This is a genomic window from Kinneretia sp. DJ1R-11 (assembly GCF_025717595.1).
GTDB lineage: Bacteria > Pseudomonadota > Gammaproteobacteria > Burkholderiales > Burkholderiaceae_C > Paucibacter_A.
In genome coordinates, this window is sequence record NZ_JAJIRR010000003.1 from 227952 (window position 1) to 284907 (window position 56956).

At 67.6% G+C, this 56956-nt stretch carries 47 protein-coding genes and 1 pseudogene (2 of these 48 only partly in view); 23 read left to right on the forward strand and 25 right to left on the reverse strand.

The features are described from left to right. A protein-coding gene (locus LNV23_RS07680) for an FAD-binding oxidoreductase (RefSeq protein ID WP_263562437.1) crosses the window boundary here: on the reverse strand, positions 1-458 show its start. It extends 1102 nt beyond the left edge of the window; 458 of the gene's 1560 nt are visible here — the first part of the coding sequence; it begins with the start codon at positions 456-458; its stop codon lies beyond the left edge, outside the window. A 192-nt stretch (positions 459-650) separates the two neighbouring features. Beyond that, complete coding sequence (locus LNV23_RS07685; protein ID WP_318023211.1) at positions 651-2219, reverse strand: AlkA N-terminal domain-containing protein; 1569 nt, start codon at positions 2217-2219, stop codon at positions 651-653. 95 nt (positions 2220-2314) lie between these two features. On the opposite strand from LNV23_RS07685, the gene LNV23_RS07690 reads away from it, so the two are divergent. The 3 genes from LNV23_RS07690 (at position 2315) to chrA (ending at position 5128) form a co-directional block, all read left to right on the forward strand. Next, positions 2315-3160 carry an isocitrate lyase/PEP mutase family protein gene (locus LNV23_RS07690; protein ID WP_263562438.1) on the forward strand — a complete coding sequence of 282 codons (846 nt, stop codon included), beginning with the start codon at positions 2315-2317 and terminating at the stop codon, positions 3158-3160. 85 nt (positions 3161-3245) lie between these two features. Then, a complete protein-coding gene (locus tag LNV23_RS07695; protein WP_263562439.1) occupies positions 3246-3776 on the forward strand; it encodes a GNAT family N-acetyltransferase in 531 nt (176 codons plus the stop codon). Further along, positions 3773-5128, forward strand: coding sequence for a chromate efflux transporter (chrA, locus tag LNV23_RS07700; RefSeq protein ID WP_263562440.1), 1356 nt, complete (start codon positions 3773-3775; stop codon positions 5126-5128). The genes LNV23_RS07695 and chrA overlap by 4 nt, the downstream gene beginning before the upstream one ends. Here the strand turns inward: chrA and LNV23_RS07705 are convergent. Then, positions 5121-6041, reverse strand: coding sequence for an alpha/beta fold hydrolase (locus LNV23_RS07705; RefSeq protein WP_263562441.1), 921 nt, complete (start codon positions 6039-6041; stop codon positions 5121-5123). The two genes, chrA and LNV23_RS07705, sit on opposite strands and share 8 nt — an antisense overlap. A gap of 233 nt (positions 6042-6274) precedes the next feature. Between LNV23_RS07705 and LNV23_RS07710 the strand changes: the two genes are divergently transcribed. Next, positions 6275-7336 (forward strand): M35 family metalloendopeptidase, encoded by a 1062-nt coding sequence (locus LNV23_RS07710; protein ID WP_263562442.1) that lies wholly within the window; start codon positions 6275-6277, stop codon positions 7334-7336. 39 nt (positions 7337-7375) lie between these two features. On the opposite strand, the gene LNV23_RS07715 is transcribed toward LNV23_RS07710, so the two are convergent. Next, on the reverse strand, positions 7376-8278 hold the full coding sequence (locus LNV23_RS07715) for a class I SAM-dependent methyltransferase (protein WP_263562443.1): 903 nt from the start codon (positions 8276-8278) through the stop codon (positions 7376-7378). A gap of 76 nt (positions 8279-8354) precedes the next feature. Between LNV23_RS07715 and LNV23_RS07720 the strand changes: the two genes are divergently transcribed. From LNV23_RS07720 to LNV23_RS07730, 3 genes are all read left to right on the forward strand, one after another. Then, positions 8355-10433: an alpha/beta hydrolase family protein gene (locus LNV23_RS07720; protein WP_263562444.1), complete on the forward strand. Its 2079-nt coding sequence runs from the start codon at positions 8355-8357 to the stop codon at positions 10431-10433. Positions 10434-10554: 121 nt separating this feature from the next. Then, a complete protein-coding gene (locus LNV23_RS07725; protein WP_263562445.1) occupies positions 10555-11313 on the forward strand; it encodes a tetratricopeptide repeat protein in 759 nt (252 codons plus the stop codon). A 14-nt stretch (positions 11314-11327) separates the two neighbouring features. Then, the gene (locus LNV23_RS07730; RefSeq protein ID WP_263562446.1) at positions 11328-11702 is read left to right on the forward strand and encodes a nuclear transport factor 2 family protein; all 375 of its coding nucleotides are present in this window, start codon (positions 11328-11330) and stop codon (positions 11700-11702) included. A 41-nt stretch (positions 11703-11743) separates the two neighbouring features. Here the strand turns inward: LNV23_RS07730 and LNV23_RS07735 are convergent, their stop codons facing one another. Next, complete coding sequence (locus LNV23_RS07735; RefSeq protein ID WP_263562447.1) at positions 11744-12607, reverse strand: HDOD domain-containing protein; 864 nt, start codon at positions 12605-12607, stop codon at positions 11744-11746. A gap of 127 nt (positions 12608-12734) precedes the next feature. Here LNV23_RS07735 and LNV23_RS07740 point away from each other — a divergent pair, with 127 nt between their 5' ends. After that, complete coding sequence (locus LNV23_RS07740; protein WP_263562448.1) at positions 12735-13484, forward strand: transglutaminase-like cysteine peptidase; 750 nt, start codon at positions 12735-12737, stop codon at positions 13482-13484. A gap of 53 nt (positions 13485-13537) precedes the next feature. Then, the gene (locus tag LNV23_RS07745; protein WP_263562449.1) at positions 13538-15490 is read left to right on the forward strand and encodes a bifunctional diguanylate cyclase/phosphodiesterase; all 1953 of its coding nucleotides are present in this window, start codon (positions 13538-13540) and stop codon (positions 15488-15490) included. 3 nt (positions 15491-15493) lie between these two features. Here the strand turns inward: LNV23_RS07745 and LNV23_RS07750 are convergent, their stop codons facing one another. Then, positions 15494-16057 (reverse strand): NUDIX hydrolase, encoded by a 564-nt coding sequence (locus LNV23_RS07750; RefSeq protein WP_263562450.1) that lies wholly within the window; start codon positions 16055-16057, stop codon positions 15494-15496. A gap of 41 nt (positions 16058-16098) precedes the next feature. Between LNV23_RS07750 and maiA the strand changes: the two genes are divergently transcribed. Together maiA and pgeF are read left to right on the forward strand one after the other, a co-directional pair. Further along, the gene (gene maiA, locus LNV23_RS07755) at positions 16099-16731 is read left to right on the forward strand and encodes a maleylacetoacetate isomerase (RefSeq protein ID WP_263562451.1); all 633 of its coding nucleotides are present in this window, start codon (positions 16099-16101) and stop codon (positions 16729-16731) included. Continuing rightward, on the forward strand, positions 16721-17515 hold the full coding sequence (pgeF, locus tag LNV23_RS07760) for a peptidoglycan editing factor PgeF (RefSeq protein ID WP_411910553.1): 795 nt from the start codon (positions 16721-16723) through the stop codon (positions 17513-17515). The genes maiA and pgeF overlap by 11 nt, the downstream gene beginning before the upstream one ends. Here the strand turns inward: pgeF and LNV23_RS07765 are convergent. Next, the gene (locus tag LNV23_RS07765; protein ID WP_263562452.1) at positions 17447-17779 is read right to left on the reverse strand and encodes a hypothetical protein; all 333 of its coding nucleotides are present in this window, start codon (positions 17777-17779) and stop codon (positions 17447-17449) included. The genes pgeF and LNV23_RS07765 overlap by 69 nt on opposite strands. A 348-nt stretch (positions 17780-18127) precedes the next feature. Between LNV23_RS07765 and phaC the strand changes: the two genes are divergently transcribed. The 3 genes from phaC (at position 18128) to phbB (ending at position 22095) form a co-directional block, all read left to right on the forward strand. Beyond that, positions 18128-19834, forward strand: a complete 1707-nt coding sequence (gene phaC, locus LNV23_RS07770; RefSeq protein ID WP_263562648.1) for a class I poly(R)-hydroxyalkanoic acid synthase — start codon at positions 18128-18130, stop codon at positions 19832-19834. A gap of 185 nt (positions 19835-20019) precedes the next feature. Beyond that, positions 20020-21198 (forward strand): acetyl-CoA C-acetyltransferase, encoded by a 1179-nt coding sequence (locus tag LNV23_RS07775; RefSeq protein WP_263562453.1) that lies wholly within the window; start codon positions 20020-20022, stop codon positions 21196-21198. A 159-nt stretch (positions 21199-21357) separates the two neighbouring features. Beyond that, on the forward strand, positions 21358-22095 hold the full coding sequence (phbB, locus tag LNV23_RS07780) for an acetoacetyl-CoA reductase (RefSeq protein ID WP_263562454.1): 738 nt from the start codon (positions 21358-21360) through the stop codon (positions 22093-22095). Positions 22096-22637: 542 nt separating this feature from the next. On the opposite strand, the gene LNV23_RS07785 is transcribed toward phbB, so the two are convergent. From LNV23_RS07785 to phnG, 10 genes are all read right to left on the reverse strand, one after another. Then, positions 22638-23189 (reverse strand): GNAT family N-acetyltransferase, encoded by a 552-nt coding sequence (locus tag LNV23_RS07785; RefSeq protein ID WP_263562455.1) that lies wholly within the window; start codon positions 23187-23189, stop codon positions 22638-22640. A gap of 43 nt (positions 23190-23232) precedes the next feature. Then, the gene (locus tag LNV23_RS07790) at positions 23233-23691 is read right to left on the reverse strand and encodes a hypothetical protein (RefSeq protein WP_263562456.1); all 459 of its coding nucleotides are present in this window, start codon (positions 23689-23691) and stop codon (positions 23233-23235) included. 90 nt (positions 23692-23781) lie between these two features. Continuing rightward, the gene (gene yiaA, locus LNV23_RS07795; RefSeq protein WP_263562457.1) at positions 23782-24219 is read right to left on the reverse strand and encodes an inner membrane protein YiaA; all 438 of its coding nucleotides are present in this window, start codon (positions 24217-24219) and stop codon (positions 23782-23784) included. Positions 24220-24514: 295 nt separating this feature from the next. Next, entirely contained in the window at positions 24515-25681 is a 1167-nt protein-coding gene (locus tag LNV23_RS07800) for an alpha-D-ribose 1-methylphosphonate 5-triphosphate diphosphatase (RefSeq protein WP_263562458.1), read from the reverse strand. Between the two features lie 27 nt (positions 25682-25708). After that, positions 25709-26449, reverse strand: a complete 741-nt coding sequence (gene phnL, locus LNV23_RS07805) for a phosphonate C-P lyase system protein PhnL (protein WP_263562649.1) — start codon at positions 26447-26449, stop codon at positions 25709-25711. Between the two features lie 22 nt (positions 26450-26471). Beyond that, complete coding sequence (phnK, locus tag LNV23_RS07810) at positions 26472-27245, reverse strand: phosphonate C-P lyase system protein PhnK (protein ID WP_263562459.1); 774 nt, start codon at positions 27243-27245, stop codon at positions 26472-26474. Beyond that, positions 27242-28132, reverse strand: a complete 891-nt coding sequence (locus LNV23_RS07815) for an alpha-D-ribose 1-methylphosphonate 5-phosphate C-P-lyase PhnJ (protein ID WP_263562460.1) — start codon at positions 28130-28132, stop codon at positions 27242-27244. The genes phnK and LNV23_RS07815 overlap by 4 nt, the downstream gene beginning before the upstream one ends. Further along, on the reverse strand, positions 28129-29229 hold the full coding sequence (locus tag LNV23_RS07820; RefSeq protein ID WP_263562461.1) for a carbon-phosphorus lyase complex subunit: 1101 nt from the start codon (positions 29227-29229) through the stop codon (positions 28129-28131). The genes LNV23_RS07815 and LNV23_RS07820 overlap by 4 nt, the downstream gene beginning before the upstream one ends. A 1-nt stretch (position 29230) precedes the next feature. Continuing rightward, positions 29231-29875 (reverse strand): phosphonate C-P lyase system protein PhnH, encoded by a 645-nt coding sequence (gene phnH, locus LNV23_RS07825; protein ID WP_263562462.1) that lies wholly within the window; start codon positions 29873-29875, stop codon positions 29231-29233. Positions 29876-29878: 3 nt separating this feature from the next. Then, a complete protein-coding gene (phnG, locus tag LNV23_RS07830) occupies positions 29879-30358 on the reverse strand; it encodes a phosphonate C-P lyase system protein PhnG (protein ID WP_263562463.1) in 480 nt (159 codons plus the stop codon). Positions 30359-30516: 158 nt separating this feature from the next. Between phnG and phnF the strand changes: the two genes are divergently transcribed. The 6 genes and pseudogenes from phnF to LNV23_RS07860 all read left to right on the forward strand — a co-directional run. Continuing rightward, positions 30517-31290, forward strand: coding sequence for a phosphonate metabolism transcriptional regulator PhnF (phnF, locus tag LNV23_RS07835; RefSeq protein WP_263562464.1), 774 nt, complete (start codon positions 30517-30519; stop codon positions 31288-31290). A 101-nt stretch (positions 31291-31391) separates the two neighbouring features. Then, positions 31392-32558 carry an alpha-D-ribose 1-methylphosphonate 5-triphosphate diphosphatase gene (locus LNV23_RS07840; protein ID WP_263562465.1) on the forward strand — a complete coding sequence of 389 codons (1167 nt, stop codon included), beginning with the start codon at positions 31392-31394 and terminating at the stop codon, positions 32556-32558. Continuing rightward, positions 32555-33316, forward strand: a complete 762-nt coding sequence (locus tag LNV23_RS07845; protein WP_263562466.1) for a DUF1045 domain-containing protein — start codon at positions 32555-32557, stop codon at positions 33314-33316. The genes LNV23_RS07840 and LNV23_RS07845 overlap by 4 nt, the downstream gene beginning before the upstream one ends. Positions 33317-33481: 165 nt before the next feature. Beyond that, complete coding sequence (locus tag LNV23_RS07850; RefSeq protein ID WP_263562467.1) at positions 33482-34177, forward strand: hypothetical protein; 696 nt, start codon at positions 33482-33484, stop codon at positions 34175-34177. Between the two features lie 267 nt (positions 34178-34444). Beyond that, positions 34445-35482 (forward strand): sigma-54 interaction domain-containing protein, encoded by a 1038-nt coding sequence (locus tag LNV23_RS07855; protein ID WP_263562468.1) that lies wholly within the window; start codon positions 34445-34447, stop codon positions 35480-35482. 51 nt (positions 35483-35533) lie between these two features. Beyond that, a pseudogene (locus LNV23_RS07860) lies at positions 35534-35740 on the forward strand (transposase); the annotation flags it as partial. Between the two features lie 470 nt (positions 35741-36210). Here the strand turns inward: LNV23_RS07860 and LNV23_RS07865 are convergent. After that, positions 36211-39396 (reverse strand): beta strand repeat-containing protein, encoded by a 3186-nt coding sequence (locus LNV23_RS07865; RefSeq protein ID WP_263562469.1) that lies wholly within the window; start codon positions 39394-39396, stop codon positions 36211-36213. Positions 39397-40066: 670 nt separating this feature from the next. On the opposite strand from LNV23_RS07865, the gene LNV23_RS07870 reads away from it, so the two are divergent. Next, positions 40067-40507, forward strand: a complete 441-nt coding sequence (locus LNV23_RS07870; protein ID WP_263562470.1) for a hypothetical protein — start codon at positions 40067-40069, stop codon at positions 40505-40507. Positions 40508-41004: 497 nt separating this feature from the next. After that, a complete protein-coding gene (locus LNV23_RS07875) occupies positions 41005-43077 on the forward strand; it encodes a hypothetical protein (protein ID WP_263562471.1) in 2073 nt (690 codons plus the stop codon). A gap of 250 nt (positions 43078-43327) precedes the next feature. Here the strand turns inward: LNV23_RS07875 and LNV23_RS07880 are convergent, their stop codons facing one another. Further along, entirely contained in the window at positions 43328-44176 is an 849-nt protein-coding gene (locus LNV23_RS07880; protein WP_263562472.1) for a hypothetical protein, read from the reverse strand. Positions 44177-44814: 638 nt separating this feature from the next. Between LNV23_RS07880 and LNV23_RS07885 the strand changes: the two genes are divergently transcribed. Next, the gene (locus LNV23_RS07885; protein ID WP_263562473.1) at positions 44815-45294 is read left to right on the forward strand and encodes an Hcp family type VI secretion system effector; all 480 of its coding nucleotides are present in this window, start codon (positions 44815-44817) and stop codon (positions 45292-45294) included. 719 nt (positions 45295-46013) lie between these two features. On the opposite strand, the gene LNV23_RS07890 is transcribed toward LNV23_RS07885, so the two are convergent. The 6 genes in view from LNV23_RS07890 to LNV23_RS07915 are tightly spaced (at most 30 nt apart) and all read right to left on the reverse strand, a layout consistent with a single transcriptional unit that may run on beyond the window. Continuing rightward, on the reverse strand, positions 46014-47444 hold the full coding sequence (locus LNV23_RS07890) for an eCIS core domain-containing protein (protein WP_263562474.1): 1431 nt from the start codon (positions 47442-47444) through the stop codon (positions 46014-46016). Positions 47445-47474: 30 nt separating this feature from the next. Beyond that, a complete protein-coding gene (locus tag LNV23_RS07895; protein WP_263562475.1) occupies positions 47475-47795 on the reverse strand; it encodes a hypothetical protein in 321 nt (106 codons plus the stop codon). Continuing rightward, a complete protein-coding gene (locus LNV23_RS07900; protein WP_263562476.1) occupies positions 47792-50800 on the reverse strand; it encodes an eCIS core domain-containing protein in 3009 nt (1002 codons plus the stop codon). The genes LNV23_RS07895 and LNV23_RS07900 overlap by 4 nt, the downstream gene beginning before the upstream one ends. Positions 50801-50811: 11 nt before the next feature. Continuing rightward, positions 50812-51525 (reverse strand): peptidase associated/transthyretin-like domain-containing protein, encoded by a 714-nt coding sequence (locus tag LNV23_RS07905; protein WP_263562477.1) that lies wholly within the window; start codon positions 51523-51525, stop codon positions 50812-50814. Positions 51526-51529: 4 nt separating this feature from the next. Further along, positions 51530-55324 (reverse strand): DUF6519 domain-containing protein, encoded by a 3795-nt coding sequence (locus tag LNV23_RS07910; protein ID WP_263562478.1) that lies wholly within the window; start codon positions 55322-55324, stop codon positions 51530-51532. A gap of 18 nt (positions 55325-55342) precedes the next feature. After that, positions 55343-56956: the 3' portion of a phage tail protein gene (locus LNV23_RS07915; protein WP_263562479.1), read on the reverse strand. It continues 900 nt past the right edge of the window; only the last 1614 of its 2514 coding nucleotides appear in the window; its start codon lies off the right edge, out of view; the stop codon is at positions 55343-55345.

Consider the following 56956-nt stretch of genomic DNA (forward strand, 5'->3'; position numbering starts at 1 on the left):
TGGCCGCGTGAGGTCAGGAAGCCACTCAGCTCGGCGGTGCTGACGCCCGGCCCCGCCTGCAGGCCGCGTGCGTCCCAGGCCAGACGGCGCAGCTCGCTCAAGTCCAGCACCAGCTCCGCGTGGCTGGACAGGTCGGCCAGGCAGTGGCCGCCGCTGCGCAGGGCGAAGGGCAGGTCGTAGCGCTGCAGGAACTCAAGCGCGCGCCGTACATCGCATTCGCTGCGTGCGCGCAGGCAGACTGCGGGCAGGGGCAGGGGCCGCCCTCCGGCCGCCAGCGCTTTGCCCAGTCCGGCCTCAGCCATCTCCTGGGCCGTGAAGATGCGCCCCTGCCAGCGTTGCCGCAGCGGGCCCCAGTCCAGCGCGGCGGCGCGGCCGTCTTCCTGCCCGGCCGCCGGCGCCATGGGCGCCCGCCAACGTCGGGCCAGCGGCCTGGCCTTCCATCCTTGTCGCAACAACATCGTGTCCCTTGCCTTGTCCAAATTGCGATTCAGCCCCGGGCTGGCTTGTGGCTGCCGGGGGTGTGAGTGCCACCGCTGTTCCGGCGGCAGGGCGCATTCTTGAATGGCTTGGAGCAGGCTTGTAGCTGTCAATCTTGACAGCGGGTTAGCTCGGGTGGTCCGCAGCGGACTGACACGGGAAGCGATCGATCTTCAGCGCGGCGCCTGCTCGGCCAGCTCCGCCCACAGATGCTGGGCCGCATAGGCTCGCCAGGGTCGCCAGGCCTGGGCCCGGCTGGCCAGTTGCTTGGCATCGGGCCGGCTGCCCTCCAGCCATTCAATCGCCTGCATCAGGCCGACGTCTGCTGCCGGAAAGGCATCGGGCTCGCGCAGCTGGCGCAGGGCGATGTACTGGGCCGTCCAATCGCCGATGCCGGGCAGGGCGCGCCAGCGGGCCAAGGCGTCTTCCAGGCTGGCCTGGCGTTCGAACAGGCCCGGGTCGGCCAGGCTGGCGGCGGCCACGCCGGCCAAGGTGGCGGCGCGGCTGCGTGGCATGCCCAGATGGCTGAGGTCCTGGCCGGCCAGGGCCTCAGCCCGAGGGAACAGGCACTGCAAAGACGGCTGTTCGGGGGCTACGTTCTGCAGGGGCTCGCCGTAGCGGGCCAGCAGTTTGGTCGCCAGCTGGATGGCGGCGCCGACCGTGATCTGCTGGCCCAGAACGGCGCGCAGGGCCAGCTCGAAGCCGTCCCAGCAGCCGGGCACGCGCAGACCCGGGCGGCGCTGCACCAGGCCGGCCATCAGCCCATCGTTGGAGCCCAGCTGGGCGGCGATCAGCTCGGGGTCGGCGGCCAGATCGAATTGACGTCGCAGGCGCGCGATCACCAGGGGCAGCACGGCCAGGTGCTCGCAGCGCACGCTGACCTGCAGCGCCTGCTGCTGAGGCGCATGGCTGACGCTCAAGGTCCCTTGCCGTCCAGCCAGGGAAAAGCTGCGTGCATAACGACCGCCCTGTTCGTCATCGACCTGCTCCATGCCCGGGATGGCGCGGGCCCGCAGAAAGCCCAGCATGGCCGGCCAGTCATAGGGCGGCCGGTAGCGCAGCAGCAGGCTGACCTCGCCGGCGCGGCCCGGCGCGAGCCGGGCACCTGGCCCGTGGCGCAGCTCGCTGGGCGGGCGTTTGAACAGGGTCTGGAAAACCTCGTTGAAGCGGCGGATGCTGCCGAAGCCGGAGGCAAAGGCGATCTCGGTCAAGTTCAGGGCGCTTTCGCGCAGCAGCTGCTGGGCCAGCAGCACGCGCCGCGTCTGCGCCACGGCCAGCGGCGAGGCGCCGACATGTTCGGCGAACAGGCGCCGCAGCTGGCGCTCGCCCAGCCCTAAGCGTTCGGCCAGCGCCGCCACGCCGGCCTCGTCGAGCGCGCCCATCTCGATCAGGCCCAGGGCGCGGCTCACCGCATGGGAATGGCCGCTGTTGGCCACGCCCAGCCAGGCGCCGGAGTCCGGTGCTGCTTCGGGCCGGCAGCGCAGGCAAGGGCGGTAGCCGGTTTCTTGGGCGGCAGCCGCTGTGGCGTAGAAGCTGACGTTCTCGCGCTTGGCCGTGGGCGCCGGGCAGATCGGCCGGCAATAGATGCGGGTGCTGCGCACGGCGATGAAGAAGCGGCCGTCAAAGCGCGCATCACGGCTGGCGAGTGCGCGGTAGCAGCTGTCGGGGTCCAGGGGCAGGTCCATGGCGCCATTCTCGGGCGTGGGCAGGGCCCGCGGCTGGCGGTTTTCGGACAACAACATCGGTTGACGTTCATGGCCGAAAAGCGCGAGCCGGCCTCCGCAGATCTCGACACCATGGCGGCTTCTTTGTCTTCGCTCTGATGAATCGAGTTGCCATGAATCACCAAGAACAAACTCAACGCGCTCAGCGCTTTGCCGCCTTGAACCGCCAGGGCGGCCTGCTGCTCGCCAATGCCTGGGACATTGCCAGCGCCCGTGTGTTCGAGCAGGAAGGCTTTGCTGCGCTGGGCACGAGCAGCGGCGCCATCGCCTATGCCCATGGCCTCGGCGATGCCGAGCTGATGGGTCGCGAAGCCATGCTGGCCCAGGTCGCCGCCATCGCCGCCGCCGTGCACCTGCCGCTGACGGCCGATATCGAGGCCGGCTACGGTGCCGCCCCCGAGGCGGTGGCCCTGTCGGTCGAGGCGGCCATTGCCGCCGGCGCGGTCGGTGTCAATTTGGAGGACCGCCGGCACGGACGGGACGGCAGCGGCCTGTTCAACGATGCCGAGCAGGGTCAACGCCTGGCGGCCGCCAGGGCGGCGGCCGATCGCAGCGGCTTGCCGCTGTGGATCAATGCGCGCTGCGACAGCTTTTTGCTGGCCGAAGGCGCGGACATCGAGCAGCGCCTGGCCCTGACGCTGGCGCGCGGCCGCGCCTATCTGGCGGCCGGCGCGGACATGGTGTTCGTGCCCGGTCTGCTGGACCTGAGCATGATCCGCACCTTGGCCAGCGGGCTCGGCGGGCCCTTGAGCTTGATGGCCATGCCCGGGGCGCCTGGCGCGGGCGAGCTGTTTGCCGCCGGCGCGCAGCGCGTCAGTCTGGGCGTCTGCCCCATGCTCAGCGTCATGGGCTTGCTGCGCGATATGGGCCGTGAGGCTTTGCAGACGGGCAGCTGGCAGGCCATGGGCGAGCGCTTCTATGGTTTCGGCGAGGCAGAAGCCTTGTTCAGCGGGGACTGAGCCTATCCAGCCTGCAGTCTTTCGGATTGTCATGGTCGGCTGGCTAGACTGCGGGCCACGTTCTTCATTGCCTCGTGCCCGTACCATGACTGTTCTTCACACCGCCCGCCTGCGCCTGGAACCCTGCAGCCCCGAACATCTGCAGGGCTTGCATGACATGAACCGCGACCCGGCTGTGATGCGCTACATCACCGGGCGCGGCGAGACCCTCCAAGAGACCGAGGACATGATCGCGCGGGTGCAGGCGCGCTGGGCGGAGCTGGGCTATTCCTGGTGGAGCTTTCTGGACCTGGCGACCGGTCAGGTCGTGGGCGCGGGCTGCATCCAGCATCTGGGTCGCGACCGGGCCCAGCCTCTGGAGATTGGCTGGCGCCTGCGCCAGGACCGCTGGGGCCAGGGTCTGGGTTCCGAGGCCGCGCAGCGCATGGCCAGCTTTGCTTTTGACGAGTTGCAGACGCCGCTGCTGTGCGCCGTCTGCCACCCCGACAACCTGGCCTCAGCCCATGTGATGAAGAAGCTGGGCATGAGCTACCGCGGCCTGGAACATTGGTACGACATGGACACCTCGGTCTACGACATGGACCGGGCAGCTTGGCTGGCGCGCTCGGCGCCATGAACAGCGAAGCGCTGCCACCAGCGCCACCAGCGCCCGAAGCTCCGAGCCGCTGGGCAGCCTTCAAGTTCTGGCTCTGGCTGGGCTGCCTGAGCTTTGGTGGGCCGGCCGGCCAGATCGCGCTGATGCACCAGGAGCTGGTCGAGCGCCGGCGCTGGATCAGCGAGCGGCGCTTTCTGCATGCACTCAACTACTGCATGCTCTTGCCCGGCCCCGAGGCCCAGCAGCTGGCCACCTACATCGGCTGGTTGATGCACCGCAGCTGGGGCGGCTTGATGGCCGGAGCGCTGTTCGTGCTGCCGTCTCTGCTGCTGCTGATCGGCTTGTCCTGGCTGTATCTGGTGCATGGCCAGCAGCCTTTGGTGGCCGGGCTGTTCTTCGGCATCAAGCCGGCCGTCACCGCCCTGGTGCTGCATGCGGCCCATCGCATCGGCGGGCGGGTGCTGCGCAATCGCTGGCTGTGGGCCATAGCGTTGGCGGCTTTTGTGGCCATCTTTGCGCTGAAGCTGCCGTTCCCCTTGATCATCGCCGCGGCGGCCCTGGCCGGCTGGCTGGGCGGGCGTTTCCGGCCCGAAGCTTTTGCCACGGGCGGCAGCCATGGCGGCGCGCAGCTGGAACAGGACGGGCCGGCGGTGATTGACGACCACACGCCCACGCCGGCCCATGCGCGCTTCTCGCGCGCCGGCCTGGCCCGGGTGTTGGGCCTGGGCATGGGCCTGTGGTTGCTCAGCATGGCGGCGTTCTGGCTCTGGGGCGGCACACAGGGGGTGCTGACCCAGATGGGCTGGTTCTTCAGCAAGGCGGCACTGCTGACTTTTGGCGGCGCTTATGCGGTGCTGCCTTACGTCTACCAGGGTGCGGTCGAACAGCAGCAATGGCTCAGCGCGGCCCAGATGATGGACGGCCTGGCCCTGGGTGAAACCACGCCGGGGCCGCTGATCATGGTGGTGGCTTTTGTCGGCTTTGTCGGCGGCTGGGGTGCTCAGGTGCTGGGGCCCGAGGCCTTGTTCGCCGGCGCTGCCCTGGCGGCCGGCGTGGTGACCTGGTTCACTTTTCTGCCCTCTTTTGTTTTCATCCTGGCGGGCGGCCCCCTGGTCGAAGCCAGCCATGGGCGGCTTGGCTTCACCGCGCCGCTGACGGCCATCTCGGCGGCCGTGGTCGGCGTCATCCTCAATCTGGCCCTGTTCTTTGCCCTGCATCTGCTCTGGCCCCAGGGCTGGGGCGGGCGCTTCGATGCGCTGTCGGCGGCGCTGATGCTGGCCGCGGCCTGGGCTTTGTTCCGCTGGCGCTGGGGCGTGCCCCGGGTGCTGGCGGCCAGTGCGCTCTTGGGCCTGGCCGCGCAGGCACTCAGTTAGCGGCCAGGGCTTTCTTGACGGCGCCGAGCACCAGGCTTGCGTCGTCCCACATCAGAAAGTGGTAGCCCTGCGCGCTCATCTGCAGATCCAGACCTGGCAGACCGGCGTACTGGCGCGCGAAGATGGCGCGCGTGCTGGCTTGGGTGCTGCCCATGCGCTCGTAAGCGGCCCAGGAGCCGAGCACGGTGGTCGGCACCTGGATGCGCGGCAAGAGCGGGCGCAGGTCGGTGGTCCAGAGCTCGTACATCGCTTGGGCGGTGGTGGGGCGGTCGCTGGCCAGGCCCCACTGGACAAGGGTTTCGACGCGTTCGGGCGCGCGCGTCATGCCGGCCATCATGGGCGTCAGCTGGGCGCGCAAGCCCTCGGACGGCGCATTGCGCATGCCGGTGCGCATGCCTTCGGCCATGGGCTTGACCTGCTCGACCGTGGCCGCAGGGTTTTGGATGCCGGGCAGAAAAGGCAGGGAGTCCACCACCACCAGCTGGCGGACCGATGCGCCGGCGTTGTCGGCTGCCAACATCAGGCCGAGCACGCCGCCCAGGCTGTGACCGACCACGGTCGCGCCTTGCGGCGCTTCCTGCTTGAGCAATGTTTGCAGCTGGCCCTTGATCTGCTCCAGAAAGCCCTCGGGCGAGGCCAGCGGCGCCTGGCCGGCAAAGCCGGGCAGCTGCACCATCAGGCAACGCACGCCGGGCTGCAGCCGGGTGCAGGTTTCATCCCAGACGCTGGCGGCGCTGTTCAGGCCCGGGATCATCAGCACCGGCCGGCCCTCGCCGCGTACGCTCAGCAGCAGATCCTGGCGTTGCTGCGTGGCCGCAGCTGCAGGTGCTGCGGCGGCTTGGACCTGCAGGGCCAGCAAGGCCGTGAAGGTGCTGGCGAGGGCGGCGAGGGCGGTCTTGGCAGTTCTGAACATGGGGGTCTCCTTGGGTTGGCGGTGTCGATGGGTGGATCTTGTCGCGGCCACTGGGCCGCTTGGACCGCCATGCGACGGCTGGCGCTCTTGTGCGACGAATGGCTAGCCTCCCGGACGAAGAGCTCCCAGCTGTAAGAGCTGACAGCTGGGAGCCGAGCCCGGCTCTGCCTAGAGTGGCGCACGCCTTGCCGCCTGTGGCGCGGCGAACTTTCCACCCCATGGAGTACCGACACATGAAGCGAATCAATGTCTGCCCCAGTTTGAGTGCTTGGGCCGTGGCCGCCCTGGTCTGCAGCGTCGCCGGCGGCGCGCAAGCCGCCGTGGCCAGCAGTGGCTTGGACGTGCGCCTGTCCTTTGCCCAGCCCGTGCTCAAGGGTGATGTCGATGTGCATGTCACCGTCAGCATCACCAACAGCTCGCGCCAGGCGCGCCAGATCCTGCGCTCGCAGCTGCCCGGCCCCACGCCCTTGGCGGCACTGTTTCGCATCACCCGCGATGGCGAGCCGGTCGACTACACCGGCCCCCTGGTCAAGCGTGGCCCGCTGACCGAGGCCGACTATGTCTTGATCGCCGCCGGCGAGACCCAGAGCTTCGAGGTCGAACTGACCGGTACCTATGACCTGAGCCAGAACGGCCGCTATGCGATCGAGTACATCGGCCTGGGCAAACAGGCCGGCGGCCTGACGGCACTGGCCGAAGCGGCGCCCAGCTATTTCTGGCTGGAAGGCCGCAGCCCGCAAGCCCCTCTGGCAGTGCAGGAGCAGAACCCGTCCCTGGCCGGCAGCATCAGCTACACCGGCAATTGCACGGCATCACAGAAGACCACGCTGCTCAGCGCCTTCAACGCCGCGACCAATTACTCCCAGGCCGCGCAGACCTATCTGAGCGGAGCCGGCTCGGGCACGCAGCGCTACAAGACCTGGTTCGGTGCTTACACCGCCGCACGTTGGAACACTGCGAAAGCTCATTTCGTGGCGGCCACCGATGCATTCAAGAACAAGGCCGTGACCCTGGACTGCAGCTGCAAGCAAAGCTACTACGCTTACGTCTACCCGACCCAGCCCTACAAGATCTACGTCTGCAATGCCTTCTGGAGCGCGCCGCTGACCGGCACCGACTCCAAGGCCGGTACCTTGGTGCACGAGATGACGCACTTCAATGTGGTGGCGGGCACCGATGATTGGGCTTACGGCCAGAGCGCCGCCAAGTCCTTGGCCATCTCCAACCCGACCAAGGCCCTGGACAACGCCGACACCCACGAGTACTTCGTGGAAAACACCCCGCCGCTGCCCTGAGCGCGGTGTTGGAGTAGACGCCGAAGCCCCTGCGCCGCCTCAGGCGGCCGGGGCTCGGCCGATCAGCAGCAGCTCGGTGCTGTGCACCCAGCTCATGGGGTACTGGCATTGGGCCAGGGCCGCGGCCACCAAGGCGCGGTTGCAGCGCAAGGGCAGGCGCGGGAAATGCCCGAGCACCGAGGCGCCCCAGCCCTCGGTGACGATGAAGTCAAAGGCCTCTTGGCGACTGCGGAAGACCAGGGGATCGCGCAAGGTCTGGCGCTCGAGCAGGCACAGGCCGGCGGCCTCCAGCTCGGCCCGCAGCAGCTCAAAGCGTTCGGGCACGCTGGAGCTGGCCAGGGCTTGCTCGATGGCGCGCGCCAGCCATCGCCGCAGTGGATGCCAGCTGCCGCGCAGGCGCTGCTCGTATTGTTCGCGCAAGGGCTCGGCGCCCTCATGGGTGGAGCTCACCAGCGACAGCACACCGCCCGGTGCCAGCAGCTGCTTGGCCTGTTCGAGCAAGGCAGACAAGGGCACATAGGCCAGGATGTAGTGGCTCAGCAGCAGGTCGAAGCTGTGCTGGGGCAGCAGCGCAGCGGCCTGCTCGGCGGGACCCAGCACGGCCGTCATCGGCACGCGTGCACCGGCCAGGCGCAACATCGCGGGCGAGATGTCCAGGCCGCTCAGCTGCAGTGGCCGCTGCAATCCCTCATGCAAGAGGCCCAGCAAGGCGCCGTCGCCGACGCCGAGGTCGGCGATGCGCAGCGGCGGTTTCTCAGCGGCAGCGGGCTGCGCCGGCCAGCGCCGGGCCAGCGATTCCAGCACCTGGCGGTTCTTGCGCGCGATGATGCCGCTGTCTGAGCGATAGCCGGCGGCCACCTGGTCGTGCAAGCGGGCGGCGGCCGGGCTGGCCAGCGGCGCGCTCAGCCTTGCAGCGCCGGTAGAGGCAGAAGAGTTGGGCATGGAGGGAGGTCGGGCGGCGGCTCGGTGCGATTACTTTGGTGCGGCAGGGTAGCAGCCCGGCCCTAGACTGCGGGCCATGGTTTCTTCCCGCCCGATTGATTTCGAAGCCCTGAACCAGCTGCAAAGGCTGGCCGGCTTGGCCCTTTCACCCGATGGCAGCCAGGTCGTCTGCAGCCTGAGTCGCCCGGACCCCTCACCGGATGGACGGGGCCGCCTCAGTCAGCTGTGGCTGCTGGCCACCGCGGGCCCGGTTGCCGCACGTGCGCTGACACAGTGCGGCGACAAGGACAGCCAGCCCGCCTGGTCGCCCGATGGACGCCAGATCGCCTTTCTGGCCCGGCGCGAGCAGCAAGGCCGACGCGACGAGAGCCGGCAGCTCTACCTGATTGCCGCCGACGGCGGCGAGGCCCGCCGCATCAGCGAAGTCGCTGCCGGCATCGAGGCCTTCAAGTGGATGCCTGACGGCCGCCACATCATCTTCATGGCCTGGGTCTGGCCCGAGTTGCGCGGCCTGGCGGCACAGAACCTGCGCCAGCGTGAGTTCGCCGCGCGCCTGGAAAGCGGCCTGGCCACCAGCGAGGCCCAGTACCGCCATTTCGACGAGAACCTGCCGGTCGGGCGGGTGCTGCAACTGCTGCGCCTGAACGTGGCCAGCGGCCGGGTCCGCCTGCTGATGGAGGGCAGCGGCCTGGAGCTGCCACGCGCCGGCAGCGACGCCGACAGTTTCGACATCAGCCCGGACGGCCGCCGCATCGTCTTCGAACATGACCCGGCCGCGGTTCAGCAGGCCGGGCAGCGCCATGCCCTGGCCGAGCTGGATCTGGCCGAGCGGCGCATTCGCCCCCTGCTCGACGACCCGGCCTGGAGCTTTCGTGCACCACGCTTTGCCCCGCAAGGCGGCGGACTGGCCTTGCTGGCGACCCCGCGCCAGCCGACCCACACCGAACTGGCTCGCCTGGCCCTGATTGCCGCCGATGCCATGGACAGCGCCGCCGTGGCCTGGCAACTGCTGCCGGCCGAGCAGGCGCCGGACTGCGAGATCGAGCCCAGCGCGCCGCTGCGCTGGGCCCCCGATGGCCGCAGCCTGTTCTTCGCCGCCCAGCGGCAGGGCCGCTGCCATCTCTGGCGCCGCCCGCTGGCCGAAGCGGCCGCGCAGCGAGTCTGGACCGGCGGCTGGTTGCAAGGCTTTGACATCGCCAGCCAGCTGGCGGCTGGTGCCACGGAGCCCATGCTGGCGCTGGCGGCCGACAGCCTGCAGCATCCGGTGCGCCTGTTGGCCGGGCCGGTCGCCCAGGTCGGTGTAGCGCTGCAGCGCATCGATGCCTTCAATGACGAACTGTTGGCCGGCATGCAGCTCGGGCGGGTTCAGGAGGTCACGATCACAGGCGCACTGGGTGAGCCGGTGCAGATGTGGCTGGTCTTCCCGCCTGGCTTCCATGCCCGCAAGAAGCACCCGCTGCTGCAGGTCATCCACGGCGGGCCTTATTCGGCCTCGGGCGACACCTTCGGCTACCGCTGGAACCCACATCTGCTGGCCAGCCAGGGCCATGTCGTGGCGATGGTGAACTACCACGGCTCGAGCGGCTTTGGCCAGGCTTTCCGCCACAGCATCATGGGCCGCATGGGCGAGCTGGAGTTGCAGGACATCGAAGCCGGCAGCGACTGGCTGCTGGCCCAGCCCTGGGCCGACCGCCGGCGCCTGTACGCCAGCGGTGGCAGTTATGGCGGCTTCATGGTGGCCTGGATGAATGGCCATGTGCCGGGCGGCCGCTACCGCGCCTACATCTGCCACGCCGGCGTGTTCGACCGCGTCGCCACCTGGAGCGCCGACAGCTATTTGCAGCGCCACCGTGACCTCGGCGCTACATACTGGGCCGACCCTGCCAAGGTGGCGGCACAGAACCCGCTCAGCTTCGCCGCAGCCATGGACACGCCCACCCTGATCACCCAGGGCGCGCTCGACTACCGCGTGCCCGAGCACAACGCCCTGGCCTACTACAACACCTTGAAGGCGCGCGGCGTCGATGCGCGCCTGCTCTGGTTCCCGGACGAGAACCACTGGATCCTCAAGCCCGCCAACTCGCGCCAGTGGTACCGGGAAGTGCATGCCTGGCTGGCGCACCACGGTGGGCCAAGGACGCGACGGCCGGTCTGAGCGCCTTGGACCCGCTGATTTGGCACATCGTGCCAAAGCGGGATGTCCCTGAGTGGACCTCGCGCATGGCCGTGCACAATGCCGGCAATAAAAATTGGCGCCATGAAAGCGGGAGGACGCGATGCCGTTCATCGGTTTGGGTTTGCATATGTTCTTGGCCTTGCTGTGTGGTGTCCACGCCATTCGCAGCGGCCAGCCCCTGTACTGGCTGATCATTCTGTTCAGCTTTCCTCTGTTGGGCAGCTTGGTGTACTTCGTGGCGATCTACCTGCCGCAATCGCGTGTGCAGCGGACCGCTGGCAAGGTGATGACTTCGGCGGTTAGGGTTTTGGACCCGTCGCGTGAGGTGCGCGAGGCGCGCCAGGCTTTGGAAGACACCCCGACGGCGCAGAACCAAATGCGTCTGGCGGCGGCCCTGTTGGAACTGGGCGAGGCGGAGGAAGCCGCGCAGCGCTATCAGGCTTGCCTGCAAGGCCCGTTTGCCAGCGACCCGGACATTCGGCTCGGCGCCGCGCAGGCCTGGGTGGCCTGCCAGCGTTTCAGTGAGGCCTTGCCCCACCTGGAGGCTTTGCGGCGTGAGCGGCCCGAGTTTCGTTGTGAGCCCGTGTCACTGCTGATTGGGCGCTGTTTGGCGGGTAGCGGCCGCGCCGCCGAGGCCAGAGCAGAGCTGGAGGCAGCGGTGTCCCGATTTGATACCTACGAAAGCCGTGCTGAGCTGGCCATCTGGGCCTACGGAGCAGGGGAGCAGGTCTTGGCCTCGCGCTTGAGCGCCGAACTCGACAAGCTGGCGACGCGCAGCAATGCCCTGGCGCGCGAACATCGCGAGGCAGTCAATCGCCGTCTGCAGGCCGCTCGAAAATTGGCGCCAACGGCGCGCTGACTCAGGATCTGAATATGAGTGCACACCGCACGCCACTCGCCGTCGTCCAGGAACAGCTGGACGCCTACAACGCCCGTGATATCGAGCGCCTGCTGGCCACCTATGCCGAGGACGCCGAGCAATTCAATCTGCATGGGGAGCGGCTGGCCCAGGGACATGCGCAAATGCGCGAGCGCTTTGCGGTCCGCCTTGCCGAGCCTGATCTCCATGCGCAGCTGGTCTCGCGCACCCTGCTCGGTGCGGTGGTCGTGGACTTCGAACTGATCACCCGCAAGCTGCCCGAGGGTCTGGGTCAGGTGGAGATGCTGTGCATCTACGAGGTGCAGGACGGACGCATCCGTAAGGCTTCGTTCCGCACGGGCGCGACGCGTGTGCTGAAGCCGGTCTAGGCCACTTAGAGGCCGGGGCCGGCCGGGCAGCCCGACAGCGTTCAGGCCTGATCGAGGATAGGGCGCAAAAGATCTCCCCAATGCTCCAGATCATCGAGGCTGATCTGCAACCAGTCGAGGGCGGCCTGGTGGTGCTGGGCCCAGTCGGCGTCTTCGCTGAGGCCTTCGTGCTGGCGCATCAGTTGTTCCGCCACCAAGCCGGCCGCCACCAAGGTGTGGACCTCGGGCTCGATGCCGGCGTGGCCCAGGGACTCCAGGTCGTGATGCAGGCGGATGGCGGCCATCAGTTCGGGGGCCATATTCCAGGCGCGCGCCAGCAGGGCACCGGCCACGGCGTGGTCGCTGCGGTGGTTGGCGTTCTCGGTGGCGATGTAGCTGCGGTCGATGCGGGCGGCGGCTTCCACCATGGTGCTGCCATAGCCGCGCAGGCTTTGCAGCAGCACCGGCATGCCGATGTGGCAGAACAGGCCGTAGGTGTGGGCCAGGTCGGGTGAGAGCCCCGGCAGCTGGCGGGCGATGAAGGCGCAGGCCAGGGCGCGCTTGGTCGAGCGTTCCCAGAAGCGGGCCAGGTGCGGGCTGTTGACGGGAATGGCGTGGCGCAAGAGAAAGCCGGTCATCATGGCCGCGGTTTCATCGAGGCCGATGCGCGTCATGGCCTGGCCCACGGTCGTGCAGGGCATGCCGTCGGCAATATGCAGGGGGCTGTTGGCGATGCGCAGCAGGGTCGCCGACATGGCGACATCGCTGGCGGCGATGCGGGCGACTTCGTTGAGGTCGGGCTCGGCTGCATTCATCGCCTGTTGCAGACGGGCCAGCAATTCAGGGCAGGGGGGGATGACGATCTGTTTGAGCACACCGCTGGCGCGGGACTTGTCAATTTCTTGGCGGATTGAAGCAGTGCTCATGAACTGGGGTGCGATTTGGCGCCTGTGCTGGCGCCGGGAGGCAGGTGCAAGGGTTACAGTCTTTCGAATTATCGGCACAGGCCGGCTCACCTGAACCTCATTTCTCTCTCACGAGGCGCCCCGACGCATGCAATTTTGCGTATGCAGCCCCACTGTCGATTGGCCGCCTGCAGCACCAGCTGCTTCGCGCTTGGCGGCTGCGGCAGTCCACCGTGCGCGGGCCTGGGCCCGTCCGGCGGCTTTGCTGCTGTCCCTGGCCTTCTTGGGCCTGCCGGCCTTGGCGCCCGAGTCGGCCCAGGCCTTGGACCGTCAGCAGGTGCTGGAGGCAGCGGCGCGCTTCGGTCCGCGCACGGTCGGCGAAGCCCAGCAGCTGCTGCAGATGATCGAGCGGGCCGGGGCGGTCGAGGAGTTGGCGCGCCTGAGTCTGGTCAATAGCTTCGTCAACAAGCATTTGGCCTTCCGCGATGACATCGAGGTCTGGGGTGTGCCCGACTACTGGGCCAGCCCTCTGGAAAGCTTGGACAAGGGCCGCGGAGACTGCGAGGACTATGCCATCGCCAAGTACTTCAGCCTGCTCAACAGCGGCACGCCGGTGGCCAAGCTGCGCATGGTCTATGTCCGTGCCCAGCTGGGCGGCCGCACCCTGGCCCATATGGTGTTGGCGTACTACGCCGAGCCCGGCGCTGAGCCGCTGATCCTCGACAACCTCCTGCCTGAGGTGAAGCCGGCCTCGCAGCGTACGGATTTGCAGCCGGTCTTCAGCTTCAATGGCGAGGGCCTGTGGCAAGGTGTCGGCGCCACCTCGGCCGGCGACCCGCTGGCACGGCTCTCACAATGGCGCGATCTGCTCAGCAAAGCCCGGGCGGAAGGGTTCTGAATCACCATGACCATGAATACGAACGAACATACCCAGTTGCGGAGGTGCTTCCCATGTCCTTGATGCGTCAAGTCTGGCTGTTGGTGCTGGGCGTGGTTCTCGCCTCCTTGCTGGGCAGCGTCGCGGTCAGCACGGTTTCGACCCGGCAGCTGCTGCAAACCCAGCTGCAGATCAAGAACAGCGACAACGCGGCGGCCCTGGCCCTGGCCCTGTCCCAGCAAGGCGGTGATGCCGAGCTGATGCAGCTGCTGATTTCGGCCCAGTTCGACACCGGCTATTACCAGCGCGTTGCCTGGCGCAAGCCCAATGGTCAACTGGCCTTCGAACGCGTCGCCCCGGCCCGCGCCAGTGCCGCCCCGGCCTGGTTTGTTTCGCTCACGCCGATCGCTGTACAGCCTGGCGTGGCCCAGCTGTCCAGCGGCTGGAATGCCATCGGCTCGGTTGAGGTGCTCAGCCACAGTGCCTATGCGCACGACGAACTCTGGCGCAGCGTCACCCGCATGGCGGCCCTGCTGCTGGGCCTGGGCCTGCTGGCCAGCGTCGGCGCCTATCTGGCCTTGCATCGCATCCGCCGCCCGCTCGACAACGCGGTGGCCCAGGCGCGCGCCGTGATGGAGGGCAATTTCTCCCTGCTGGAGCTGCCCCATGTGCCCGAACTTCAGCGCCTGACCGAGGCCATGAATGCCATGGTGACGCGTGTCAAGGCCATGTTCGAAGCCCAGGGCGAACAGCTGCAGGCCTTGCGCTTGCAAGCCCATTGCGACCCCTTGACCGGCATGAGCACGCGCAAGCATTTCCTGGCCGAGCTGGAGTCGGCCTTGACGCGCGACGAGGGCCCGGCGCGGGGCGGCCTGGTGCTGCTGCGCTTGCGCGAGCTGGCTCTGCTCAATCAGCGTCTGGGCCGGCCGGCGGTCGACCAGGCCTTGCTGACCCTGTCGCGCGCGGTCAAGGCTTACCCGGATCGGGTGCGCGGTTGCCTGGGCGGCCGTCTCAACGGCTCGGACTTCGCGCTCTGGTTGCCCGCCCCCGATGTGGCCGCCGAGACGGCCCAGGCCTTGGCCGATGCCTTGCGTGTCAGCCTGCCCGGTCTGGGCGCGGGCATTCAGGTTTCGCTGGGCGCTGTGGATCTGCCGCGTGAACTCAGCCTGGGCCAATGGTTCGGCGAGGCCGATGCGGCCTTGGCGCGCTCCGAGACCCAGTCCGGCTATGTGGTGGACTTTTTCCGCGGCCCCAATGCAGGTGCGGCCGGCACGGCCGGCGCCGAGGGCGGCAGCAGCGCCCAGGGCGAGCGCGTGTGGCGTGCGCAAATTCTCGAGGCCCTGAAGGAGCGCCGCGCCCGCCTGAGCCAGTTCCCTCTGCTCGACCGCGAGGGTCAGGTTGTGCATTTGGAATGCCCATTGCAGCTGCAGCTGGAGGCCGACGGCCCCTTCGAGCCGGCCACGCGCTGGCTGCCCCTGGCGGTGCGCAGCCGCTTGACGGCCGAGGTGGACCTGCTGGCCGTCAGCCTGGCGCTGGAGGCGATCGCCCGCGACGGCAAGCTGCGCTGCGTCAACATCGCCCCGGCCAGCCTGCTCGACGGCGGCTTTGTCGCGCGCTTGCGCGAGCAGGTCTTCCAGGCGCCGCAAGCCGCCCGCAAGCTGGGCCTGGAGTTGGCCGAGACGGCCGCGGTGCAGCATTTCGATCTCTTGCTGGAGATGGGTCGGCAGCTGCGACCGCTGGGCGTCAAGCTGGGCTTGGAGCATGCCGGCGCGGGTCTGGCTCAGGTCGACCGGCTCTACCAGGCAGGCTTGGATTACGTGAAGCTCGACGCCTCGGTCGTCAGCGGCGCCTCGGGTGACGCGGCGCGCGCCGCCTTTGTGCGCGGCATGCTGGTCATGCTGCGCAGCCTGGCACTCAAGGTCTACGCCGAAGGTTTGCGCGATGCCATGGATGTGCAGGCGCTCTGGGATTGCGAACTCGACGGCGTGACGGGCCCCTGGGCGACCGCGCAGGGCGGCAGTGACTGAGCTTCAGTAGCTGATATCGCCGCAGTGGAGCGGGAAACCGTTGCCGGCGCGATGGTCGGCGAAGAAGTGGCGCAAGGTGTCGCGCACGGTCTGGAAGGCGATTTCGTCCCAGGGTAGCTCATGCTCGGCGAACAAGCGCGCTTCCAAGGTTTCCGGGCCGGGGTTGAAGTGGGTGGACAGCAGGCGGGCGCGGTAGAACAGATGGATCTGCCCGGCCTTGACCACATTCATCAGACCGTAGAGCGGGCCGATCTCGATCTGCGCCCCGGCTTCTTCGTCGGTCTCGCGGACCGCACCTTGCAGCGTGGTCTCGCCCAGCTCCAGAAAACCAGCCGGCAGGGTCCACTTGCCATGGCGCGGCTCGATGGCGCGGCGGCACAGCAGCACTTGCGGAACGCCGTCCTGCTCCCAGACGGGCAAGGTGCCCACCACATTGATGGGGTTCTCGTAATGGACGCTGGCGCAGGCGGGGCAGGTCGCGCGCTCGCGGTTGTCGTCGGCAGGCACCTGGTAGCGCACCTCGGCGCCACAGCTGGGGCAGAACTTGAAACGTCGGGAGAGCCACATGGAAATCAGTTTATCTGTTTGCCCATGGCATCATCGGCGCCATGGAACTCTTCAACTACTTCCGCTCCTCGGCTTCTTACCGCGTGCGCATCGCGCTGGCGTTGAAAGGCTTGGATTACGACTACCGCGCCGTGCACCTGGCCAAGAACGAGCAGTTCGACCCGGCCTATGCCAGCGCTTCCATGTCCAAGCTGGTACCGCTGCTGCGCGATGGCGACGCGCTGGTCAGCCAGTCCATGGCCATCATCGAATACCTCGATGAAACCCATCCGCAGCCGCCCCTGCTGCCGGCCGACGCCCTGGGCCGCGCCCAGGTGCGTGCCCTGGCGCAGGACATCGCCTGCGAAATCCACCCGCTGAACAATCTGCGCGTGCTGCGCTATCTGGGCAAGGACCTGGGCCTGGACGAAGACACCAAGAACCGCTGGTACCGCCACTGGGTCGAAAGTGGCCTGGAGGTGGTGGAGCAGCGGCTCAAGGCCCATGCCGGCCAGTTCTGCCATGGCGACGCGCCGGGCCTGGCCGACTGCGTGCTGGTGCCGCAGATTTTCAATGCCAAGCGTTTCGAATGCCGGCTCGACCATGTGCCCGAGGTGATGCGTGTGTTCGGCAACTGCATGGCCCTGGACGCCTTCGCCAAGACCCAGCCCTCGGCCTGCCCGGATGCCGAGTGAATTGAATCCCGCAGCGCTGCACCGCGACTGGCTGCAGCCCGACTGGCAGCTGCCCGCCGCGTGGCCGCGCATTCGCGCCTTCATGACGACGCGCGCCGGTGGCTGCAGCGAAGGTCTGTTCGCCAGCATGAATGTGGGCGCCGCGGTCGGCGACGAGCCCGCCCGGGTGCAGGCCAACCGGAGCCAGGTGGCTGAGGCTTTGGGTGCGCCGCTGGTGTTCTTGAAGCAGGTGCATGGCGCCGAGGTGCAGCGCCTGAGCTCCGATTTGCTGGCGGCCAGCGCGCCGCCGGTCGCCGACGCCAGCGTGGCGGCCACGCCCGGTCTTGGCTGCGCCATCCAGGTGGCGGACTGCCTGCCGGTGCTGTTTGCCGCGCCCGGCGCGGTCGCGGGCGCCCATGCCGGCTGGCGCGGCCTGGCCGGTGGCGTGCTCGAGAACACGGTGGCGGCGCTTTGCGCGGCCGCCGGCTGTGCGCCGGGCGAGCTGCGCGCCTGGCTGGGCCCTTGCATCGGTCCGCAGCAGTTCGAGGTGGGTGCCGAGGTCCTGGCGGCTTTCGGCCGCAGCGCGGCGCAGCCAGGCCCGGAATTCGTCTACCGAGCCAACGCGGCGGGCGAAGCGCGCTGGCTGGCCGATCTGCCGGCGCTGGCACGGCTGCGCTTGCGTGCCGCCGGCCTCAGCCACTTCAGCGGCGGCCACTGGTGCACGCTCAGCGAACCCTCAAGGTTCTTTTCCTACCGGCACGATGCCCGGACCGGCCGCATGGTGGCGGTCATCGGCCTGGTGTGATGCCGGTGCGCGCGCCAGCGGGTCCAGCGGCATGGCCTCGGTTGGCTCTTGCGGGAAATCGAGCTGAGCCTGCAGTTGCTCCTGCTTTTTTCTCGCCGCCTTGCGGCTGGGCGAGCCCAGCACGTACAGCACAATCGAGATCGGCAAGAGACCGTAGAGAACAAAGGTGATGATGGCGCCCAGCACGCTGCCTTGGCTGCTGGTGGCTTCGGCCAAGGCCATCATCAAGGCAACATAGCCCCAGGCGATTGCGATCAGATACATGAAATGTCATGGCAAGGTAAGCGGGCGAGGGTACAACATTGCGTGCGCTTTCTCACGCGGCCTGATTTCGTGTCTTTGCACGCCAGGGTCTTGGCCAAGGCGTGATCTCAATGTGGAGCCGCTGGTCAGCGGCAGAGGATATTCATGAGCACGAAGAAACCGGCCACTCCGGCCAGCCCCGCACGGAAAGCTGCGGTCAAGAAGGTCCAGGCCAGTGCTGCGCCGGCCGTCAAGAAGAGGCCGGCTCCGCGCCGCCGGCCGGCCCTGACCCCAGCGCCGTCTTCTGCGCCAGCTGCTGCTCCCGCACCCGCGGCCCCGGCGGCCGCTTTGCCCGAACTCGGCGCCGGCATGGCCGGTCTGGGCGAGATGTGGTCCAGCCTGGCCGGCTTGCAGATCCCGGCCCAGGCCCTGAGCGAGCTGCAGAGCAACTATCTCAAGCAGGCCAGCGAACTCTGGAATTCAGCCTTGCCCGGTCTGGGCGCTGGACTGGGTGGCGTGTTTGGTGCCAGCCAAGGGGAAGCTGCCAAGGAGGCCGCGCCCAAGCCTAAACCTAAACCGCTCGGCGACCGCCGCTTCGCTGCCGAGGCCTGGAGCGCCAACCCGGCCTCCAGCTTCGTCGCCCAGCTCTATTTGCTCAATGCCCGCACCTTGCAGCAGATGGCCGACAAGCTCGAAGGCGAGGCCAAGACGCGCGAACGCATTCGCTTCGCCGTGCAGCAGTTTGTCGATGCCGCCTCGCCCAGCAACTACCTGGCCCTGAACCCCGAGGCGCAGAAGCTGGCGCTGGACACCCAGGGCGAGAGCATCGCCAAGGGCATGCAGCAGCTCTGGGCCGACATCCAGCGCGGCCACCTCTCGCAGACCGACGAGAGCGCCTTCGAGGTCGGCCGCAATGTCGCCACCAGCGAAGGTGCGGTGGTGTTCGAGAACAACTTCTTCCAGCTGATCGAATACAAGCCGCTGACCGCCACCGTGCACGCCCGGCCTTTCCTGCTGGTGCCTCCCTGCATCAACAAGTACTACATCCTTGACCTGCAGCCCGAGAACTCGCTGATCCGCTACGCGGTCGAGCAGGGCCACCGGGTCTTTGTGCTGAGCTGGCGCAACCCTGATGCCTCTTGCGCCGCCTGGACCTGGGATGAGGTGATCGAGGGTGCGCCGATCAAGGCCATCGAGGTGGTGCAAGACATCAGCGGCGCCGAGCAGATCGACACCCTGGGCTTCTGTGTCGGCGGCACCATCCTGGCCACGGCCTTGGCCGTGCTGGCGGCGCGCGGCCAGCAGCCGGCGTCCAGCCTGACCCTGCTGACCACCTTGATCGATTTCTCCAGCAACGGCGTGCTCGATATCTTCATCGACGAGGCCATGGTCAAGATGCGCGAGATGAGCCTGGGCGACAAGAGCATGGGCAACCCCAAGGGCCCGGCCCTGCTCAAGGGCCAGGAGCTGGCGGCCACCTTCAGCTTCCTGCGCCCCAACGACCTGGTCTGGAACTATGTGGTGGGCAACTACCTCAAAGGCGAGGCGCCTCCGGCTTTCGACCTGCTGTACTGGAACGGCGACTCGACCAATATGGCCGGCCCCATGTACTGCTGGTATCTGCGCCACACCTATTTGCAGAATGAGCTGAAGATTCCGGGTCGCCTGACCGTCTGCGGTGAGAAGCTGGACCTGGGCCTGATCGAGGCGCCGGTCTACATCTACGGCTCGCGCGAAGACCATATCGTGCCCTGGGACGCCGCCTATCGCAGCACTCAGGTGTTCAAAGGCCCCAAGCGCTTCGTGCTGGGCGCCTCGGGCCATATCGCCGGCGTCATCAACCCGCCGGCCAAGGGCAAACGCAGCCACTGGTTGGGCAAGACCGCGGCCCTGCCGGCCACCTCGGAGCAGTGGTTCGAGGGGGCAGTCGAGCACCCGGGCAGCTGGTGGACCGACTGGGCCGCCTGGTTGGCCGGCCATGCCGGCCCCAAAGTGGCCGCGCCCAAGGGGCCGGGCAGCCGGCAATACCCGGTGATCGAGCCGGCGCCCGGGCGTTACGTCAAACAGAAAGCCTGAATTCAAACAGGACCGTGTGCCTCTGGCGCCGGTCCTGTTTTTTTTGCCCCCGATGCGGAGTGAGCGATTGCCTGCATTTGGAAACCTTGCTGAAACCTAGTTGAAACCCTGATCTGCTAACCTGTTATCTGTGGGTGCCGAAACACGGCGCCTGTTGAGATGCAGCCTCACCCTGGAGACGAGAAATGACCGATATCGTGATCGTGGCGGCGGCCCGTACCGCCATTGGCAAATTTGGCGGCAGCCTGGCCAAGACCGCAGCGCCCGAGCTGGGCGCCGTGGTGATCAAGGACCTCTTGCGCCGCAGCGGCCTGGACGGCAATCAGATCGGCGAAGTGATCCTGGGCCAGGTCTTGACCGCCGGCTCGGGTCAGAACCCGGCTCGCCAGACCGTCATCAAGGCTGGCCTGCCGAACACCGTGCCGGCCATGACCATCAACAAGGTCTGCGGCTCCGGCCTGAAGGCCGTGATGCTGGCGGCCCAGGCCATCCGTGATGGCGACAGCGAGATCGTCATCGCTGGCGGTCAGGAGAATATGAGCTTGTCCCCGCATGTGCTGCCGGGCTCGCGCGACGGCCAGCGCATGGGCGACTGGAAGATGGTGGACACCATGATCGTCGACGGCCTCTGGGACGTCTACAACCAGTACCACATGGGCATCACCGCCGAGAACGTGGCCAAGCAGTACGGCATCAACCGCGAAGCGCAGGATGCCTTGGCCCTGGCCTCGCAGCAAAAGGCGGCCGCCGCTCAAGATGCCGGCCGCTTCAAGGATGAAATCGCCGCCGTCACCATTCCGCAGAAGAAGGGCGACGCCATCGTCTTCGACGCCGACGAGTTCATCAATCGCAAGAGCAATGCCGAGGCCCTGGCGGGCCTGCGCCCGGCTTTCGACAAGGCCGGCAGCGTGACGGCCGGCAATGCCTCGGGCCTGAACGACGGCGCCGCTGGCCTGATGCTGATGAGCGCGGCCAAGGCCGCCTCGCTGGGCCTGACCCCGCTGGCCCGCATCGCGTCTTACGCCAGCGCTGGCCTCGACCCCTCCATCATGGGCATGGGCCCGGTGCCCGCCGCCCGCAAGGCCCTGGAGCGCGCCGGCTGGAAGGCGCAAGACCTGGATCTGCTGGAGATCAACGAGGCCTTCGCCGCGCAAGCTTGCGCCGTGCACCAGGAAATGGGCTGGGACTTGAGCCGCGTCAACGTCAACGGCGGCGCCATTGCCCTGGGCCACCCGATCGGCGCTTCGGGCGCGCGCATCCTGGTCACCTTGCTGCACGAGATGCAGCGCCGCGACGCCAAGAAGGGCATCGCCTCGCTGTGCATCGGCGGCGGCATGGGCGTGGCGCTGACGGTCGAGCGTTGATTTCAGATTAGGGCCAAACCCGCTTGACCCCTGACGAGGCTTGCGGGAACCTTTGAGCGCGTCTTTGGCAACACACAACAGCAGAGCCTCGGCCGTCGCGTAGGACGCGGCGACGGCGCGAGGTCATCGTTTCAAAGCCATGGAGGCAAGGAGTTTTTTATGAGCCAGAAGATTGCGTATGTGACCGGCGGTATGGGCGGCATCGGTACCGCCATGTGCCAGCGTCTGCACAAGGAAGGTTTCAAGGTCATCGCCGGCTGCGGCCCCAGCCGTGATTTCACCAAGTGGATCAATGAGCAAGCGGCCCTGGGCTACACCTTCCATGTCTCGGTCGGCAATGTCGCCGACTGGGATTCGACAGTCGAAGCCTTCGCCAAGGTCAAGGCCGAGCATGGCCCCATCGACGTGCTGGTCAACAACGCCGGCATCACCCGCGACGGCATGTTCCGCAAGATGAGCCGTGCCGATTGGGACGCGGTGATTGACACCAACCTGAACTCCATGTTCAACGTCACCAAGCAGGTGATCGAGGACATGCTGGACAAGGGCTGGGGCCGCATCATCAACATCTCGTCCGTGAACGGCGAGAAGGGCCAGTTCGGTCAGACCAACTACTCGGCCGCCAAGGCCGGCATGCACGGTTTCACCATGGCTCTGGCCCAGGAAGTGGCGAGCAAGGGCGTGACCGTGAACACGGTCAGCCCTGGCTATATCGGCACCGACATGGTCAAGGCCATCCGCCCCGATGTGCTGGAAAAGATCGTCGCCACCATCCCCATCAAGCGCCTCGGCACGCCTGAGGAAATCGCCGCCATCGTCGCTTGGCTGGCGGGCGAAGATTCCGGTTTCACCACCGGCGCTGACTTCTCCTGCAACGGGGGACTGCACATGGGGTGAGTCGCGAGCGAGGACAGTCCTGAGGACTGTCCGACCCGCGACGAACGACAGCCCACGTCTTGCGTGGGCTGGCTGGGGAGAGGCAAGGACCGAGCGCAGTCCCTGCGGACTGCGCTCGGTCCTTGCGAACGCCGGGCCACGTCTCGCGCGGGCCGGCCGGGCAAAGGCGCGAGCGAGGACAGCCCTGAGGACTGTCCGACCCGTGACGAACGACAGCCCACGTCTTGCGTGGGCTGGCTGGGGAGAGAAAGGGACATGCTGCAGCCTCGCCCTGATCACGACAGCCCATGTCTTGCGTGGGCTGGCTGGGGAGAGAAAGGGACATGCTGCAGCCTCGCCCTGATCACGACAGCCCATGTCTTGCGTGGGCTGGCTGGGGACAGGCAAGGACCGAGCGTAGTCCCTGCGGACTGCGCGATGCCTTGCGAACGCCGGGCCGCGTCTCGCGCGGGCCGGCCGGGCAATCACTGGGGTCTGCGCCTCGTGCAGATTCAGCCCAAACAGCGCCCGGCCTCGAAAGCCGGGCGCTTTTTTGTTTGTCGCTAGGCCTCGCGCCTCAGCGCCCGCAGCAGTTCGCCCGGCGACGGCCACACATAGCGCCACTCCGCCGCCTCGCTGCCATCCTGCAGCGTGATCACCATCCGCTCGGCAGGCCGTGCGCCCAAGTGCTCGTAGACCGCTCGGGCTGCCGTATTGGCCTCAAACACCCAGAGGTACAAGCCCAGCTCGGCCCACTCGCCTGCGCAGCGCTCGCTCAAGGCAAGCAGCAATTGCCGTCCTATGCCCCGACCCTTGTGATCGAGCCGCACATGGAGGTTGTCCAGCAGGCTGCCCCATTGCGCATCGAAGGCCGGAAAGGCAAAGGTGAAGCCCAGCGCCTCGCCCGAAGGATCGCGAGCGATGAAGCCAAAGCTGCCCAGTGAAGGCTCGCTGATCAGGCGGCGGGTCCACAAGGCCTGGCGCGTCTGAACCACTGCGTCGCTGTCGAGAAAGGCGTCGCTGTAGATGCCGCGATAGGCGCTGCGCCAGCTCCCGCCGTGCAGGGCGGCGATGTCGGCCAAATCGTCGTGGCAGATGGCGTGAATATGGATCATGGGTGGGTTGTGCTCGAGTCGACATGGCCGGACCCCGGCCGGCTCACTGAGGCTCCAGCGCGATCTTTTCCTGTGCCGTACCCAGACTGATCCGGCGGATGTTGAACTTGGCGTGCGACCTGGGCAGACCGCCCGCTTCTTGCTTCAGCTCCAGGCGGCCATGGGCCATTGCATGCAGCTCGACATGGGTCAGCTGCGGCCCGAGGGCGAAGACCAGGGCTTGATGATCCGCTGGCACGGCCGGGTAGCGGATGATGCGGCCGCAGACACTGCGGCCGGCGGCGATGAAATCGCAGATGGCTTCGCGTGTGCTGCCGGGCTCGAAGTGATAGACCCGGTTCCAGCCAAAGCTGGTGAGCTTGGCTAAATCGACTTCATGGGCTGTCGGGTCGCGGGTGATGTCGCCGATGCGCTGGCTGATCTGGCCGGTGCCGGCGCCGAGCTCGCTGCAGGCGGCGAGGAGGACGCTAAAGGAAGTGACCAGGCAGGCGCGGGCTAGCAAGTTCCAGCCTTTGCGCCCCCGCCGAGAAGCAGAGTCAAGCGGCATCGCAAGACAGCAGCCAGTCCGGCCGAGCCTTCAGCGCTTCACCCATCAGTTTTCGCTCAGCGAGTCGTGGGCCTCGGGCGCTGGGCCGAACAAGGCAACATCGCGCACATTTTTCTGCACGGCCACGGCGGCAAACAAGCTCAGCAGAAAGGACATGGCGTAGAAGCCTTTCTCGCTGGCGTTCAGTGCGGCATTCCACAGGCCCACGCCCAGCAGCAGCAAAGCGATGCCCAGCGAGACCCAGCACAGGCCGAAGTAGAGCCCCGTCACCTTGATGCCTTCCAGCCGATCACGCACCGACTTCTGCAGGGACACGGCCGAGAACAGGCCGTACATGAGCAAGGTGAAGTAATAGCCTTTCTCGTTCAGCTGCATGTCGGCGTTCCAGAGGCCGGCCAGGTAGGCGCCGGCACCGGCCAGCATCGCGGCCCAGGAGGCCCCGACAAAAGCGCCGGTCGGTTTTTGCATCTGTGGTGCTGGCATCTCGAGGTCTCCCTGTTTCTCTGTCGGTCGGTCTTGGCGGCTTCAGGCCCACGCACACGCGCAGAGGCCTGACCCTCAAGCTGTGCGGAGCAGCCGGGACTGTAGCAAGCCAGATGCCGCGCTACCAGCCAGGCTTCAGTTCAAAGGCTTGGGCCGCTGTGACGTTTGACCGAAGGCATGCAGTACTCAAGGGCGCCACCCATTGGCGTGTTGTGCCCAGCCGTGGCCGCAAGGCGCTCAAGGGACGACTCCCCCTGGCGAGGGTGATCCAGGCGATGCGCGGCCGACCGGCCGCTTAAACGTGCCGGTAGTCCACCGCAAACACGGGCTTGCCGGCGCACCAGACGCGCTCCACCGCCGCCTGGCCGCCTGGCCGAGCCACGCTGATCAGGTCGGCGCGGAGGCCGACGGCGATCTCGCCGCGGTCATTCAAGCCGGCGGCGCGGGCCGGGCCTTGGCTGACCAGGCGGGTGGCTTGGGGCAGGCCCAGGCCTTCGCGATGGACCAGGGCGTCGACGGCGGCCAGCATGGTGGCGGGCGCGTAGTCGGCGCAGAGGCAGTCGGCCACGCCGGCGTGGATGGCGTCGAGGGCGCGCATATTGCCGCTCTGGCTGCCGCCGCGCATGACATTGGGCGCGCCCAGGATGGTGGCCAGGCCGGCGGCATGGGCGGCGCGGGCGGTTTCCAGATTGATGGGGAACTCGCTCATGCGGGCGCCCAGGCTCTTCATGGTCAACACGCGCTGCGGGTCGTCGTCATCATGGCTGGCGGTGGGCACGCCGCGCTGCTTGGCGCGCTCCATCACGGCCAGCACGCGCTCGTCGGCGCTTTGGCGGGCCTGCATTTTTTCTTCGGCCATTTGCAGGGCGGCTTGCTCGCTGCTGCCGTGGTTGCCCATCATGTAGGCGACATAACTGTCCAGATGCTTGAACTGGCCCTGGCCGGGGGTGTGGTCCATGATGGAGAGCAGATCGACGCCGCCTTCGTCCAACAGCCCCAGCACATGGGGCAGGGCGCTGAGGTCGGTGATCTCGTAGCGCACATGGACGCGGTTGTCGATCAGCTCATGGGCTTTCAGGCGGCGCAGGGCGCGCACCAGCTCGGTGGCCGTCTCGTTGTTGCGCACGCCCCATTCGGCATGAGCAAATGACAGCGCATGGTAGGGCGTGGTGATGCCGGCCGCGGCATTGCGGCGGTCGATATTGATGCAGGCGAAGTCCAGGGGGAAGAGCACGCGGGCGCGCGGCTCCACTTCTTTTTCCACCGCGTCGCAGTGCAGGTCCACCATGCCGGGCAGCAGCCATTGGCCGTTCAAGCTCTGCTCGGGCGCGCCGCCGCCGGACTCGGGGTTGATGGCGGCAATGCGGCCGTCGGCGCCGATCAGCAACGAGGCGTCGTGCAGCTCCTGCTCGGCCAGGACGATGTGGGCATGGGTGAGGTAGAGCGGGGTGGTGGTGTTCATCGTGTGCACTTCTTTCGCGGGCAATGTTCAGGCGGCAATCGCCATCTCGGCGTGGCTTGTGGCTGAGCTCAGGGCTTGCAGGGGAAGGCGCTGCGTGGCCACGGCCTCGCGCACCTCGGCGTCATGAAAAATGCCGACCACGGCCTGGCCGGCGGCGCAGGCTTCGCGGATCAGGGTGATGACGACTGCGCGGTTGGCCGCGTCGAGCGAGGCGGTCGGTTCGTCCAGCAGCAAGAGGGGCTTGGGGGCGATGAAGCCGCGCGCGATATTGACGCGCTGCTGCTCGCCACCCGAGAAGGTGGCCGGTGGCAGGCCCCAGAGCCGCTCGGGCAGGTTCAGCCGCGCCAGCAACTCGGCCGCGCGCTGCATGGCCTCCTCGTGCCCGGCGCCCAGGGCTTGCAAGGGCTCGGCCACCAGGCTCAAGCTGCTGACGCGCGGAATCACGCGCAGGAACTGGCTGACATAGCCGACCGTGTCGCGGCGCAGAGCCGTGAGCCGCTGCGGGCTGATGCGGCAGAGGTCCAAGATCTCATCGCTGCCCGCGGCGCGCAGCAAGATCTCACCGCTGCTGGCCAGGTAGTTGCCGTAGAGGCAGCGCAGCAGGCTGCTTTTTCCCGCGCCCGAGGGGCCGTCCAGCACCAGGCAATCGCCGGCGAGGACCTCGAAGGACACTGCGTTCAGAACCGGCAGCTCCAGGCCGCCTTGCTGGTGCAGGGTGAAGGTCTTGCTCAGGCCTCGGACTTCGAGGACGGGATGATTCTTGTGGATGGCCATGTCGTGATCCTTCATTTCATGCGGCCAGAACCGAAGACACCAGCAGCTGGGTGTAGGGGTGCTGCGGGTCGTCCAGCACCTGGTCGGTCAGTCCGGTCTCAACGATACGGCCGTGGCGCATGACGATCAGGCGCTGGGCCAGCAAGCGGGCCACGGCCAGGTCGTGGGTCACCAGAATCACGGCCAGGTCCAGCTCGGCGGCCAGGCCGCGCAGCAGGTCCAGAAAGCGCGCCTGCACCGAGACATCGAGGCCGGCCGTGGGTTCATCCATGAAGACCAGGCGTGGGCGGCTGACCAGGTTGCGGGCGATCTGCAGGCGCTGCTGCATGCCGCCGGAAAAACTGTTTGGGGCGTCGTCCAGGCGCTCGGCCGGGATTTCCACGCGCGCCAGCCAGTCAGCCGCCGCGCCGCGGATGTCGCCGTAATGCCGTGCGCCCACGGCCATCAGCCGCTCGCCGATATTGGCGCCGGCCGAGACCTGCATGCGCAGGCCATCGCGCGGGTTCTGGCGCACAAAGCCCCAGTCGGTACGCCAGAGCTCGCGCAGCTGGGCTTGGGTCAGCGTGCCCAGATCGGTGAGGCCGCGGTCCTTCAGGTCGTACTGGATCTGGCCTTCATCGGGCTGCAGCTGGAAGGCCAGGGTGTTGAGCAGGGTCGATTTGCCCGAGCCCGACTCACCCGCGATGCACAGCACCTCGCCGGGGTAGAGGTCGAGGTCAATGCCTTCGCAGCCGATGCGGGCGCCGTAGCGCTTGGCCAGGCCGCGGACTTGCAGCAAGGGGCGGCTCATGCCTGCGCTCCTGCAAAGCCAGCAGCGTTGGTGGGGCTGTTCTGCGTGCCGCGGTGGCCCTCGGCTTGGCGCGTGTTGCAGTACTCGGTGTCGGAGCAGACGAACATGCGCTGGCCCTGGTCGTCGAGGATGATCTCGTCCAGATAGGACTCGGTGGCGCCGCACAGGGCGCAAGGTTCGCTCCAGCGCTCGATGGCAAACGGGTGGTCCTCGAAATCGAGCGAGCGCACATCGGTGTAGGGCGGCACGGCGTAGACCCGCTTCTCCCGGCCGGCGCCGAAGAGCTGCAGGGCCGGGCTCTGGTGCAGCTTGGGGTTGTCGAACTTGGGGATGGGCGAGGGCCGCATCAGGTAGTGGCCGTTGACGATCACGGGGTAGTCATAGGTGGTGGCGATGCGGCCGTGGCGCACGATGTCCTCGAACAGCTTGACATGCATGACGCCGTATTCGCTCAGCGCGTGCATGGTGCGGGTTTCGGTCTCGCGCGGCTCCAGCCAGCGCAGCGGCTCGGGGATGGGCACCTGGAAGACCAGGATCTGCCCGTCCTGCAGCGGCGTCTCGGGGATGCGGTGGCGGGTCTGGATCAGCGTGGCCTCGCGCGTCGCCTCGGTGGTGCGCACGCCCGTCACCTTCTGGAAGAAGCTGCGGATGTTGACCGCATTGGTGGTGTCGTCGGCGCCTTGGTCGATGACCTTGAGGCAATCGCTCTGGCCGATCACCGCGGCCGTGACTTGGATGCCGCCTGTGCCCCAGCCATAGGGCAGGGGCATCTCGCGGCCGCCGAAGGGCACCTGGTAGCCGGGCAGGGCCACGGCCTTGAGCAGGGCGCGGCGGATCATGCGTTTCGTATGCTCGTCCAGATAAGCGAAGTTGTAGCCACTGCTCATTTCGCTTGCTCCTTGTCCCATTCGCCGCGCAAGCGCCGCAGCAGCTCGAGATTGGTTTGAAAGTCCACGTAGTGCGGCAGCTTCAGGTGCTGCAAAAAGCCCGAGGCCTCGACGTTGTCGCTGTGCGAGAGCACGAACTCCACGTTGTTGGCGGGCAGCTCGCTGTCTTCGCCAAACTCCTCGGCGCGCAGCGAGCGATCGACCAGGGCCATGGCCAGGGCTTTGCGCTCGGCGTGGCCGAAAGCCAGGCCGTAGCCGCGGGTGAACTGCGGTGCAGTGTCGGCGCTGCCGTGGAACTCGTTGATCAGCTGGCACTCGGTCAGCTCGACCTCGCCGATCTCGACCGCGAAGCCCAGCTCCTCGATATGCATTTCGACGGGTACGGCGCCGTAGCGCAGCTCGGCCGCAAACGGGTGGGTGGTGGCGTAGCCGCGCTGGGTGCTGTAGGCCAGGGCGAGCAGAAAGCCCTCGTCGCCGCGTGCCAGGTTCTGCATGCGGGTGGCGCGGTCGGCCGGGAAGAGCAGGGGCTCGCGGGTCAGGTCGGGCGGCGGCGGGGCGCCGGGTGCTTCCGGCTCGGCCGCTTCCAGCAGGCCCTCGCGGCTGAGCAGATCGGTCACGCGCGGCGCGTGCAGGGGCTCAGCGCGGGCGGCGGCGCTTTGGGACGCTTGCGTTTCCATGTGGCTTGAGGACTCGCGCATCAGGCCAAAGTCCAGCAGGCGCTGGGTGTAGTCGAAGCTGGGGCCCAGAAGCTGGCCGCCGGGCAGGTCCTTGAAGGCCGAAGAGATGCGGCGCTCCAGGCGCATGCGGCCGGTGTCCAGAGGCTCGCTGTCGCTCAGGCGCGGCAGGGTGGTGCGGTAGGCGCGCAGCAGAAAGATCGCTTCGATCAGGTCGCCACGCGCTTGCTTGATGGCCAGGGCAGCCAAGTCCTCGTCGTAGAGCGCGCCTTCACACATCACGCGGTCCACGGCCAGGCGCAGCTGCTGCTTGATCTGCTCGATGCTGAGCTCGGGCTGGGCGCTGTCGCCCCGGCGCGCCTGGGCCAGCAGCTCGCGCGAGGCCTCGATGGCGCGCTCGCCTCCTTTGACGGCAACGTACATCTCAGAGCTCCCAATCGATGAGGGTGGTGCGCGGCAGGGCCAGCAATTGGCGTTCCGCGCACAGCACCAGGTCCACGCCGAGCGGGAAGCGCCGGCGGTTTTCTTGCACAAAAGCCTGGCTGCTCGCGGACCAACCGGCCACCTCGATGCGTGTCTCGCCCTGGATGCCGGGGCCGCGCAGGCGCAGCGTTCCCTCGCCCACTTGCAAGGCGTCTACTTCGATGAAGAGCGTGGCCGAACGGTCGGGGTAGGCGGCATCACCCAGGCGCAGGGCGTCCAGAGTCGGCAGCGCGTCCAGGTTCTGCAGCATCAGGAACTGAGCCTTGCCCATCTCCGAGACCAGGGGGCAGCCGGCATGGAAGCGCAGGTGCTCCCCCGCGGCGCCGCTGCGCAGCTCGGGCGGCAGCCACAGCGGCGTGTCGCGGTCGGCCAGGGCCAGCAGCAGGGCGGTCATGGCTGGTTGCAGGCCGGCGGGTGCGCTCAATTCAAAAGGCAGGCTTTGCAAGCTGCCGGGCCGGGACATCCCGTCCAGCAGGCAGCGAAAGGCCTGCTGCGCGTCATGCACCGGGTCGGCAAAGCCGGGCAGCAGCTGCTCGAGGTGCAGGCCGGCGGCTGGGGCGCTCGCGTTCATCGCATTCATGTTCATGCCTCAGTCCTCGCCGCGCACCAGGGTGTAGAAATCCACCTTGCTGCGCGCCACTTCGGCGGCGCGGCGGGCGTGGCGGTCTTGTTCGGCCTCGGCCAGGGGGTGCAAGAGCCGGGCTTGCAGCTGCTGCGCCCAGTCGGGCGTTTGCAGCAAGGCATCGGCCAGAGCGACCAGCTCGGCGTGGCGCGGGTCGCTGCCGCGCACGGTGCCCACGCCGACGCTGGCCGGCAGGCCAGTTGCCTGCAGACGCAGGGTGCAGCGGGTGACGGTGGCCTCACCCAGATTGAAGACCTGGCCGCCACCGCCGAGGCGGCCGCGCAGCATCAGCATGCCGGTCTCGGGCCGGCGCAACCATTCAAAGTGGGGCAGGGGCTGCAGCTCGGCCAGCTGCTGCTCCAGATCCTGAGGCCGGGCGCGGGCCAGCAGGCCCAGGGCGTGGCGGCGTGCGTCCTGCGCTGCCGCGAGAGGGATGTGTGATGACACGTCGGATCCCGTCAAAGCATCTAATCGTCTAGACGACTTGCGGCGGCAACATGCCGGCAAGTCCTGGCGATGCGTCGCATTCTTCAGGGCCGACATGAATCTTTCGTGAATCGTCTCTAAGCTGTTCGGCAATGTGATCCAGGGAATAGAGACTCAGCATGCAACAGGAGCTTGGCCAGGTGGTGGAGCGCGGCACCGGTGTGGCGGTGTGGCGCCAGATCGAGGCTGCGCTGCTGCGCGACATCCGCGAGCGGCATTACGCCGCCGGTGAGCGCATCCCGAACGAGACCGAGTTGGCCGAGCGCTTTGGCTGCAACCGCCACACGGTGCGCCGCGCCCTCGGTGTGCTGGAGCGAGAAGGTCTGCTGCGGGTCGAGCAGGGCCGTGGCACTTTTGTGCAGGAGCATGCGATTGCCTACACCGTGGGCAAGCGCACCCGCTTTTCGCAGAACTTGTCCGGCCAGGGCCGCAGCGGCCATATCGAGCTTTTGCGGGTCAACGAGCTGCCGGCCACGCCGGAGCTGGCGCAGGCGCTGGAGCTGCCACCGGGCACGCCGTTGCTGCAGCTGCTGACCCTGGGCCATGCCAGTGCCGGCAGCGGCGCTCAGGATGCGGTCGCCGCACGCGCGATCAATCTGGCCCGCCACAGCTTCGAGGCCAAACGCTTTGTCGGCCTGGATGCGCTGCTGCGCGAGAGCGGCTCCATCACCCAGGCCTTGCAGCATTACGGCGTGCAGGACTACACCCGCGGCCAGACCCGGGTGATGTCGGCCCTGCCCGATGCAGAGGCCGCGCGCTTGCTGGCCCAGCCGCGCTCGCGGCCGGTGCTGCTGGTCGACTCGGTCAACCGCTGCAGCGAGCAGGGGCGTGTCTTCCAGCACACCCTGGCCCAGTTCAGCGGCGACTGGGTGCAGCTGGTCTTCGAGCCCTGAGAGGTGTGGGCTGGCTGCTTCGCGTCATGCCCTTGTCAAAGCCAGGCGCTAGGCTGGGCGCTGTGAATCGGTTCTGACAATGTGAAGGAAGTGAACCCGCCATGCTGAGCCCTCAACGCGTTGCCGCCTTGTCCACCATCCGTGGGGGCCAGGTCTTGCGCCCCGGCCAGCAATGGCAGGAGAACGAGCTGGTGCTTGGCATCCGGAATGGTCGCTTGGTTGATGGCGCCTTGCCCGGCCCGGCCCTCGATGCCAGCGGCTGCCTGGTGCTGCCCGGCATCGTCGATTTCCACGGCGACGCCTTCGAGCGCCAGATCATGCCGCGCCCAGGCGTGCATTTTCCGCTCGACCTGGCCATGCTGGAAACCGACCGGCAGCTGGCCAGCAATGGCATCACCACCGCCTTGCATGGCCTGACCTACTCCTGGGAGGGCGGCCTGCGCGGCGGCGACACGGCGCGTGAGCTGCTGGCTGCGCTCGATTCCTTGGAAGGCCGCCTGCAGGTGGATCACCGCCTGCATCTGCGCTTCGAGTGCCACAACGTCGAAGGCGAAGACCAGGCCATGGAATGGTTGCGCAGCGGCCGCATTGGCCTGCTGGCCTTCAACGAGCATCTGCCCATGATGCGCAAGAAGCTGGACAAGAAGTTGCAAGACTATGCCGACCGCGCCGGCACCGACGGCGCCGGCTTCATCGCCCTGCTTGAAAAGGCGGCCGCGCGCGGCGCCGAAGTGCCGGCCCTGATCGAGCGCCTGGCGGCCGAGTGCCGCCGCCTGGGCATCCCCATGGCCTCGCATGACGACGACAGCCTGGCCACGCGTGCTCGCTTCCGCGACCTGGGCTGCAGCATTTCCGAGTTCCCCTTGAGCACCGAGGTGGCGGCCATGGCCAGCGCCGAACGCTCGCCTGTCGTGTGCGGCGCGCCCAATGTGCTGCGCGGCGGCAGCCATGTCGGCGCCCCGCGCGCGGCCGACCTGGCCGGCGCCGGCCTGTGCAAGATCCTGGCCTCTGACTACTACTACCCGGCGCCCCTGCATGCGGCCTTCAAGCTGGCGTGCGATGGGGTCTTGCCCTTCGCAGCAGCCTGGGACCTGGTGTCTGCCAACCCGGCTCAGGCCCTGGGCCTGCAGGACCGCGGCCAGCTCAGCGAAGGCCGCCGCGCCGATGTGCTGGTGGTGGACGCGCAGGAGCCGAGCCGGCCCCGTCTGGTGGCCACGCTCTGCGCAGGCCGCATCGTCTATCTGGCCGAAGGTGAGCGTCTGCTGTGAATGCCTTGATCTCTCCACCTCCTGCGGTGCTGCTGCCCGCCAAAGTTCACCGTTACGCCGTCTATTACGCGCCAGCCGCCGGCAGCCCGCATGCCGAGCTCGGCGCCCGCTGGTTGGGGCGTGACGCCTGGCAGCCCGGCCGCCTGCTGGCGCCTGTGACGCTGGGCGGCCTGGGGGACGAGACGCGCGCAGCGCTGTGCCGCAGTGCCCGGCGCTACGGCTTGCACGCCACGCTCAAACCACCGTTTGAGATGGCCGAGGGCTGCAGCTTCGAGGAGCTCGATGCCGCTTTGTATGCCCTGGCCGGCCGCCACGCGCCTTTCGTGCTGCCGGTGCAGGCGGCTCGCTTGCACAACTTCCTGGCTTGGCGGCCCGTTGCCAGCGCCGGCACGGACCCGGACAAGCGGCTGATGGACTTGGCCAGCGACTGTGTGCAGTCGCTTGACCCTTTCCGCCGCTCGCCCAGCGTGGCCGAACTCCAGCGCCGCCGCAGTGCCGGCCTGAGCAGCGAGCAAGAGGCCTTGTTGCAGCGCTGGGGCTATCCTTTTGTGATGGAAGCCTTTCGTTTCCACCTGACCCTCAGCGATGCGCTCGCGGCCGAGCAGCTGGCCGCCGTCGAAGCGGCCTTGCAGCAGGCCTGTGCGCCATTGCAGGGGCAGCCCCTGCACATCGATGCCTTGAGCCTGTTTGTGGAGGCCGAGCCTGGTGCGGACATGGTCGGGGTTGCGCGCTACGCGCTGGCGGCTGAGCGGTCCTGAGGGTAGGCCGTGTGCTCAGAAGCCTGCCGGTCTCTTGTACCCTAGCCGGACTGCCGTGAATTCAGCTCAAGCGTGCGATTGAGCCCAGCGATGGATGAATCGGTGGCCATCTTCGCTCAAGCCTGACCCGCGCGGGCCGATGACGGGGCAGGGAGGCGACCTGCCATGCGCTGCTGGATCATCTGCTTGACCTTGACCCTCTTGGGCGGGCCACTGGCTTGGCCGGCCCTGGCTGCGGACCTGAGTGCGACCGAAAACCAATGGCTGCGGTCCGCCGCGCCCGTCCTCGCCTACGCCCGAGGCCTGGGCCTGCCCATGGACATCATCGTCCAGCCCCAGGCCGCGGCTGGCCTGGCCCCGCTGGCCATGGCCTTTGTGGCCGGGCGCTGCAAGCTCGTGCTGTCCATGCGCGGCAACCCAGAAGCACAAGCCACCCTGGACCGCATCCCCGCGCCGCTGCGGGATGCCGCTGTGGAACTGATGGTGGCCCATGAGCTGGGCCATTGCCGCCGCTACCTGGACGGCGCCTGGGCCAGCGTACCGGCCGGTTTTGTACCCAGGCTGCCGCCCGGCCTTAGCGACGAGTACCGCGAGGCCTACGGCGCCATGGTCGCGGCCCGGCGCGAGGAAGGCTACGGCGATCTGGTCGGTCTGGCCTGGACGCAGATGCGCCACCCCGGGCAGTACCGCTTTCTCTACGACTGGTTGGCCGCTTTGCGGGCGCAAGACCTGATCCCGGGCAGCCACCACGACACCTTGGCTTGGGTGCGACTGGCCCAGGACGGAGCGGCTTTGTCCTCAGCGGGACTGTTTGCTGGGCCGGCTGCGCTCTGGGCCCGCGGCCTGCAGGGCGCGAACTGAGGGATTGGCCGCCTGAAGCTTGGCCGTGCCGGCCACCGTCATTCCGTACCTCGTTCTCTCCATGCTCGGCCGCAATGGGCAGTCGGCGCCAGATGCGCCAGCTTCGTCTTGTTTGGCGCCCATGGCTTGCCTGCCAGGCCGCATCCCCAGGGCTAGGGATGTCTCGTTGTGCCGGCCTCTTGACCTAGGGATTGGGCTGTTGCCGCCCGCGCCACTACGCTGCGCTTCCTGGGTCGTGCTGCGCACACCCGCCATTGATTGCGTGCCATGAATCCAAGTCCAGAGCGGCCCGAGGGAGGGCAACCGGTGGTGCAAGCGGCCAGCATAGATGTCCGTCTGCACCATTTCGTCGGCAGCAATGCTGCCTTCTTGAACCAAGTGGCCCGGCTGACCACCTTCGCCGCCTGCGATGCGGGCGTGCTGCTGCTCGGTGAAACCGGCACCGGCAAGGAAGTCTTCGCCCAGGCCCTGCACTACTTGTCGCAGCGTTCAGCGCGCCCCTGGGTGGCTGTCAACTGTGGCGCCTTGCACAGCGAGCTGATCGAGAGCGAGCTGTTCGGCCATGTGCGCGGCGCTTTCACCACCGCCCATGCCAACCGCAACGGTCTGGTGCGCGAGGCGGAAGGCGGCAGCCTGTTTCTGGATGATGTCGACTGCCTGCCGCTGACGGCCCAAGTCAAGCTCTTGCGCTTTTTGCAGGAGCGCGAGTACCGGCCGGTCGGCGCCAATCAGCTGCAGCGGGCCGATGTGCGAGTGATCGCCGCCAGCAGCCGGCCTCTGGCGCAGCTGGTGGCGCGCAACGAGTTCCGCCAAGATTTGCTGTTTCGCCTCAATGTGCTGACGCTGGAGCTACCGCCGCTGCGCGAGCGCCTGGACGATGTGGCGGCTCTGGCCGAGCACTTCATCGCCCGTTTCAACCAGCGCCATGGGCGCGCCATCACGGGCCTTGCGCCGGCGGCCCTGCAACGCTTGTTGGCCCACCCCTGGGCCGGCAATGTGCGCGAGCTGCAACATGCGGTCGAGCGTGCCGTTCTCTTGGCCTGCGGGCCACTGCTGCAGGACAGCGATTTCGACCTTCCCGGCAGCGTGGCCGCGCCGGCTGCATCGCCAGCCGGTGAATCGTTCCGCGCCGCCAAGGCCCGGGTGGTGCGCGGCTTCGAGCGCAGCTACATCGAACAACTGCTGGCCCATTGCGCCGGCAACGTCACCCACGCCGCCCAGCAGGCCGGCAAGAACCGCCGCGCCTTCTTCGAGCTGATGCGCAAGCACCGCATCGCGGCGGCCAGCTTCCGCTCGGAGGGCTGAGCGCGATCGCGCCGGGGCGGCGTTAGCAAATAAGCAGAGAAGTCGAAGCCTGAGCCGCAGATCCCATGGCAACGAGGTAGCAGTGAGAACACGAATGGATTGCTTCGGCAGTACATGCCAAAGGGCATCGACATCTCAGCGTACTCCCAGCATCAACTCAACGCGATTGCCAGACAATTGAATGAGAGGCCTCGCAAGACACTAGGCTTTAGGACACCCGCTGAGATGTTCAGCGAATCTGTTGCATTGACCGGTTGAATCCGCCGCCCATACCGGGCATTCGAAGTGTTCCCTTCGGGCCAGTTTGATCAGTGCATTTCTTGGCAACTGTCGGCCGAGTTGCCGGGCGAGCTAGGGCACCGGCCCGAGTGTTCGGCGCGGGCGACATAGAGAACTTATGCGCCATGAATAGCCGACCACATCAAGATTCGACGTTAGAGAGCACGCACAGATGATTCCGGTGACGCGTAGAAACCTTAACTAGGAAGAACTGGCCTCGCCAAGGGGGAATTTGGATGGGCCAACCGTTCCAGGGGCGTCATACTTGCTTCGGGTCGATTGAATTTCTATCCGTGAAGTCCATCCGAGATGTCTGTGCAAAGGCGCGTCTTTGCCTCCAGGGAAGGGGGCTCGGGACTTGGGCCCGGGACGATGGGTGCATCGTGCGGACACCTCTGCTTCAAGCAATGACGTCGCCTTTGCAAGCCGTCCGCAGCCCTTGCGGCTGCCTAGGCGCGGGCCTGCTTCGTTTTCCGCCGAGTTAGGTAGACGACCAGCAATCCGGCGCCGAGCAGTGCAGCGGAGGTCGGCTCCGGTACCGCCGAGGTGAAGTTCAGGTAGACCGCGTTGCCCGACTCGGTGACCGAGAAATGTCCTCCGCCCAGCGGATTCAGAAAGGCGCTGGCATCGACGCTGAACTCGCCCGGCGTGAAGCCGGCAATGCCGCCGCTTGCCTGGGCAACCAGCCACCGGTAGTTCTGCGCTGCGTTGAAGTCGCTCAGCACGATGGCGTGGTCGTTTTGGTCCAGGCTGGCCAGCTTGATGGTGAACTGCCCGCCCTGGGCGGCACCGGCTGTGATGTCCAGACTGCCATCGATGTTCCACAGGCCGCTGTTCACGCCCGCAACACCATTGGCCTTGTCCATGGACACCAGAAAGCTGCCACCGGCATCCCACCGCACCGCACCCGTGTTGACCGTGCCGGGGCTGTTGCCGGGTTCGAAGGTGCCGCCTTGCAGCACATTGACCGCGCCATACACCCCGCTGCCCTTGGCCAGGCTGCCATAGTTGACGTTGGTGGTGCCCTTCACCACGCCGTTGTTGACGAGCAGGGCCCCGTTGAGCTCGATGCTCGTACCGTCGTCGACGGCGATCACCCCGCCTGGCGCGGCCTTGGTGCCCACGTAGGTGCGACTGCCGGCGAGAAGCACGAGGTTGCTGCCGGCGCTGTTGTGCAGGGTGCCCGCGCTGCCGACCTGGACCACGCCGGACGAGGTCCAGCCGCTCACGTTAGCGGTGCCCTCCACGTTGAATTGCCCGCCGTTGTTGCCCCCGCCCGTCCAGTTGACCGTCCGCCCGGGGGCCAACGTCAGCGTGCCGGCATTGGCAACGGCGGCAAGGTTGGCGCCGTTGGCGAACGTCAGGGCCACGCCGTTGCTGATGGACGTGCCGTTGTAGCGCGTGACCTTGGCCACGTCGTGCGTGCCGCTGCCCAGCAGCAGGCCGCCATTCAGCGTCCTGGTGTCATAGACCACCGTGGCCCCGCCATCGGCCTGCACTGGCGCCGTGCCGAGGTTGCCGGTGCCGAGCTTGAGGCTGGCGCCCTTGGCGACCTGGTAGAAGTTGCCCGATGAATTGGCCATCTCCAGCGAGCCCGCACTCACCAGCACGCTGCCAGTAAAGGTGTTGACGCCGGCCAGCACCTGGCGTGATGTGCCGGTCTTGCTCAGGCCCCCGATGCCGCTGATATTGCCGGCGAAGCTGCTGTCGGTGTTGCCGCTGAGGGTCAGCGCAATGCCGTCGTCGGGGTCGAACAGGACGATGCCCTGTCCTTTGTTCTGGCTCAGGACGCCGCTACTGACGACGCCTGTGAGCGTGGCACCGTCACGCAGGGCCAGCGTGACGCCTGCGGCGATTTGGGTGCCGTTCATCAGCGTGACCTGGGTTACGTCATGCAGCCCGTTGCCGCTCAGCAGGCCGCCATTGAGCGTGTCCGTCCAGTAGGCCACCGTGCCGCCTGCTTCGGACCGCACCACCGAGTTGCCAAGGTCCGCGAAACTGATCCGGATGCCAGCGGTTGCCCCCGTGGCGTGATAGGACGAAGCGGTACCGCTGCCCATGAGCAACCAACCCTCCGTGACCCGCACCGCGCCTGTGAAGCTGTTGGTCCCTGACAGCTCCTGCGTGTAGATGCCGGCCTTGCTGATGCTACCCGTGCCACTGATGCTGCCTGAGTAGGTCTGCCAGCTTTTGGAGTTGAGGTTTAGCGCGAAGCCGCCTGTCGGGTTGGTGAGCTTGATGTTGCCCGCGCCAGCGTACTCGCTGGAGAGCGCTGGTGTTGACAGGCTGCCTTGGTCGATCGTCAATGAGCTGTCGGAATTGTAGAAACTCACAGATCCGGCGTTGACGGCGGCCTTGTCGCTGATCAACACGCTGCCCTTGCCGTTGTACTCACCTGAGCTCAGGCCCCCGATGCCAAGCTGCGTGGCAACGGTCAGCACGGAGCCGGCACCTGTGACCGTGACATCCCCGATGGATTGCCTTCTGTTGCCACTGGAGACGGGGTTTCTCCCCACGCCGACGCCCAGCTCATTGGTGGTGAGGCTGGCACCGGATTCGACGTGCAACTCAGCAGTGCTGGAGCCATACCTGCCGATGACGAGCAGACCATCATTGATCATGGAGGCGCCTGCGATAACGTTCAGCCTGCCTTGAAAGTGTTGGCCGACGCTGAAGTACTCGCCGCTGCGGAATTCAGTGCCGACACCGCCGATCTGCATGACTGCGCTGCCGCTGGCGCCGTCGCTGAGGGTGCTGTCGATGTTGGGCGCCAGAGTTTGGCCGGCGTTGCCGACTCGGGTGTCGAGCTTGAAGCCCTGATTCACCTTCAACATGCCACCAGTGACTTGCAAGGCGGAGCCGGTGCCCGCCAGGGCCATCGAGCCCTTGCTGAGGGTCAGGGTGCCATTGCTGACCGACAAGCTTTTCAGCTTGCTGCCGCTGCCGCTCAGCGTCTGCCCCGTGGATGTGTTGCCGTCGTAGTACACGGTTGAAAGGGCGCCGATGAAGCTGCCGGCGTAGTCGCTCAGCACGCTGTTGCTGCCGCCGATGATCACGCCAACGTCTTTGAGCGTCAGGTTGCCTGCGCCGGTCAGCGAGGAGACGCTCATCCCCTTGGCGCTGGTGGTCCAGGTCTGATCGGTGTCCACAGACAAAAGCATCTGCAGCTTCTGTCGGTAGCTGGTGGCATTGGTGATGTCCCCGCGGCTGCTGATCAGCCCCGTGCCCGACACCTCAAACGACGCCGAACCGGAATTGGCGAAGTTGATGCCGTTGAACACCAGCCCGCCAGCGCCGCCCGTCCAGGTCTGGCTGCCGCCCACCGTCACCCCTGCCCTCAGCGTCTGCATGTTGGTGCTGTTGTTGGTGATCGCGCCCGTGGTGGTGAAGCGGTTTTGACCCAGGCTGTACGAACCGGCACCTGCGGCAAAGCTCACCGAGCTGAATGACGCGTTGACCAGGTTGTTGTTGTTGCCCAGTTGTCTCGCGCCGGCAGCGAAGACCAGCCCGTCGCCATTGACAGGCACACCGCCGCTCCAGTTGGCTGATGTGTTCCAGTCGGAGTTGACGTTGCTGGCCCCAGTCCACGTTACCGTCTTGGCCTCTGCCGGCGCCAGCAGCAAGCCGGTGACCATGGCCGATGCAGCGAGCGCAACGCGGTGGGCCCTCGGGCGGCGATGCAGGGCTGCCAGGCGGCCGGCGCGACGGGAAGTGTGGGCGAATGGGGTCAGGGCGTGCATATCGGCCTCGTGGAGAGTTGACGGAGTGAGCGCCCGGCATCCGCGGCGATGCAGACAATTCTCCTGACGCAGCCTCCCAGGAACAATCCGACCTTGGACCCGAGACCTGGTCTCGGGTCCTACCCAGCCCCTGCGCCGGCTGCCAGAGCTCGCTGCATGAACCTGTTGTTAGTCGATTCCCACCCCTTGGTGCGCGCCTGTGTCGTCGCCGCGCTAAAAAGCCTAGAGCGCAGCCTGAGGGTCAGATCTCCCGTCTTGCAAAGCGACTCTGAGCAGGCGCTGGTCGAGTCTTGAATGTGGGGCCGGGCCAAACTTTATGGATGGGCTGTCGCTTCGTTGCAAACGTCAGCTCCGGGCACGAATCTGTCCCGCAAGCTTCAAGTACGAATGGCTGCAAGCGCTACCCATCTTCCGGTCGCCAAGGCGACTCGGCTCCGGGCGACCAGCCCGACCATGTCCCGTGACGACGATTCGCCGGGCCTACAGGCAGAATCCAAAGATCCGGGCGAGCCTGGCATCAGGCCCGCCGGGAAGCCCACCTTGAAGGAAAAATGGAGCAGCATCAATGGCACTGACGAAAAAGGGCGAGTTTTGGTACGGGACGACGTCCGGCGACACCCAAGCCGAACTGCGCAGCTACAGCGTTGCGAATCGCCATGAGGCCCTTAGGTTTGCCGCGTCCAAATGTGATTGCGGGTGCCGGACCTTCGCGCTGCAGACCGATGAAGAAGCCGGCGTGGCCATCCGCACCTGCACCGACTGCGGGCAGGAACACCTGATGGGCGACAGCGCGGATCACCTTGAAGAAGCCGTGCCCGAGGCGCACGAGTGCGTCTGCGAGAACGAGGTGTTCGAGCTGATGTCCGGCGTCTCCGTGTACGAAGGCACACATGATGTGCGCTGGTATTACATCGCTTGCCGCTGCGTGGAATGCAATCTGGTCGGGGTCTTCGCAGACTGGAAGTGTGAGGCGGGCGATGCTGCGGCCTTCCTCGCCAAGGTATGAAGGGCCGAAGCCCGCAGAGATCAAGCTCGCAGGCTCGAGGTCATGCAAGGCTCGGGGTCAGGGGCCAAGTTTCACGCCCTAGCTCGAGCAAGACCTGACCCTCTCGCGCTGGAGTCCCAAGCCTCGGCACTTCGCTTCACCCAGAGGCAGCGCCGCTGCGCTGCGCATACCCCCCGCGCGGGCAACACCACTGAATGCGATTGAGGTGTAGCGCACGGATGGATACCGCGCGAGCTCACGCAATTCAGACCTTTGCGCATGCGCGCTGTCCGGCGACTATCCAGGATCGCGCCTGACGGCTCATGGGTCCAGCTGCCTTGGCAAAGAGAATGGCAAAGGTGCTGCGTTGCCTGCAGACTTCGCGCCACGGCGGGTCTCCTCGGAAGCGGCGTGGCTCAGTGATGTAGTTCTCAGCCTTCTCCTCAGTTTGGGCCCGCGACATGCCCAATCCCATGAGAATCGCAGCTTTCGGCGCCAGCCGTTCCGCCCTGAGACCCATGCCCTTGCCCTTGCGCCTAATCCGCTTTTCCCACGTGCTCCTCGGCCTGCTCGGGCTGCTGCTGTCAGTGTTGCTAGCCTCCGCCGGAGCGGCAGACGCACCGGGGACGCCGATGAACTTCAAGCTGCTCGACGTGGAGGGCACGCGGCTGGCCTGGACACTGGCAGGTCCGGGTGCCGGCACGCCGCCCTCGGCCGAGGTGCTGGGCGGCGGCTTCTCCTCGAGGCAGCTCGTCAGCGCGGCGGTCGTGCGCGCCGATGGCCAGGAAACCTACTACCTCACAGGCAATGGCGGCACGCTGGCCTGGCAGCTGTCCGCAGCAGACGCGCCTGAGCGCGACACCCCCGGCCAGAACGTGCCGCCAGCACCCAACCTGCCCCGGCTGTCCTGGGCGACCGGCCTGGCCTGGGACGAGGCGCGGGGCGTGCTCGCCATCGTGTCCACCGGAAGCGACGCGCAGTTCTACCGTTTCGACACGCGCGCGCGCCGCTGGCTGGACGCTCGGCCGATCAAGAGCCAAAACATCTCTAGCCTCGCATTCAATGCCGCCAAGGGTGGGTTCGCGGCCGTGTCGGCCGAGGCGGATCTGGTGCTTCTGGATGCCAGCGGCGCGATTGAAGAGGTCCGTCCCCTGAACGGGGTGCTGCCCCAGCTTGCGGAGGCCCGCCAACCGGAGACTCGCAGCTTCGACGGCCTGCAGGTGTACGCAGACGGCGACCGCTTCGCCTTGGTCAACGTGCTGCGCGGCCGCGTGACGCATGTCTGGAGTTACAACAGTGCCACCCGCCAAGCTTCGCTCACATACAAGCCCGGTGGCCTGACTGAGGCAGCCTCATCGGCGTCATCGGCCCCCGCCGCGCCGCCTGTTGCTGCCACGGCGACGCAAGCCACCCCAGGCATCGCCTGGCGTCAGCTCATGGCCGAGCCCGCGCGCTGGCTGGACGCTGTGAGCCCCGCCACTGAAGCGCGGCTGTACTTGGGTGCGCTGTGGTCTGGCGGGGCGCTGCTGGGCTTGCTCTTGCTGCGCGCGTGGCGCCCATCACGCGGCGGTGCCCGTGCGTCGGGCGTGGTGCTCGGGCTCCTGCTGGCTGCCTTGCCTGCCTTGATGATCTACGTCGGGCGCCCACCCGGTGCGCGATTGCTGCTCAGCCCGATGGAGTTGCTGCAATGCCTGCAACTGACTTGGCTGGCGCCGCGCCTGGGCGTGCCGCTGGCGAAGATATTGGGGCCGCAGGGCTATCTGCTCGTCGTCCAGACGGCGGGCATGGCGGCGCTGCTGTTTGCGTTCGGTCTGTTGCTGCGCATGCCGCGCCAGCGCGTGATAGCGAGTGTGGTGATGGGCGGCCTGGCGCTGCTGGCGTCCCTGCCGGCACGGGAGTTTGCTGCCCGCCGTGCGCTGGCAGACGCCGTGGCCCGCGAGACGGCCGCCGGCGAGGCTCTATTCGCAGCACGTTGCCAGTCGGCCGGCGCGCGGCGCAAGTATCCGGTCGGGGGAGTGGACGGCGTGCGGCTGGATGACCTGCGCGGCGAGGTGACTTCGACCATGCATGCTGATCGGGATTGGCCCGATGCGGGCGTCCCGGGTGACGTGGGCGGCATGGCCTACCTGCGTTCCTTCCTCGATGTGGAGATCGACGACCGGCGCGACCACCCGGGCTGGAGCCTCGGCATCGACGTCAGCCGCGTTACGTTGAAGGGCTACGATTTTGTCGACGTGCGCCAGGTCGATGGCAGCTATCTGCGCCACCGCTTGGCGGCGGACAAGACGCTGTTCACGGCGCCGATTCCGTCGGACGAAGCGGCACGGTATGCCGTCAGCCACTTGCCCCACGGCAATGCCGGCGATCGCACGCACTGGGTGGCCGGATCCCTTGTCCGTGTGACCGATACACACTCCGGACAGGTCCTGGGCGAGCTCGAGGCCTACGCCTTCCAGCCGCCGCCACGCCGGGGCGGCGGCGACCTGTCGCAGCGCAGTTGGCATGGCGCCCGGACATGCCCAGCCTACGACGATGTGCCGGGTTTCATGGTGCGCATGTTCACGGAACAAGTGTTGAAGCGCCCACGGTAGCCTTGCGTGCGGGCCCAGTTTGTGAAAGACCGCTACTGGCAGGGTTCAGTCGATGAACGCATGTATCAAAGCAGGCAGCGAGCGATTCGGTGCCGAACCCAAGCTTTGAACTTGACCGGCAGTTTTGGCTACTTTGCTAACGACTATTCCGTGCAGCTCAAGGGCCGGCGCCAACAGCAGCTCTTCGGTCTGTCCGGGCTCGAGCGATCGGGTCTTGAGCTGGCGAACCGACCTTGCCCACGAGCGCTCCTCAGTCCGGCAGCAAGTTGCAGCTCGCCGCCGCGGTGTCCGCAGTGACCTCGGTCGGCTGGCCCTGCTCATAGCTGTCCAGGTGCTTTTTGAAGTCGACAAAGGCAGCCGCGGGTATCTGCTCGGCCTTGGCCATGTCCTCAAGTTTCGAGATGGCCATGCGCTGGAAGCTCATCGCCGCCTTGAACTCGCCGGCGCGAGCTGCGACAGCCGCGAACGTGTCCAGCGCGAACGCGTTGTTGTCGCGTCGCATGGCTTCCATTGCATAGGCCTTGGCCGTCTCCAGATCGCGCACAAAGCCGTCTTGGGTGCAGGTGGCGTGAAGCCAGGCCACCTCGTTGGGCGCAGCCTGGGAGATCGCGCCGTTCTCCGGTGCGCCGTTGCTTGTATTCATGGACGCCTTGAAGAGCGCGTCGGCCTTGCTGCAGCTGAAGGGCACGATCTTGCCGCAGGAGTAGTAGCTGGCCAGCACGAACTGGGCATGCTGGTTCTTTTGAGCGGCAAGGCTGGTGACTCGCGGCAGCGCAGCGGCGTACTTCTTCTCCTCGATCAGCTTGAACAAAGACACCGGAATGACGTTGCTCGCGCTTGCGGCCTTCTTGCTGGCGTCGGCAGCCAGGGCCGCCGGGCTGTGCCCGAAGACTGCGGCAAGGGTGAGGTGACCAAGCGCGCGCCGCAGAGTCGGCGCGCTGCGGCTACGGAGGCATCGCAGTGATGCCCGGCTGATGCAAGGGATCGCGCCAGGCAGGCGATCCAACAGCGGAACCGCGACCGCACTATCGAGCCGACGGCGACGTATCACCTGATGGATGCGCTGGATACGGCTTGCTTGCTTGCGCGGCGATGTCATCCGGATTCCTTTGTGTTGATCGGCGGCTGCGGGAAGAGGCGCTGAATCTCCTCGAGAGCCTATTGCAGGGCAAGGGGTCAACGTCGACGGGCCACCTCTCGCTCGCCGGTTGCTCCGCGTAGCCGAGAAGGCGCCTGTCAGCGTCCAAGTACACCTCGCTCACTGCACAGTATGAATCCTCCCCAGCGTCGAACTCAATCACGCGAAGGGGCCGGTACCGCTCAGGCTCTGAAGCACGGACGACAGAGTTTCGCCTCCTGCTGAGATTCGACCAGCTTCCGCTCTGGGCACGGTACTGGCGCTCACTACGCGAGTCTGTTCATTCGGAGCCGATCGGCAACTGCATCTTCCAGCGCTGCCCTATCGCTGACTTTCGGTGGGTACAGTTTTCGCAGCCCTTGCAGCACCCCTAACTTGAGTCTCGACAAGCGAGGCTTGCTGGCTTTTCTGAGTGCACACGCATGGTAGAAGTTGGGCGTTAGGACCTCGGTTCAGTTGTTGCTTCGCCGTCGCGCCGCCGCTGAACAGCTTCAATGCAAACCCACTGGGGCGCATCGCCCAACGTAGATCTATGTTCCCCCCGCGTTTTGAGTCGTGCGCGCAGCCTTCCAACCCATCAACTCAGGAGTTTCCACATCATGAGCATCGATTTCTTTCTCAAATTTGACGGTGTCGACGGCGAATCGACCCACATCGACCATCCAGGGGAGATTGAGCTTCTCAATTGGAGTTGGGGCGTGAAATCAGCGAACGGCGGCGCTCCAGGTGTGGCCACCGGCCCGGGCAAGACTTCGCCGGGTGACTTTGTGTTCAGCCATATGTATGACAAGGCCTCGCCTCTGCTCGCTAAACATTGCGCTTCCGGAAAGTTCTGCAAAGTGCTCAAGCTCAGCGCGCGCAAGAGCGGCGATGGGCAGAAGGACTTTTTACTCATCACGATGAAAGATGTGCTGCTGACCAGCGTCTCTCCGGCGGCCCATGCTGGCGGCGAGATCCTGGAAGAGGTCCACTGCACGTATCGCGACATCGAGTTTTCCTACAAACCCGCGGATAAGTCGGGCGGATTGGGGGCTGCAGTCATGTTCGGATGGAATGTCACCACCAACACGACACGCTGAGAATGGCCGCCTCGGATTGCGGCGCGTCACCGTCCTCCCAGAGTGGTGGACCGCGTGCCGGATCCTTGCGCCGGCCCTCAGGCTCGGCTCCTAAGTGCGTCAGTACTTTGCGCAGCTCAGGGCCGTGGGTGATGCATGCGATCAGGCTGCTCCGTACCCGAAGTGGGCATCGATAGTGCAGAACTTGAAGTCAACATGCAGGCGTTGCAGCCGTTCGGGCTTGACCCGTGTGGGCCTGGTCCGGGCACCTTGCTGCCCCTGACTCTTGGCACTCGAACGACTGAAACAGCTGAATGCGGCCACCTGGCGCCACCTTGCTCAGCATCGCATCGTCCAAGGTCTGCACATGCGCCCACTCAATGGCAGTGCATGAGATGCCAGCTGACTGGCCAGGCTGAACACTACATACAAAAGCCAATGGGACATGCCCGGCATGTACACCTTCGCAAGAAGCGCCAATGGCAGGGCGCCAAGCACAGGTCGCACCCTACAGACCTTGCCACGACATGAGGCGTCCAGAATGCGTTTGGCAGCCCGCAAGAGCCGGCGTCCCCGTTCTCAGGGCTGTGGTTCGAGTCGGACTTGCAGGGGGGGCCCATGAAACGCTGGCGACAGAGATAAGCGGCCAGATCGCTCGACTTGCCTGTCAGCGTCTCGGGGAGCACTTGCCGACCGATCTATCTCTCGCTTGTGAAGGCGCTCCTTCCCCGCCTTGTTCATCAAGCCACGCGGCTGTCCCCTGGCCGGGCTGGCCGCGGGGTCTCGCCGGCTGGGCGCGGTGGCGAGCTGTTGTTCAGGTTGACGTCCTGATTGCCGTCGATCGCGTCCCAACGGCGGGCGGCGTCGCGCAGCTGGCTGCTGCCGCCGCAGCTGGCTGCTGGTGTGGGTGTGAGGCGGATGCTGCCAGCCGCGTCGATCGCATAGCCCCAACTGACACAGCCCAGCGCATAGCGGCTGCTGCCGTTGACGCAGATCAGGCAGGTCTGGAAATCCTTGCCCATGCTGCGGTCGGCGTCCCAGTCGCCGGGTGCGTCCCACAAGATGGCCGGCGTGCGGGAGTCGCCGCTCTGGCCATTGCTGCCTTGTGAATAAAAGGGGTTGGTCGCGGATTCGACCCGGTCGACCCGCCAGCCGCGCGAGGGCGCTGCACTGTCACCCCAGCCCGAGCGTTCGCGCCGGATCGCCGTGCCCGGGTCGGCCGTGCTCAGGCTGCCATCGGCCGCCACCGTGGTGCTGCGCAGGGTCTGCACCAGTTCCAGGCTGTTGCAGGCCCAGCAGTCGCTGTCGGGCCGGGCCACGATCTTGACGTAGACACCGCGCACCAAGCGCCCGCTGGCGGCGCCGTAGGGATAGGTGCCTTTGTAAGCTTTGGCGAATTCGAAATGGATGCCGCAGTCCTGGGCGCCGAAGCAGTTGTTGGCCGAGGCGCTGCTGCCATGCACGCCGCTGACCGTGCTCATGCGGCCGTCGGCAATGGCGACATCGACGCCGGCCGAGTGCTCGAACTGGGCGTCGGTCAGGCGCTGCAAGCGCTGCACCGCCAGCGGTGTGGGTTGCGGCCGGGGCAGGGTTTGGCCGGGGCGGGCCGGCGCCAGCACGGCGCTGGCGATCTGCTCGGCCTCGCGCTCGTGGTGGTCGTTGCTCGGCCCCACACTCAGCGCTTGCACGGCGCTGGCCTGGCGCTGCTGCAGGGTGTGGGTCAGCTCATGGGCCAGGGTGCGTTGGCCGCCGGCGGTTTGCGGCGCGTACTCGCCGGCGCCGAAGACGATGTGCTGGCCCACGGTGTAGGCGCGCGCTTTGACCTCCCGCGCCGAGGCTTCGGCCTGGGTGCCGCGATGGACGCGTACGGCCCCGAAGTCGGCGCCGAAGCGTGGCTCCAGCTGCGCGCGCAGGGCCGGTGCCAGCGGCTCTCCGGCACTGCGCAGCAGAGGCGCGACGCTGGCGGTGTCAGGTTTGGCTTGGCCAGCGGTCGGTGCCTTGCTGGCGCAGCGCGGGCAAGTGCCGCCGCAGCTGCAACCGCCTTTGTTGCTGTACTTTCCGCCGCTGAGCGGCGCCGCCTCGTGCGCGGGGGGCCGGCGCTCGCCTGGGGCGCGCCGGGCTGCCGGGCGCGAGCTGCTCTTTGGTAGCGGGGCTTGTTGCATCTGGCTCATGGCTTTCTCTCGGTGCGTTGCAGTCTCGGTTCAAGGCGGCATGACAAGGGCGCGCAGCAAGCGCGCCGGCCCACCCGTCAGGGGCCAAACCAGGCCGGCAATGGGCGCAGCCTTGTCGCTGCCCGCTGCCAGGCCCCAGTACAGCACCGCGGCGGCGCCCTGGACCGGCGTGCAGTCGTGCGGCGCCTCGGGGTCGGGCGTCAAGTCGGCGCCGGCCAGTGCACGTGCTTGCTCGGGTCGGCGGCTGTCCAGCCAGGGCACAAGGCCAACCCGGGCCAAAGCCGCGTCGGCGTCGTCGCCGGCGCGCAGCGCGTCGTCCAGGGCTTTCAGCAGGAGCGCATCGGGGTTCATGGCGGGCTTGGGGTAACCGGTGGCTTGGGGCCTTTCATCATCACAAATCCCAGGCCTTCCTGGTACTCGAAGCCACTGTCCAGCAGGGCTTTGCGCACCCGGGCGCCAGGGCCGCTGGGCGCCTCCTTGATGAGGCGCCGCATCTCGCGGTTGATGGCGGCCTTGATCTCGGTGGGCTTCAGGTCGGTGCGCGAGCGCAGCGGCTTGGCCGCCATGTCGAACAGCTCCTGCAGCTCGCTCACCTCATCAAAGCGACGGATGAAGATGGCGTCGGGCTGGTCCACCACCGACACCGTGGGCAGGCGCGTCTTGGCGCGTTCGAAGTCGCGCGGGTCCACGCCCAGGCCTTTGGTGAGGCGGTTGGTGTTGGAGTCCAGCATCTGCCGGTTGTGCGGGTCGAAGGCCCGGCTGCGCTGTTCGGCCACGCCGGCCGACGCGTCGCCGACCGGAAAGGGCTCGTCAATATCAAAGCTGAGCCGCTGGTCGAGCACGAAGTCGCGCTCGCCGGCGGCGATCTGCTCGGCCCGCTTCTGGCCCACGCCCAGTTGCATGGGCTGGGTGTCGACCCGCTCGGCGGCCTCGCCGGCGGCGTCGCGCGCCGGTGCGGCCACCGTCGGCGCGGCCGGCTTCTGCGTGCGTATGTTCTCCAGCTTGCCTTGCAGCTTGGCGGCGCGTTCGGCGGCCTGCTCGGGCTGGGTCTTGCGCAGCGCGTCGATCTCGTCCATCTCCTCGATCAGCTTGCTGTCCGAACGCAGCTCGCGCGAGTACTGCACGCGCAGCAGCGGGCAGGGGCGCGGGCTGCAGACCTCGATGCCGGTGGGCGTGACCTCGATCTCATGCCCATGCGAGGCCGGCCGCTCGGCCAGCACTTTTTGCTCGGGGCCGCGTGTGGCCGTGCCTTTGGCCTGCTCGCGCGCGTCCTCGATGTCCTGCAGCGCCTGCTCGGTCTTGACCGCCGTGGCGTCCAGGGCCGCGCTCTCTTCGGCGCTGAGATTGCGCGCCTGCTTCTGCAGCTGGCGCCAGGTCTGGAAGCTCTTGCGCAGGGAGTTGGCGGTCTGGCCCAGGGCGACGGCGCCGCGTGCCATGCCGTAGACGGCGACCACGGTTTCTACGGTCTGCCAGTGCTTCAGAAAGGTGGCGCCGTCGGCGCCGAAGTGTTTGAGGATGAGGCCCCTGTGGTCGTTGATGACGGTGCTGGCGATGGCGATCACGGTGGCTGCCCGGTCGGCCCAGAGCAGGGCGGTGGCGCCGCGCGTGGCCCAGAGGCCAGCCGTGCCGGCCGCCGTGGCCTCGCCAGCGCCGACGGCCGCCCCGCCTGTGCCCAGGGTCAGGCCGGCCGCGAAGGCCTCCGAGCTCATGGACAGCACCTTGGTGTCCTGCTGATTGCCCAGTTGCAAGAGGTAGAGCGCCGGCATATAGACCACGGTTCCGCCTTCGTCGTAGAGATGCACGCCGACGACCTGGTCGGGGTCCAGGTCCATGGAGCTCAAGCCCAGCACGAAGTTCAAAGGCAGGCGCTTGGCATCCGGCCAGTGCTCCTGCTTCATATAGCTCTTGACGCGGATGCGGCCGTCGTCGAGCAGGTGAGCGCTGATCGAAGCGGTGGTGAACTTGGTCAGGCCCAGACCCGAAAAGGGGATCACCGGCGCCTTGTCCGGCGCGTCGATGAAGGCCTGCGGGTCGCTGCGTGCGGCGCGGGCCATCAGCACCCGCTCGCTCTGCTTCTGCTCGTCCTCGCCGAGATGGCCGGAGCTCATCTCGTCGTACAGACGCGAGAGCAGCAGGCGGCCGGCTTCGGTCTGGGCCAAGCGGGCCAGGTCTTCGTCGCTGGCGGCTTCCACCAGGGCGGTGGCCACGTCGTCGCGGTCGGTGGAGCCGAGTGCGTCCAGGGTGGCCGTCACGCGAGCCGTGTCGTCGGCCAGGCCGTAGGCCAGCAGGCGCCGGCCCAGGGTCTCCTCGTCGAGAAAGCCCAGCACGCTGTCATCGCTGATCAGCTGCTCGGCCGTCTTGTCGGGCAGGGGCTTGGGCTTCTCGGGCGGCGCCTTGAAGGGCTTGGGCGCCACCGGCTGGGGCAGGTCGGCGCTGGGCAGGCCGCTGCGCACCGACAGCACATAGCTGCTGCCGCCGTCCTCGTTGGTCCACTGCGCATAACGGGCGGCGCCGGCCCGCTCGGCGGCCACGCAGGCCTCGGTCTTGCGCATCTCCCCTTCATGGCTGGCCGGCAGCTCGACGGTGGCGTAGTCGAAACCGTCGTTACCGGCCGAGACGTAGGTCTTGGCCCGGCCCGAGGGGAAGAAAAAGCTTATCCAGTTCGCGCCCTCGTAGTTGATGAAGGCCATGCCGTCCACCGAGTTGGCGCTCAGGCGCTGGCGACGCGGCGCCGGCTTCAGAGCCAGGCCGGAGCCGCCCGGTGTGCGCCGGGCCTGCAGCACATGGGCCAACTCATGGGCCAGCAGGCGCTCGCCTACCGCTCCCTCGGGTCGGAACTGGCCCGGCGCGAAAGCCAGATGCGCACCCCGCGCCAGCGCCAGGGCGCCCAGGGCCTGAGCGCTGCCTTGCGCGGCGGCGTCGTGGTGCACGCGCACATCGGCAAAGGAGGCCGCGAAGCCCTGTTCCATGCGCGCCCGCAGCATGGGCGCCAAGGGCTGGCCGCGTCGTCCGGTCTCGGCCAGGGTGCTGGCGGCGGCGCTGTGCGCTGCGGTGGCCTTGTGCGCAGTGGCTTCGCCTTGGCTGTCCGCCTGCGGCCTGGCCAGGCGGCGCAAGGCCTGCTCGGCCATCTGGTCGGCCTCGCGCTCCTGGGTCGCGTCGGCCAGCTTCGGCAGGGCGGCGAGAGGCCTGGCTGAGGCTCGGCAGGGCGGGCAGCCGCCGCCGCAGGCACAGGCGCCGGGCGTTCGCCGAGGCGTGTGGTTCGCGGTGTCGGTCGTGGCCGAAGCCTTGCGAGCTTCTGCCGGGCGGGCGGGCTTTGCAACAGCGTGGCTCGCCACGGGGGTCCGAGCTTGACGCATGGTGGTGTCGCTCAGGCCTTGCTGCCCCGGCCCTTGGGTTTCGTATCTTGGCCAGTCTCCAAGTGGGTCCCCAGTCCCAAACGCTTCAGCTCATCGGCCTTCAGCACCAGATCGCACTGCCGGACCTCGCCGCGCCCCAGGCTCAGCGCCTCGGTGGCCGGCTCCAGCTGCTGCTGGCCATGGGCCAGGCGCAGGCCCAGATCGCTCTTGGGGTCCAGGCGAGCGGCCAACTCGGCCGAGATCAGCAAGGCGTAGTAGCCGGCGCTGTCGCTCTCCACCGGCGCCAGGCCGGGCAGGCTCTCTTTTCCGAGGCGCAAGCTCACTTGCAGGCCGGCGACGGGGCGGCCGGTTTCATCGCCGATGCGGCCGTGCAGCAAGGCCTCGGTCTTGCGCACCAGGGGCACGCGAATCAGAGACAGCTCGGCCTCCTCATCCAGCACCCGGGCGCGCTCCAGGGCCTGCTGCGCGCCGGCCAGCAGGGCGGCGGCGCGCCGGTCCTTGGGGTCGCGCCGGGCCAGGCGCTGGCCTTCCGCCGTCAGCAGCAGTTGCGCGGCCAGCTGTTGCTCGCGCGCTTGCTGCAGCTGCTCGCTGCGGCCGCTCTGCAGGGCTTCGGTGATGGCTTGCAAGTCCTGCTTGAAGCTCTTGTCGCCACGGTTCAAGACTGTCACCGTGGCCGGCGCGGCGCTGAGAAAGGCGTTGTTCTTGCCCAATGCTTGCTTGTTCATGGGACTAGGCCTTGATGCTGTGGTTGACCGGCTTGAACAGCAGCGCGGTGATCATGTTCAGGCGCGCGCAGACGGCGCTCGGGAACAGGACCTGGTTGCCGCTTTGCACGGTATGGGGTGGGTTGGGGTCGGTGTCCTGCGAGACGATGCAGTGGTCGCCCTGGTTGAAGCTGGTGTTGTTCATGCGGCTGGAGATGGTCAGCAGCGAGAGATTGCTCGCGGCCGCGCGCTCGCGCAGGCGGTTGCCGGTGGCGCGCAAGCTGGCGGCCCAGATCAAGGTGTTGGCAAAGACCGGTGCGGTCTGGTCGGTGTAGACCTGGTTGTCGGCAAAACCAAGGTCGTCGAAGGACAGCAGCAGCTGGGTCAGGGGCGCCTGCTGCAGGGCGCCGGCGCGCACCTGATTGCAATTGAACTGGGTCGCGCCGCCCGGCAGCAGGGCGGCGGCCTGAGCCTGGTGGGCCGTGGCCTGCACCGTTTGCAATCGGGCGCCGACGCGTGGGCTGCTGAGCGCGCCGGCCGGCTGGTTGCCGCCGTCGGCCTCAGCGCTGGCCTCCGCACCGTCCGCCCCCACCGCGCCAGCCTGGGCCCCCTGCATCTGCACCGACAGGCCGCTCTGCTGCACGCCGGCCAGATTGATCAGCAGCACCGTGCCGGCCAGGGCATCGAGCTGATTGCCGCCGGCCGAGCGCTCGCTGGCGAGCACATTGTCATTGACCATCAGCGGCCCCAGGGCCAGCACCACCAGGGCGCAGCCAACCGGTTGCTCGATGTGATTGGCCAGCAGGCGCGCGGCGCTGGCCGAGGGCCGCTGCGAGCCGGACTGCGCCGGCGCCAGCTTGATCTGGCGCAGCAAGGCGAACAGGCCGAAGTTCGCCACCGCCTGCAAGAACACGCCGCCGCGCTTGCCCGGCTGCAGCTGCGCGTTCGCCTCGGTCGGCAGGGCGCCGTTGTCGACGATGGTGTTGTGGCTGATGTCCAGGGTCTCGCCGTACTGCACATAGATGCCGCAGACCGGGTCGATGCCGCTGCGGCCATGGCCCTCGATGCGGTTGCCGCTGATCACGCCCTCGTCCACCATGCCGAGCGAGATGCCACCCAGGCCCCGCTGCTGCGCCGCCGCGCGCAAGGCCGAGTCGAAGGGATTGCGCAGATTGCCCAACAGCTGGTTGTCGCGGATGGCCAGGCCGATCACCGGCGAGCCCAGCAGGGCCAGCGCGGCCGCCAGGGCCGTGCCACGGCGCAGGCCCGCTGCTGGAGACCTTGCTGCCATCGGCACGCCAATGCCGCACAAGCCCATGGCGCTGATGCGGTTGCGTTCGATGGCGATGTCGTAGAGAAAGCCCAGCTCCGGCGGCGGCGGCGTGACGCTGCGCTTGAGCAGCACGGTCAGCAGCAGCACATTGCCGTCCTGCAGGGGCTGGACGTCGACCTTGTCAATCTCCAGGTCGACCGCGCCCTCGCTGATCTCGTAGGTGCCCTCACCGAGGCCGGCCTGGAACAGACCGTCGGGGCTGGACGAGGTGAAGGTGCGCTGGGTGCCGTCCTCGCGCCGGCGCAGGGTGATCTGCACGCCCGGCAGAGGCTTCTCGTCGGGGCCCAGCACCCGGCCTTGCACGCGCGCATCGCGCCCGCGCGGCACGGTGAAGCTGGGTGCGGGGGCCGGGTCGCCCGGCGGCTCTGTAGGCACTGAGGCCGGCGAGCCCAGCGTGATGCCATGGCCGGCGCCGCCGCACAGCTGGTTGTCCAGCACCTGCACCCGCTCGCTGCCGGCGCGCAGCACGATGCCGCCTTGCGCGCGGTAGGGCCGCAGCAATTGCAGCAGCAGGCTCAGCGGCAGCTGGATCTGCCAGATCTTGTTGATATAGGCGATGAAGACGCGCGGCCGCTTGTAGACGCCGACCAGGCGCACGCAGGGGTCCACCGGGTTGATCGGGTCCTCTGGGTCGTCCGGGTCCACGGGCGGGGTCAGCTCGGCCGGCAGCAGGCCGATGTCGTTGCGCTCGATGCGCACATCGTCGCCGGCCACATCGAGGGCAGCCAGGCCGCCCGGCTTGTCGAACATGCGGATGTGGTTGTGCTCGATGTTCAGATGGCTGGCATTGACGGCGCGCAGGGCATGGGTGCAAGCCAGGATGCGGTGGCCGCTGATGCGGATGTCGTCGCACAAGCCCGGTTCGCTGCCGGCGATCCAGAAGGCCGTGCCGCCCAGGGTGACCAGGTCCATGTGCTCGATCTCGACCCGGCGCGAGTCGATCACGCTGAAGATGGGCTGGTCCAGCGCCTCCCCGCGCGGCAGCACCCGGGTGCGCGCGCCGCAGCCACGGATGCTGACGTTGACCCGCTGCTGGATGACAGCATTGCAGTGATGCAGACCCGGCAGCAGGCAGATCTCGCCGCCCTCGGCCGGCAGGTGGCGCAGGGCCAACTCGATGGAGTTGAAGTCGCCGAAGCTGCTCAGGCCGTCGCCGACGATGTAGCTGCAGCAGATCTTTTGCTGGCTCAGCGGCCGGAAGATCTTCCGGCAGTCCTCGATCTGGCCCAGCTCCCAGCGGGCGCTCAGATCGGCCTGCCAGTGGATCTCGGCCAGCGCCACGCGCCGGATCACCCGGCCCGAGGGCGGCGCGGCCAGCGGCCAGTGCGGCGGCTCGAAGCTGAGGCCGTTGGCGCGCACCGGGAAGCTCCACCAGTCGCCCGGGCGGTAGTTGGACAGATCGGCGGCCGGCGGCTCGAAGTGCAGCTCGATGCCCTCGCGGAACAGCAGGGGCGCGCCGCCGGCATAGGGCGCGATCGGCTCGATGCCGTTCCACAGGCGGAAGAAGGCGGTGCCGCCGGACCCGGCCGGCCAGGCGCCGCTGATCTGGCTCAGCGTCAGCTCGCCGTCGCTGCCCAGGGCGGCCTGGGCGCTGCAGCGCAGGGTCCACTGGCCCAGTGCTGAGTCATAGGCCAGGGCCTCCAGGTAGAAGCTGCTGCTGCCGCTGAGCTGGATGGCCGCCTGGTTGGCCGTGATGTCCACCCGGCCGCTGCCGGGCAGGGCGCCGGCCGTGAAGCTGCCGCGCCCGACCAGGCCGCCGTTGAACTGCGACCATTTGAAGCGCGCCTGGCCGCCGGCCGGCTCGGCGATCTCGATGCGGTAGAGGAAATGCTCCAGCCCGGTGTAGCCGCCGGCGGCCTCCAACGGGCAGTCGCCGTTGATGACGATGGCGGCCGCCGGCGTGACGCTGAGCTTGCCGCGCTTGGACGGGTCGTCGACCAGGGCGGCCACCGCGGAGCAGTCTTCATTGGGCCCCAGTCGCAGCAGGCGCAGCTGGGTGAAGGCGCGCACCCGCTCGGTGGTGTCGGGCCCGCCCAGGGCCGGCTCGATCAGGTTCGAGGCATCCTGCCAGCCATTGACGGTGTCCTCGAAGACCTCCAGCACCACCGCGTCGCGCACCCCGGCGCCAATGCTGGCGGCGCTGATGGCAGCGGTCAGCGGCGGGCCCAGATAGCTGGCTTCGAAGGTGCTGTCCTTGGCCAGGGTCACCAAGAGGCCCGAGGCCCAGGCATGGCCGGCGGCCAGGCGCAGCTGGATGCCGCCGGCACTGCTGCGCGCCTCCAGCACCTGCCAGGCCGCAGCGGCGCTGGCCGGCACCGCCAGCAGGCCCCAGCCAAAGCTGTCGCCGGCGGCCTGGGCGCGCCAATGGGCGGCAATGGCCTGGGCGTCGTTCCAGTCGCGGTCCAGCAGCACGCGGCCCTGCTGATGCAGGACGCCGCTGTAGCCGCTCGCGGGGTCGAAGCCGATAAAAGAAAAGTCGCCCTTCATGATCACTCCTTGGATCGCTCAGCTGACCGGGACCAGCAGGGCGCGCACGCCCACCGGCATGAATTCGCGCAGCCGGATGCTGGCGTTCTTCCAGCGGTGGCTGTTGGCCAGAAAGCCGAAAGCCCCCATTTCATCGGCGCCCGGCCCCTCCTCGCGCAAGCGGCGGTCGGCCGAGAGCGCAAGCTGGGCATAGGCGGGCATGCCGAAACGTTCGTCGCCAAAACGCAGGCGTGCCTGTGTGCCGAAGAGGCAGGCGTGGTGCTGGGGCAGGCGGTCGCCCTGGCCGCGAAACCAGCTCTCGCGGATGCAGCTGCCCGGCTTGGCCAGCAGGGCCATCAGGTCCGCTTCGCCTTCATTGCTATTGCCGCCGTTGCCATCGCCACGGGCGGCGAACTCCAGCGTGTGGCTGTCCTGCGTGTCGTGCACCTGCAGGCGGTGCACAAAGATGCCGCCGGCGCCGCGCGCCACTTCCAGGCGGCTGCGGCCAAACACGGTCAGGCCTTGGAAAGCTAATGGCGCGCCCCAGCGCAGCTCGGGGTCGGCGCTGGCCGAGCTCAGGGCCAGGGCGGGCGTGGCCTCGTCCACGCCGGCGCCGGCATCGACGATGCAGGCCTGCAGGCCCAGCAGGTGGCCACGGTCCACCGCCAGCGCGCCGCTGATGCAGTGGCGCAGCACGATCTGCGGCGTCTGGCCGAAGGCATCGGCCTCGGCCGGGCTCAGGCCCAGGTCGGCGCGCAGGCGCAGGGCCGGGTGCAGGGGGCCGCGACTGCCGTGGCGTGTGCCGTCCAGCAGCCAGGCGCCGCCTGGGTCCAGGGTGCAGCCCTCGATCTCCAGGCGGTTCAGCGCTGCCTGTTCGATCAGCGCGTCGCCGGCCGGGAAGGCGGCGTCGCGCGTCAGGTAGAGGCCTTGCAGGCGAACGTTCTGCAGCGCGTGCCGGGCGGCCGGCTGGCCCAGCACGGTCTGCGGCCGCCAGCGCAGCGGCTGCACCAGGCGTATCACCGGGCGATGGCCGCTGGCGGCGCGCAGGGTCAGGGGCCAGGGCCGCTCGTTCGGGTCGGCATCGGCGGGCAGGATGGCCGGCGGCGGCAGGTGCAGGGCGAGCCCGCCGGGGTCCAGGCCAATGCCGCTGACGGCGGCCAGGTCCAGGCGGTGGGTGTCGCTGTTGACGATCTCGATCACCAGGGGTGCGCTGCGGCTGGCCAGGTCGGCCAGCGCATCGGCCAGGGTGACGCTGATGCCGTCCACCTGAATCAGGGTCGCGCCGGCCGGCAGCGGCGCGGGCGTGCGCGGCAGGGGCTGGGCGCCGACGCTGCCCTCGCGCCGCTTCAGGCCGCTGAAGCCGGTCGTGGCCGAGACGCGCAGGCCGGCGCGCAGCGGCTCGGCCATGGCGCTGGTGTCGGCCCCGGTGACGCCGAAGACCAGGCGGCCATGGTGGGCGTCGATGGCGATCTCAAACGGCGCCAACGGCGGGTTCAGGCCTTGTTCCCAGGCGCACAGCTCGGCGCCGCGCAGGGTCCAGGCCACGCCGGCAAAAGGCAGGGCCGGCAGATGCAGCAGCAGGCCGACCGCGTCGTCCGGCGGCAGCGGAGGGCTGTTGCCGGTGTAGGTGTTGATCTGCACATACTTGTCGGG

Coding starts and splice junctions, on each gene's coding strand:
- LNV23_RS07685 (WP_318023211.1), bottom strand. CDS start 2,219: ATGTTGTTGTCCGAAAACCGCCAGCCGCGGGCCCTGCCCACGCCCGAG.
- LNV23_RS07690 (WP_263562438.1), top strand. CDS start 2,315: ATGAATCACCAAGAACAAACTCAACGCGCTCAGCGCTTTGCCGCCTTG.
- LNV23_RS07695 (WP_263562439.1), top strand. CDS start 3,246: ATGACTGTTCTTCACACCGCCCGCCTGCGCCTGGAACCCTGCAGCCCC.
- chrA (WP_263562440.1), top strand. CDS start 3,773: ATGAACAGCGAAGCGCTGCCACCAGCGCCACCAGCGCCCGAAGCTCCG.
- LNV23_RS07705 (WP_263562441.1), bottom strand. CDS start 6,041: ATGTTCAGAACTGCCAAGACCGCCCTCGCCGCCCTCGCCAGCACCTTC.
- LNV23_RS07710 (WP_263562442.1), top strand. CDS start 6,275: ATGAAGCGAATCAATGTCTGCCCCAGTTTGAGTGCTTGGGCCGTGGCC.
- LNV23_RS07715 (WP_263562443.1), bottom strand. CDS start 8,278: ATGCCCAACTCTTCTGCCTCTACCGGCGCTGCAAGGCTGAGCGCGCCG.
- LNV23_RS07720 (WP_263562444.1), top strand. CDS start 8,355: ATGGTTTCTTCCCGCCCGATTGATTTCGAAGCCCTGAACCAGCTGCAA.
- LNV23_RS07725 (WP_263562445.1), top strand. CDS start 10,555: ATGCCGTTCATCGGTTTGGGTTTGCATATGTTCTTGGCCTTGCTGTGT.
- LNV23_RS07730 (WP_263562446.1), top strand. CDS start 11,328: ATGAGTGCACACCGCACGCCACTCGCCGTCGTCCAGGAACAGCTGGAC.
- LNV23_RS07735 (WP_263562447.1), bottom strand. CDS start 12,607: ATGAGCACTGCTTCAATCCGCCAAGAAATTGACAAGTCCCGCGCCAGC.
- LNV23_RS07740 (WP_263562448.1), top strand. CDS start 12,735: ATGCAATTTTGCGTATGCAGCCCCACTGTCGATTGGCCGCCTGCAGCA.
- LNV23_RS07745 (WP_263562449.1), top strand. CDS start 13,538: ATGTCCTTGATGCGTCAAGTCTGGCTGTTGGTGCTGGGCGTGGTTCTC.
- LNV23_RS07750 (WP_263562450.1), bottom strand. CDS start 16,057: ATGTGGCTCTCCCGACGTTTCAAGTTCTGCCCCAGCTGTGGCGCCGAG.
- maiA (WP_263562451.1), top strand. CDS start 16,099: ATGGAACTCTTCAACTACTTCCGCTCCTCGGCTTCTTACCGCGTGCGC.
- pgeF (WP_411910553.1), top strand. CDS start 16,721: ATGCCGAGTGAATTGAATCCCGCAGCGCTGCACCGCGACTGGCTGCAG.
- LNV23_RS07765 (WP_263562452.1), bottom strand. CDS start 17,779: ATGTATCTGATCGCAATCGCCTGGGGCTATGTTGCCTTGATGATGGCC.
- phaC (WP_263562648.1), top strand. CDS start 18,128: ATGGCCGGTCTGGGCGAGATGTGGTCCAGCCTGGCCGGCTTGCAGATC.
- LNV23_RS07775 (WP_263562453.1), top strand. CDS start 20,020: ATGACCGATATCGTGATCGTGGCGGCGGCCCGTACCGCCATTGGCAAA.
- phbB (WP_263562454.1), top strand. CDS start 21,358: ATGAGCCAGAAGATTGCGTATGTGACCGGCGGTATGGGCGGCATCGGT.
- LNV23_RS07785 (WP_263562455.1), bottom strand. CDS start 23,189: ATGATCCATATTCACGCCATCTGCCACGACGATTTGGCCGACATCGCC.
- yiaA (WP_263562457.1), bottom strand. CDS start 24,219: ATGCCAGCACCACAGATGCAAAAACCGACCGGCGCTTTTGTCGGGGCC.
- LNV23_RS07800 (WP_263562458.1), bottom strand. CDS start 25,681: ATGAACACCACCACCCCGCTCTACCTCACCCATGCCCACATCGTCCTG.
- phnK (WP_263562459.1), bottom strand. CDS start 27,245: ATGAGCCGCCCCTTGCTGCAAGTCCGCGGCCTGGCCAAGCGCTACGGC.
- LNV23_RS07815 (WP_263562460.1), bottom strand. CDS start 28,132: ATGAGCAGTGGCTACAACTTCGCTTATCTGGACGAGCATACGAAACGC.
- LNV23_RS07820 (WP_263562461.1), bottom strand. CDS start 29,229: ATGTACGTTGCCGTCAAAGGAGGCGAGCGCGCCATCGAGGCCTCGCGC.
- phnH (WP_263562462.1), bottom strand. CDS start 29,875: ATGAACATGAATGCGATGAACGCGAGCGCCCCAGCCGCCGGCCTGCAC.
- phnF (WP_263562464.1), top strand. CDS start 30,517: ATGCAACAGGAGCTTGGCCAGGTGGTGGAGCGCGGCACCGGTGTGGCG.
- LNV23_RS07840 (WP_263562465.1), top strand. CDS start 31,392: ATGCTGAGCCCTCAACGCGTTGCCGCCTTGTCCACCATCCGTGGGGGC.
- LNV23_RS07850 (WP_263562467.1), top strand. CDS start 33,482: ATGCGCTGCTGGATCATCTGCTTGACCTTGACCCTCTTGGGCGGGCCA.
- LNV23_RS07855 (WP_263562468.1), top strand. CDS start 34,445: ATGAATCCAAGTCCAGAGCGGCCCGAGGGAGGGCAACCGGTGGTGCAA.
- LNV23_RS07865 (WP_263562469.1), bottom strand. CDS start 39,396: ATGGTCACCGGCTTGCTGCTGGCGCCGGCAGAGGCCAAGACGGTAACG.
- LNV23_RS07870 (WP_263562470.1), top strand. CDS start 40,067: ATGGCACTGACGAAAAAGGGCGAGTTTTGGTACGGGACGACGTCCGGC.
- LNV23_RS07875 (WP_263562471.1), top strand. CDS start 41,005: ATGCCCTTGCCCTTGCGCCTAATCCGCTTTTCCCACGTGCTCCTCGGC.
- LNV23_RS07880 (WP_263562472.1), bottom strand. CDS start 44,176: ATGACATCGCCGCGCAAGCAAGCAAGCCGTATCCAGCGCATCCATCAG.
- LNV23_RS07885 (WP_263562473.1), top strand. CDS start 44,815: ATGAGCATCGATTTCTTTCTCAAATTTGACGGTGTCGACGGCGAATCG.
- LNV23_RS07890 (WP_263562474.1), bottom strand. CDS start 47,444: ATGAGCCAGATGCAACAAGCCCCGCTACCAAAGAGCAGCTCGCGCCCG.
- LNV23_RS07895 (WP_263562475.1), bottom strand. CDS start 47,795: ATGAACCCCGATGCGCTCCTGCTGAAAGCCCTGGACGACGCGCTGCGC.
- LNV23_RS07900 (WP_263562476.1), bottom strand. CDS start 50,800: ATGCGTCAAGCTCGGACCCCCGTGGCGAGCCACGCTGTTGCAAAGCCC.
- LNV23_RS07905 (WP_263562477.1), bottom strand. CDS start 51,525: ATGAACAAGCAAGCATTGGGCAAGAACAACGCCTTTCTCAGCGCCGCG.
- LNV23_RS07910 (WP_263562478.1), bottom strand. CDS start 55,324: ATGAAGGGCGACTTTTCTTTTATCGGCTTCGACCCCGCGAGCGGCTAC.